Here is a 56,960-nt window from a genome sequence, read left to right on the forward strand (position 1 = left end):
AGCAGCATCGGGATACCGAGAACTGCCATGACACGACCGACACGGTCCGGACCGGCGGCCCGGGTCATGATCGTCATACCGAGCGGCATCAACATGCCGCCGCCGAGACCCTGGAGCACGCGGAAGCCGATGAGCGAGGTGATGTCCCACGCCATCGCACAAGCGACCGAACCGAGCACGAACAGCACCAGGGCCGTCATGTACAGGCGCTTGGTGCCGAAACGGTCGGCAGCCCAACCGGTAACCGGAATGACCGTCGCCAAGGCGAGCGTGTAGGCCGTCATCGTCCACGCGACGGTGGCGTACGAAGTTTCGAAGTCCTCGGCAAAAGTGGTGAGCGCGACGCTCACCACGGTTACGTCGAGAATCGACATGATGGCGCCGAGCACCACCACGGAAGCGATCTTGAGGACCGCCCCGTCAAGTTTGTCGGACGCCGGTGCCGGCGCGTTCGGCGATGTCATCGCGAAGTCTCCTGGTTAAGTGCTCGCAGATAGTCACCCGCGAGAATGGGCTTGAGAGCCTCGAACAAACGAATCCGCTCTGGCTCAGGAACACGCGACGCGAATTCGCGAAGCTGGCCGCGCTTGCACTCGATGTGGTTGGTCGTCACCTTACGACCGGCCTCCGACAAGGAAACCCGCTTGACGCGTCGGTCCCGCTCGTCTTCACGGCGATCGACCAGACCCATGTTCACGAGCTGATCGATGTTCCGCCCCGTAGCTGCCACCGAGAGCCGAAGCTCGTCGGCAACCTCGTTGATCGGGATCGCCGCATCACGTTGTGCAAGTACGAACAGCACACGCACCTGAGAGAACGAGAGATCCAGTTCGATCAACGCATCGATCGACTCCGAATCACCGGCGCTCATCAGGCGAGTGAACAACTCGTCGAGTGCTCCATACAGGTCATCAGAATCGGAAGCGATCACCTGGCAAATGGTAGTGCGGTTGCAACTATTGCCCAAATGAAAACATGTTGCAACTTATTATTTGGTGAGCACCATCACGTTGCGAAGAATCATTCCTGCAGCAAGATGGCCTTTCCGAGAACTTTGCCGCTTTCGAGATCAGCCAGGGCAACTGCTGCGTCGGCAAGCGGATACCGCGCCTTGACCAGCGGACGCAAGCCGTTCCGGACGTGTTCTACCAGCGATGCATGCACCTCGGCTACCGCTTCGGGATTGGTGCGCGTGAACTCGCCCCACGCCGCGCCGACAATGCTGATGTTGCGGAACAGCACCCGGTTCACCTTGACCTGAGGAATGCCGCCGCCGGCAAAACCGATAACCACAAGACGCCCCTCCGGCGCCAGAACCCGGACCGCGTCGTCGAACGCATCCCCGCCTACCGGATCTACCACGATCTGAGCGCCGACGCCGTCGGTCAGTTCCCGAATCCGCTCTCCCCATCCCGGAGCCAGCGCGACAACCTCGTCGGCACCGAGCTCACGCAAGAAGTCCTCGACGCCTTCGCGTCGTACCACGGCGATCACCCGAGCGCCGTGCGCCTTGGCCAGCTGGATGGTTGCCGTTCCGACTCCGCCCGCAGCGCCGAGCACGACGACTGTCTCCCCCGCGACGATCTTCGCGCGACGAGCCAGCGCGAACTCCATCGTCTGATAGTTGATGATCAGAGAGGCCGCCTCGTCGAAGGCGAGTCCGTCCGGAATTCGGAGTACCTGCGCCGGGTTGACGGCAATCCGCTCTGCATAGCCGCCCAGATACGCGGCCGCGAGAACACGATCGCCCGGAGCGAAACCCGACCCTTCCGGCGCGGAGACCACGACGCCCGAGATCTCCGCGCCGGGAATGAACGGCGGTTCCGGGCGGATCTGATACTTGCCGTAGGTGATGAGTAGGTCCGGAAAGCAGACACCACTGGCCTTCACATCGATGAGAACAAGACCTTCGGCTGCGGGCTCGGGAACCTCCTGCGCGACAATTCCTTCGGGACCGGACAGTTCCGTAACCACCATGGCGCGCACAGAAAGCTCCTCTTCGGGACATCTGAAGTCTGGACCGGTAACCCGGTTTTCTCGACTTTAACCCGGTACTCACGTCAGATCATCGTTCGCTCCCGATGTGCAGACGTTCGAGTCCGTCGAGAATCAGATCAAGACCGAAAGCGAATTCGGCGGCGTAGCTGTATCCCGGAGCTAGGACGTGCTCGGTGGTCAGCTCGGCCAGGTGCGGATACTGACCGCTCTCGAACGAGCCCATGATCGCCTTCGCCAGTTCCGTCGTTTCCTGCGCTGTTTCGAACGGCAAGCTCACCTCTTGCAGCACGAAGCCGTAGATGTACGCATCCATGATCGAAAAGGCATGCGCAGCAAGGGCGACCGGAAAGTCGGCAGCGCGTAGTGTTCCGATGACGGCGTCGTGGTGGCGCAGGGTCGCGGGGCCAGGCGTCGTTCGGGACTCCATCAACGGAGTCGCCCACGGGTGCCTCCCCAGCACCTCCCGAGTCGATACCGCTCGCGCGTGAACTTCCGTTCGCCACGGCAGTCCCGGCGTCGGAAGATCGATCTCCGCAAAGACCGCGTCGACCATTCCGTCGAGCAGATCCCCCTTGTCCGAAACATGGTTGTACAGAGACATCGCCTCGACGCCCAGTTCGGTCCCCAGCTTCCGCATGGTCATCGAATCGATTCCGACGGAATCTGCAAGCGCCACGGCAGCGCGTACAACGTCATCTCGGGTCAATCTTGTGCGCTTCTCCACATTGACAGAACTTACACCGTAAGTGCAATACTTACGGCGTAAGCATTCGACGAACGGAGACTCGCATGCCGCAGGAACTGATGACCGCCGTCGTACAGGATCGCTACGGCGAAGCCGACGTTCTCTACCTCGACCACATTCCGCGCCCCACTGTCGCCGACAACGAAGTGCTGATTCGCGTCGAGGCCGCGTCCGTCGACCGCGGGGCATGGCATCTCATGGCCGGACTGCCATATCCGTTGCGCCTCGCGGGATTTGGACTGCGCAGACCTGAGAACCGGGTCCGCGGACTGGACGTTTCCGGCCGAGTGGAGGCCGTCGGCAGTTCGGTGACCCGCGTGGCAGTCGGCCAGGAGGTATACGGGATCGCGGTCGGTTCGTTCGCGGAGTACGCGTGCGCACTCGAGACGAAGATTGCTGCAAAACCTGCCCGGTTGTCGTTCGCACAAGCAGCAGCGGTGCCGGTCTCCGGCCTCACAGCGCTGCAAGCCGTGCGCGACCACGGCCGCGTGCAGGCCGGGCAATCCGTCCTCGTTCTCGGTGCGTCCGGTGGCGTCGGGATCTACGCGGTGCAGGTGGCAAAAGCCATGGGCGCGCTCGTCACCGGCGTATGCAGCACCTCGAAAGCCGATACCGTCCGCTCCCTCGGTGCCGACGAGGTTCTCGACTACCGCTTCGACGACGCCACCGACGGATCGCATCGGTACGACGTCATCATCGACACCGGCGGCAACCGCCGACTGCGAGATCTTCGACGGGCGCTCACACGCACCGGGAGGCTTGTGATCGTGGGCGGCGAGAACGGTGGACGGTGGCTCGGCGGAATCGATCGCCAAATCCGCGCACTGTGCTTGTCTCCGTTCGTATCTCAGAAGCTCGGGTCTTTGATGGCTTCGGAGAACGCCGAGGATCTGGAGGTGCTGACGGCAATGATCGACGCAGGTGTCATCACCCCGGTGATCGACTCCGTTCATCCCCTTGCCGACACCGCCGTCGCCGTGGCACGAATGGTCGACGGTTCCGGCTGCGGAAAGCAGATAATCGCCACTCGCTGAAAAGCCTGACAGAATCGGCTCACTCCAGCGAACAGGAATCTCACGTGAACCCAGATCTCACGCTCGCGCCGCAGCCAGACAGAGGACCGATCTTCGTCAAGTCCCGCCCGGTCCGCACCGGCGACATCGACGTCGCCAAGCAGGTCAGGCTCGACGCCGTCGCCCGTTATCTGCAGGACATCGGCAACGACAACATCGAAGCCGCCGGCGCCATCGACACTCATCCGCTCTGGATAGTGCGTCGTACGGTCGTCGATGTCGTACGCCCGGCGATCTGGCCGGAAGAGTTGACGATGACTCGCTGGTGCTCCGGCTTCTCCACGAGATGGGCGAACATGCGCGTGCGCTTCGACGGCAGCAACGGCGCGCTGATGGAAACCGAAGGCTTCTGGATCAACATCAGCGCCGAGTCAGGCATGCCCACCAGGATGAGCGACGACTTCATGCGGCCGTTGGAAGAATCCACCGACGAGCATCGCCTGAAGTGGAAGCGTGTCCTCGCCGAGAACGCACCGGAGGCGGACGACGCGGGTGTTCTGGACACGCCGTTCGCTCTGCGCGCCACGGATATCGACCCGTTCGACCACGTCAACAACGCCGTCTACTGGCAGGCAGTCGAAGAGGTCCTCAGCGCTCGCACCGAACTGCGTACAGTTCCGCATCGAGCACTGATCGAGTACCTCTCCCCCATCGTCTCCAGCGACGACGTCGTCCTGCGCAGCCGCGTCGACGACAAGACCGTCACGGTCTGGTTCCTGGTCAGCGAAGCGCTCCGCGCAGTTGCGCAGGTGAGCGCCCTCTAACGCAGTTTCTGGGTCGCGACAGCCGCGACACCGAACACCAACGCAAGAAGAATCGCGGCCCAGAAACCGAAGAGCCACCACACCACGCCGAACACGACCACTGCCGGGGCAACGGTGATGAAAGCGATGGTGGGGCTTTCGCGTACCACCTCGAGTGCAGTTCGGGCATTAGTTCGATCGAGCTTCTTACCGGCCATCGAAAACCTCCTTCAAGGTCGTGACCATCCAGAGTAACCGGACTGACGGGCACAAAGCGGATACCGTGAACGCATGGCCGACCACCGCACCCTCGTCCTCATGCGACACGGCAAGTCCAGCTACCCCGAGGGCATCCGTGATCACGAGCGTCCGCTCGCCGAACGGGGCCTGCGCGAGGCCCGCATCGGCGGCGAATGGATCCGCGAAAACGTCCCGCCCGTAGACGCCGTTCTGTGCTCCACCTCCCGGCGCACCGTCGAAACCCTTGCCTCGACGGGAATCGAAGCTCCCGCCGGATTCGAGAAGTCCATCTACGGCGGCTCACCCGCAGACGTCATTGCAGCTGCGCGAACCACGTCCGACCACGTCAAGACGCTCCTGATCGTCGGACACGAACCCGGAATTCCCTGGACTGCACTCGATCTCGCATCGAACGAGAACTCCGAAGCGGCCCAACGTATCCGCGACAAGTTCCCGACTTCGGCGATCGCCGTCCTCTCCGTACCGGTGCCGTGGACCGAACTCGACGACTCCGTCGCCACTCTGCTCGAGTTTCACGTGCCTCGTTAGATCAACCACACCGCTAAAGCACCTCACGTAGCAGTCGGTCCGAAAGTGCAAGCGCGTCACGGTCGTACGTCGATGTCGACGCCAGCACTTCGTCGGCACCGGTCCGCTCGGCGAGATCGTGAAGCTGTTGTTTCACCTCGACAGGTGTGCCGTGCAGCGCCGACGCCATGAACGACTCGATACGCCTGGCATTTCGATCACTGCGCGGGGCGCACCTGATCTCGTCCAGCGACGCGAGCGGCGGAAACTCCCCCGTCCGTGACGATTCTGCGAGCGCGTATGCCTCCGGGATCAGCAACTCACGCGCCGCGTCGGTGGTATCGGCAACCGCCACTTCGAGAGAAACCACCACATAGGGTTCGGGATGAGCGTCGGTGGCCCGGAAAGCTCGGCGGTACTCGTCCAATGCCTCCACCCGGTCGGTGCTCCCGATTCCGAGTATCGGCCCACCCACGACCACCGGAAGCCCGAGCTGCGCTGCCACTTTCAGACCTGTACGCGTCGCGAGCACGAAGATCGGCACCCCGGTCTCCGACGCCGGCCGTGCCGTCACTGCCGCGGATCCGTCCAGGTAGCGCCTCACCTCTTCGAGATCGGACGCAAACGTGTCCGGAGCATCCTTGCTCCGTCGTAGTGCCTGACGAACAGGTTCCGTGAATCCCAGCGATCGGCCGAGGCCGAGATCGATTCGCCCCGGGTACAGAGCCTCCAGCATCAAGAACTGCTCGGCGACGATCAGCGGTTGGTGATTCGGCAGCATGACCCCACCGCTCCCGAGTCTGATATCGCGCGTATGCGCTCCGATCGCGGCAAGCAGTACTGCCGGCGACCCGCTCCCGATCCCGGGCACCGCGTGATGCTCGGCCACCCAGAACCGGTGGTAGCCGAGAGCGTCGGCGTGCGCGGCGCGTTCGACGGAATGCGTCAGAGCTGCGGAGTCGGGGTATCCGCTCCTGGTTCGGGATCGGTCGAGAAGTGAGAGAAGCACTCTCGGAGCAACAAGGAATTCGGAAAGTTTCATCCGGACGCCTAATGAGGACCGTTTCTGACCGCAATACCCGCAACACTGGACCTGTCGCCGGAATCCACCATCACATGAAGGGCACGTCATGGACATCAAGCTCGAACTGGTCGCCATTCCCGTCACCGACATCGACCGCGCCAAGGACTTCTACGTCCGCCTCGGCTTCAACGCCGACCACGATCACACGGTCAGCGAGGAGCTGCGCTTCGTCCAGCTGACCCCACCCGGTTCGGCCTGCTCGATCTGCATCGGCAAGGGAATCACCGACGCCGAGCCCGGTTCCGTCGTCGGCATGCAGGTAGTGGTCAAGGACATCGAAGAGGCTGAGCGCGAGTTCAAGAGCCGCGGCATCGACATCAGCCCGATCGACGACCAGGCTTGGGGCAGATTCATCTACTTCGCCGACCCCGACGGCAACAAGTGGGCTGTCCAGGAGATCGTCATCCCGGACCTCAGCGGCAGCAACTCCTGAAACGAGCGACATGAAAAATCCCCCCACCTCTTTCGAGGTGGGGGGATTTTCTACGAACTAACGCTTAGCGGTAGTCGTCACATGCGACTACCCGACTAGCGGTAGTCGTTGCTGAAGCCGTAGTCGTCCAGCGGAACTGCAGCACCGGTGTTCTGGCCGAAGCCGTCCGGGCTGTAGTACTGGTCGTCGTACGACGGCACTGCGTAAGCAGCGGCGCGTGCCTCTTCGGTGGGCTGAACCTGGATGTTGCGGTAACGGTTGATACCGGTACCGGCAGGGATCAGCTTACCGATGATGACATTTTCCTTCAGACCGATCAGCTTGTCCGAGCGGCAGTTGATAGCCGCGTCGGTCAAGACACGAGTGGTCTCCTGGAACGATGCCGCGGACAGCCACGAATCCGTCGCGAGCGACGCCTTCGTGATACCCATGAGCACCGGACGGCCGGCTGCGGGCTCGCCACCCTCGGCGACAACGCGGCGGTTTGCCGACTCGAACTCGGCGCGCTCGGTGAGCGAACCGGGCAGGAACTCGGTGGCACCGGAATCGATGATCGTCACGCGACGAAGCATCTGGCGCACGATGACCTCGATGTGCTTGTCGTGGATCGACACACCCTGGCTCCGGTACACCTCCTGGACCTCGTTGACCAAGTGGATCTGAACCTGACGCGGGCCCATGACTCGCAGGACCTCGTGGGGATCGGCAGCACCTTCCATGAGCTGCTGTCCGACCTCGACGTGGTCACCGTCAGCCAAGAGGCTTTCGCGACCGTCTGCATGCTTGAAGACGCGCAGACGCTGACGCTTGCTGAGCTTGTCGTAGACAACCTCTTCGCCGCCGTCGTCCGGAACGATGGTGATCTTGTAGAAACGATCGCCGTCTTCGAGCTGTACCCGACCGGTGACGTCCGCGATAGGAGCCTTGCCCTTGGGCACACGTGCCTCGAACAGCTCCTGGACACGCGGCAGACCGCCGGTGATGTCATCTCCTGCGACACCACCCTGGTGGAAGGTACGCATGGTCAGCTGGGTACCGGGCTCACCGATCGACTGTGCGGCGACGATACCGACAGCCTCACCGATGTCGACCAGCTTGCCGGTGGCCATCGAACGGCCGTAGCAAGTGGCGCAAACGCCGGTGCCGGTGGTGCAGGTCAGGACCGAGCGGACCTTGACCGTCGTGATGCCGGCGTCGAGCAGAGCATCGATCGCGGGGTCACCGAGATCGTGGCCACGCTCGACGATGACGGTGCCGTTCGCGTCGACTGCATCGGCCGCCAAGGTACGGGCGTACGTGCTGGTCTCCACGTGAGCATCGCGGATCATCGTGCCGTCGGCCTGCTTCTCGGCGATCGTGGTGACGATGCCGCGCTCTGTTCCACAGTCGACCTCGCGGACGATGACGTCCTGCGAAACGTCCACCAGACGACGGGTCAGGTAACCCGAGTCGGCGGTGCGGAGTGCGGTATCGGCCAGACCCTTACGAGCACCGTGCGTGTTGATGAAGTACTCGAGAACGGTCAGGCCTTCCTTGAAGGAAGACTTGATCGGACGCGGGATGAACTCACCCTTCGGGTTTGTCACCAGACCCTTCATACCGGCGAGCGAGCGAACCTGAGTCATGTTGCCGGCTGCGCCGGACTTCACGATCATCGGGATCGGGTTGCTGTCGGGGAAGTGAGCCTCCATGGCCTTGCCGACCTTGTCGGTCGCTTCCTGCCAAATGGTGACCAGAGCGCTGTTGCGCTCCTTCTTGTCCAGAGCACCACGCTGGTACTGCTTCTCGATCTTGTCGGCCTGAGCCTCGAAGTCCTCGATGATGGCAGGCTTCTCCGGCGGCACGAGCACGTCGGAAATCGAGACCGTGACACCCGAACGGGTGGCCCAGTAGAACCCGACGTCCTTGAGCTTGTCGACGGTCTGAGCAACCACGATCATCGGGTACCGCTCGGCGAGATCGTTGATGATCGTCGCCTGGCGCTTCTTCGGCATCTGCTCGTTGACGAACGGGTAGTCCGCCGGAAGCAGCTCGTTGAAGAGCACACGGCCGAGTGTCGTGGTGGCGGTCCAGCCGTCACCGTATTTCCAGCCCTCGGGGAACAGTTCGTTCTCGAGGTCACGCGGCGGACGCTGCTGCGTCAGACGCACCTTGATCTGAGCCTGAACCGAGAGCGCGCCGCGGTCGACTGCCATCTGAGCCTCGGCGGGCGAGGAGTACACGCCCTGCTCTGCCTCGTCGTTGGTCGGAGCAACGAGCTCACCGGTGACACCCTCGTCGAGACGGGTCAGGTGGAACAGACCCGTGACCATGTCCAGACGCGGCATGGCGAGCGGGCGACCCGAAGCAGGCGAGAGGATGTTGTTCGAGGACAGCATCAGGATGCGTGCCTCGGCCTGAGCCTCTGCCGACAGCGGGAGGTGAACAGCCATCTGGTCACCGTCGAAGTCGGCGTTGAAGGCCTCACACACCAGCGGGTGGAGCTGAATGGCCTTGCCCTCGACGAGCTGCGGCTCGAATGCCTGGATACCCAGACGGTGCAGCGTAGGTGCACGGTTGAGCAGCACGGGGTGCTCGGCGATGACCTCTTCGAGGACGTCCCACACCTGGACGCGCTTGCGCTCGACCATGCGCTTGGCCGACTTGATGTTCTGCGCGTGGTTGAGATCGACCAGACGCTTCATCACGAACGGCTTGAACAGCTCGAGAGCCATCAGCTTGGGCAGACCACACTGGTGCAGCTTGAGCTGAGGACCGACGACGATCACGGAACGACCCGAGTAGTCGACGCGCTTACCGAGCAGGTTCTGACGGAAACGACCCTGCTTGCCCTTGAGCAGATCGCTCAGGGACTTCAGCGGGCGGTTACCCGGTCCGGTGACCGGACGTCCACGACGACCGTTGTCGAACAGGGCGTCGACCGACTCCTGCAGCATCCGCTTCTCGTTGTTGACGATGATCTCGGGAGCACCGAGGTCGATCAGTCGCTTGAGGCGGTTGTTGCGGTTGATGACGCGGCGGTACAGGTCGTTGAGGTCGGACGTCGCGAAACGTCCACCGTCGAGCTGAACCATCGGGCGAAGCTCCGGCGGGATCACCGGAACAGCGTTGAGGACCATGCCCATCGGCGAGTTGCCGTTGGTCTGGAATGCCGCAACCACCTTGAGGCGCTTGAGTGCACGCAGCTTCTTCTGGCCCTTGCCGCTGCGGATGGTCTCGCGGAGAGACTCTGCCTCGGCGTCGAGGTCGAAGTTCTGCATCAGGATCTGGATGGACTCTGCGCCCATCGCACCCGTGAAGTACTCGCCGTAACGGTCGACCAGCTCGCGGTACAGGAGCTCGTCGATGATGAGCTGCTTGACGCTCAGCTTGGTGAAGGTGGTCCAGATCTCGTCGAGACGATCCAGCTCACGCTGCGCGCGGTCACGGAGCTGACGCATTTCGCGCTCGCCGCCGTCCTTGACCTTGCGGCGGACATCGGACTTCGCGCCCTCTGCCTCGAGCTCGGCGATGTCGGCTTCGAGCTTCTGCGCACGTGCCTCGAGATCGGCATCGCGCTGATCTGCGACGGTCTTCTTCTCGACCTGCATCTCGGCTTCGAGGGTGGACAGCTCGTTGTGACGGAGCTCCTCGTCGACGCCGACGATGACGTAGGCAGCGAAGTAGATGATCTTTTCGAGATCCTTCGGAGCCAGGTCGAGCAGGTAACCGAGACGGCTCGGAACACCCTTGAAGTACCAGATGTGCGTGACCGGTGCGGCCAGTTCGATGTGACCCATACGCTCACGACGAACCTTGGCGCGAGTGACCTCGACGCCACAGCGCTCACAGATGATGCCCTTGAAGCGGACACGCTTGTACTTACCGCAGTAGCACTCCCAGTCCCGGGTGGGGCCGAAGATCTTCTCGCAGAAGAGGCCGTCCTTCTCGGGCTTGAGCGTGCGGTAGTTGATGGTCTCCGGCTTCTTGACCTCGCCGTAGGACCAATTGCGGATGTCCTCTGCACTGGCCAAGCCAATGCGGAGTTCATCGAAGAAGTTGACGTCGAGCACGTAACTTCCTTTCCCCGTTGGGGTTACGGTTGCCGGTCACCCGGCAACCTGACTGCCAATTCAAATGTGAACTACGCCCCCGGGCCGCTCTTTCAAGAGCAACCCGGGGACCGAAACCTAGTTCGCGAGGTCGTCGACCGTCGCAGCTTCGTTCCTGGACAGGTTGATGCCCAGGTTCGCTGCGGCCCGCTCCAAGTCCTCGTCGTCGCCGTCCGCCATCGTGATGGCCGCGCCGTCCGAGGACAGCACCTCCACGTTGAGGCAGAGCGACTGGAGCTCCTTGAGGAGCACCTTGAACGACTCGGGGATGCCGGGTTCGGGGATGTTCTCGCCCTTGACGATGGCTTCGTACACCTTGACTCGACCGACCACGTCGTCCGACTTGATGGTCAGCAGTTCCTGCAGCGTGTAAGCCGCGCCGTAGGCCTGCATCGCCCAGCACTCCATCTCACCGAAGCGCTGGCCACCGAACTGGGCCTTACCACCGAGAGGCTGCTGCGTGATCATCGAGTACGGACCGGTCGAACGAGCGTGGATCTTGTCGTCGACCAAGTGGTGCAGCTTGATGATGTACATGTAACCGACCGAGACCGGGTACGGGAACGGCTCGCCGGAGCGGCCGTCGAACAAGGTGGCCTTTCCGTCGGGTCCGACCATCTGCTCGCCGTCACGGTTCGGCAGCGTCGCGCCGAGGAGACCGGTGAGCTCGTCTTCCTTCGCACCGTCGAACACCGGGGTGGCGATGTTCGAGTCGGCCGGAGCGGACAGCATCTCTTCCGGCAGGGTCGCAGCCCAGTCGGGACGAGTGCCGTCGGACGCGATCTGAATGTTCCAGCCGGTCTTGCCGATCCACCCGAGGTGGGTCTCCAAGACCTGACCGATGTTCATACGACGCGGGACACCGTGCGTGTTCAAGATGATGTCGACAGGCGTGCCGTCCGAGAGGAACGGCATGTCTTCCTGCGGCAGGATCTTGCCGATGACGCCCTTGTTACCGTGGCGGCCGGCGAGCTTGTCGCCGTCCTGGATCTTGCGCTTCTGTGCCACGTAGACGCGGACCAACTCGTTGACACCGGGAGGCAGATCGTCGTCTTCGTCACGTGAGAACACGCGGATTCCGATGACCTTGCCGGTCTCACCGTGAGGAACCTTGAGGGACGTGTCACGAACCTCGCGAGCCTTCTCACCGAAGATGGCGCGAAGGAGGCGCTCTTCGGGGGTCAGCTCGGTCTCGCCCTTCGGCGTGACCTTTCCGACCAGCACGTCGCCGTCACGAACCTCGGCACCGATACGGATGATGCCGCGCTCGTCGAGGTCGGCAAGGACCTCGTCGGAGACGTTCGGGATGTCGCGAGTGATTTCCTCGGCACCGAGCTTGGTGTCGCGGGCATCGATCTCGTGCTCCTCGATGTGAATCGAGGTCAGGACGTCCTCTTCCACGAGACGCTGCGACAGAATGATCGCGTCCTCGTAGTTGTGGCCTTCCCACGGCATGATCGCGACGAGCAAGTTCTTGCCCAGCGCCATCTCACCGTTCTCGGTGCAAGGGCCGTCGGCCAGAACCTGGCCGGCCTCGACACGCTGTCCCTCGTCCACGATCGGACGCTGGTTGGCGCACGTGCCCTGGTTGGAACGCGCGAACTTGCGCATCCGGTACGTCTTGCGGCTTCCGTCGTCAGCCATCACCGTGACGTAGTCCGCGGAGATCTCCTCCACGACACCGGTCTTCTCGGTGATGATGACGTCGCCGGCATCCACAGCTGCACGCAGCTCCATGCCGGTTCCGACGAGAGGTGCCTCGCTGCGAACCAGCGGGACAGCCTGACGCTGCATGTTCGCGCCCATGAGGGCACGGTTTGCATCGTCGTGCTCGAGGAACGGAATCATCGCGGTTGCGACGGACACCATCTGACGCGGCGAAACGTCCATGTAGTCGATGTCGGAGGACGCGACGAACTCGACCTCGCCACCCTTACGGCGGACGAGAATCTTCGAGTCGGTGAAGCGACCCTCGCGGTCGATGGCCGAGTTGGCCTGCGCGACTACGTGGCGGTCTTCTTCGTCAGCGGTCAGGTAGTCGACCTCGTCGGTCACCTGTCCGTCGACGACGCGACGGTACGGGGTCTCGATGAAACCGAACGGGTTGACGCGGGCGTAGACCGACAGCGAACCGATCAGGCCGATGTTCGGGCCTTCCGGGGTCTCGATCGGGCACATGCGGCCGTAGTGCGACGGGTGAACGTCGCGAACCTCGAGGCCGGCGCGCTCACGGGACAGACCACCCGGGCCGAGGGCGGACAGACGACGCTTGTGCGTCAGCCCCGACAGCGGGTTGTTCTGGTCCATGAACTGCGACAGCTGGGAGGTTCCGAAGAACTCCCTGATCGCAGCGACGACGGGCCGGATGTTGATCAGCGTCTGAGGCGTGATTGCCTCGACGTCCTGTGTGGTCATGCGCTCACGAACCACACGCTCCATGCGGGACAGGCCCACGCGGATCTGGTTCTGGATGAGCTCGCCGACGGTACGCAGACGACGGTTGCCGAAGTGGTCGATGTCGTCGACCTCGACGGGAACCTCGACGCCGCCCGGAGCCGTCATCGAGGTGTCACCTGCGTGCAGACGCACGAGGTACTCGACGGTGGCGACGATGTCTTCTTCGGTGAGAGTGGATGCAACGATCGGCTGACCAGCGTTCAGGCCGAGCTTCTTGTTGATCTTGTAACGACCCACGCGAGCGAGGTCGTAGCGCTTGTCCTTGAAGAACAGGTTCTCCAGCAGGGTCTGCGCGCTCTCCTTGGTGGGGGGCTCGCCCGGACGCAGCTTGCGGTAGATGTCGAGCAACGCCTCATCGGTGCCGGCGGTGTTGTCCTTCTCCAGCGTGGCCATGAGGATCTCGGAGAAGCCGAAGCGCTCCGTGATCTGCTCGGTGGTCCAGCCGAGTGCCTTGAGCAGGACGGTGACAGGCTGACGACGCTTGCGGTCGATACGGACACCAACGGTGTCGCGCTTGTCGACGTCGAACTCGAGCCATGCGCCGCGACCCGGGATCACCTTGACGCTGTGCAGATCCTTCTCGGTGCTCTTGTCGACGCTCATGTCGAAGTACACACCGGGGGAACGCACGAGCTGCGAGACGACCACACGCTCGGTGCCGTTGATGATGAAGGTGCCCTTGTCGGTCATCATCGGGAAATCTCCCATGAAGACCGTCTGGCTCTTGATCTCACCAGTGTTGTTGTTGATGAACTCCGCGGTGACGAACAACGGCGCCGCGTAGGTCATGTCCTTGTCTTTGCACTCGTCCGTCGAGGCCTTGACCTCGTCGAATCGAGGGTCGGAGAAGGACAGCGACATAGTGCCGTTGAAATCCTCGATCGGAGAAAGCTCCGCGAGGATGTCCTCGAGACCACCGGACACTGCATTGTCGCCGAGTGCCGCTGCTCGTTCACGCCAACTCTGCGCGCCGATCAGCCACTCGAACGAATCTGTCTGTACGTCAAGAAGCCCGGGAACTTCGAGGGGTTCGCGAACTTTCGCGAACGAAACCCTCTTCGGGGCTCCGGGGATTCCGGAAACTGCCTTGGTCTGGCTAGAGACTGCCAAGATGCGTCCTTCCAGCACCTCACGCGGGCCGCTCCGTGCTGTTGCGACCGCCGCTGTATCTGCTTCGAATTTCGCTGGTTACAACCCGAACGAAACCCGTCGCAGAAAGCAAGAAGTACTTGACTTCGCAGCGGTTGAGACGAGGGGTGGACAGGAGGCAGCCAGCGCAACGTCCAAAAGTACACCCTTACTCTGGAAATGTCGAGTCGGGTGTAACTGAGGGTCGAATTCAGATACTGACGTGAGACTGCCGATCACTCGTCCGTGCATGTTCACCGATCAGAGTGGACCTTGCGGACCGCTCCGTCAAGGGCGAGAGCGCGTGTCGCAGCATTCGAACATTCGTGACGCGCATTCGAACACTGCCACCGGAAGTGTAGCCAGCAACGGCGTCACATACGAAAAATCTGGACCGACATCGTGCGTCGGTCCAGATCTTCGCGCTGGTACGCAGGTGCTACTGGTCGCGAATCTCCGAGCTACTGGTCGCGAATCTCCGAGATCAGCCAGTTTCCGTCCTGCTTCTCCAGACTCACGATGACCATTCCGGAGCGAGAGTCTGCCGCCACGCCGTTCTGCGTCGAGCTGACGTTCAGTTGGGCGAGCAACTGCGCCCGGTCCTTCTCGAGTCGTGTGATCCCGATCAGCGGGACATCAGCGGTCGTTGCCGTCTGAGTTTGTTCGACGCCGGCCTTCTGCGTGTCCTTGTACTGGGTCAGCTGATCGCGCATCGACTGGTTCAGGCCCTGGACACCCTTGTCGAAATCGGCGTCGAACGTGTCGGGCGAGAACGTGAAGACTGCAGCCAACGCCGACGGCGTCACACGAAGAACCTCAGCCGTGGCGCCTTCGTCCACCCAGGCGATGTCGTCCGTCTTCGCGCCGACTTTGAAGAAGGCGATGCCGGCGAGGATCGCGACGATGACCGCTGCGGCCCCCAGGATCGCGACCAGGCGCCAACCGGCCTTGGATTGTGTAGGTGTTGTCGCCGACTCCCCCGCGCCCGTCTCCGGGGTAGCAGGGGCCTTGGGCTCGTCTGCGACGGTTTGCGCCGGTTTGGTCAGATCGGGGCCTGGTGTAGATTCCGGAGCGTCGGTTTCCGTCTTCGGCGGCTCGATGTCGCCGGACTCGGCCTTCGTGAGCGTCGGCTTCGCAACCTCTGGCTTCACAGCCTCCGGCTTCACAGCCTCCTGTGTCTCTTCTTCCGGCTGTTCGATCGTGGGCTCGACCGGGTCCGAGTCGGACGTCCCCGCGGGGACGTTGAGCGAACGAGCGCTTCCAGCGATCTTCGGCCGACGGTTCTGAGGGGAGGACGGTCCGCCGGTACGACGTTTGGGTGGCATTACGCGCTTCTCCTTCGAGGGATGTCGGTGTGCAGGTTCGACGAACTACTGGCCACCGGAATCACCACCCTCGGTTGTCGGTGCAGGAGCACCGGATGCCGGTGCTTCGGTCCCCGAACCGGGTGCGGGCGTTGCGTCAGGAGCAGGCGTGGAGCCGTCGGCAGCCGGCAGAGTGCCCGAGCCGAGATCGAGCCGCGATCCGATCGGATCAGCGGACTGCGCCTTCCAGACCCCGTCGACCTCGACCATGCCCAGCCGCATGCCGAGCTGATTCTTGACGAACTGGTTGCCCTGGGTCGTGGTGACTCGAACGACGACCAGTGCCGTGGCGGTCCGGTCATCGGTATTGAGCTCGGTCAGCGCGGACTGCACAACTTCGGTGTCAGCCTTCGAACCCGAGTTACGCAACTCGTCGGTGATGGAATCCTGAACGGTCTGCAGATACGTCGTCATCTCGTCACCGGTCACCGAAGAACGCATGTTCTCGATCGACTGGTCGAGATTCGCCGAATCCGCGTTGTTGAGGTTGATCGCGACTTGCTGCGCACCGATCAGCGCGTCGTCACGCATCTCGGCTGTGGTGCGGTCGGTGGTGAGCGCCCGAACGTACGGGACGCCGAACACACCGAGCGCAACCACTGCCGCCAGAAGCAAGACACCGACCGCAATCAGAGACGCTGTCAGCCCCTTCGGTCTACCGGTTGTCGGCGCTCCCGATTCGACTTGCTCGGGCCCGCCGGACTGCGGGGAACTGTTTCTCTGAATCACACTCACTACCCTACTTACCTGTTTTGCCCAGCCTCTGGCCGCGAATCGTCAACTGCCACAACTCAGTAGCCTGAACTGCACAAACTCGACCACATTCGGATCGGTCTACTTCGGTGTCACTCCGAGCAACGGCGCCAACTGCGTCGCGATCGGGTTGAGGTTCAACTTGTCCGGATCGACCTTCGGCTTGAAGTCCCAAGGCTGGATCGTGTCGGGATCGGCGTACACCACGCGGTTGGCACTGCGGACGCCCGTCTCGCTGCCCAGCGGCGTCTCACACGACGCCGCGGTGTTGAGCGGGAAATCCTGCTGGGTGTCGTCGAAGTTGGGATTCTGACGCTTCATCTCGTCCAGGATCGCCATGGTGCCTTCGTAACCCACCGTGCACGAGAGCGGATTGTTGGTCTCGAGCACCAAGCCCTGATGGACCGTTCCGTCGCCGGGAGCAACCGTCGGTGCGGCAGCGGCCAGGCCGGGAAGGAAGATCAGGAACGGCTGCAGCGCGATCGTTCGGGGTGCAAGCGTCTTGGTGGTCGCGGCAAGATTGGTCAGGTCAGTCGTCAGGCTCGGGCCCGCCTCGTTGATGAGGGCACCGATCTGATCGCTGGCCGGGATGCCGTTGTCGATCAAGCGACGGATGTCCGGATCGCTGGTCCTCAACTGCGCCGTGACAGCATCGAGATCGGTACTGAACTGCTTGATCGCGGAGGACTGATCCGACTGCGTCGTCAGTACCGTCTCACTGTTCCGAATCAGCGCGAGCGTCTGAGGCAGAGTGTCGAGCCCGGACTGCGAGAGACCGGACAGCGAATCGGCCAGGACCTGAATGTCCTCGCCCTTGCCGTTGAATGCGGCACCGAGTTCGACGGCGACGGTGTGGAGCGCGTCGACCGGCACGGACTTGACCAAGCCGTTGGCACTGGTCAGCACATCCTCGATCGGGATCGGAGTTGTGGTGTCCCCCACCGCGATCACCGAGCCGTCCGCGAGGAACGGTCCCTGATCGGTATCGGGCTGAAGGTCGACGTACTGCTCACCGATGGCGGAGCGGTTGGCCACGACTGCACGGGCCGACGCTGGAATCTCCGGAGCACTGTTGTCGATCTTCAGGTCGACCTGAATTCCGTCCTCGGTCAACGACATGTCGCCCACTCGACCGACCGGCACACCGCGATACGTCACTTCGGCGTTGGTGAAAATTCCACCGGACGTGGCCAATTCGGTCTTGACCGTGTACTGACCGAACCCCATGAGGTTGTCCAGACGCACGTACTTGGCGCCGACGTAGATGAGACCCAGAAGCGCGACCACCACGAAGCCGACGAGCTGCCATCTGACCAGAGCTGATCTCACTGTCCATCACCACCGATTCCGAACTGTTCCAGCATTCCCTGGATGGGGTTGAGTGGGTCCGCTGCCGGAGCCGGTGTTGCCGGGTCACCGGCCGTGGTGGCGGGTAGACCGGCGACGACGGGGATCTGCGGCAGGATCGGAGCGATCGGCAGCAGCGACACCGTCGGCCAACCCGGCCGCGGTCCGTTTCCGTTGTAGTACGGGTTGGACGGATCTACCACCGGCTTGGGATTGCCGAACTTCGGCTGACGGTATTCCGGTTCACCCTGTCCGACACCGAGACCCGAGAGAGTGTTGCCGATCTGCAAGTCGACGCTCAGGAAGAGGTTCACGGAACCACCCTGCGCAATCTTCTCGACACCGTCCGGGAACGGGAACGTCGGAAGGAAAGGAAGTGCCCCGACGAAGTCGTCACCGGAGTCTGCGAGCGCCTGCAGCGTTGGACGCAGAGCCTGAAGATCAGCGATCAGATCGTCCTTGGACTGCGTGAGGACGTCGGTTCCCACTGTTCCGAGTCGATCCACCTGAGCAAGCATCTGCGTCAGCTGCGGGCGCTGCTCGTTGAGAACCTGTGTCGCAACGGGGAGTTCCTCGAGAATCTTCCCGATCTTCTCGTTCTGATCGTTGACGCGGGTCGAGAGCACATCCAGGCCGTCGAGCGCACGGGTGATGTCGTCACGCTGTTCGTTGAGTCCACCGATGAGTGTGTTCGCCTGCTCCAGAAGACTTCTCGTCTTGCCCTCGCGACCGTCGAATGCGGCCCCGAGTTCTTCGACGATGGGTTGCAACTGGCCCACACCGCCGCCGTTGAGCAGCAGCGACAATGCGCCGAGAACCTGCTCGATCTCCGTGGCGTGGCGAGTGCGATCGAGCGGAATCAGGTCTCCGTCGGCCAGCTTCGCAGAGTCCGGTCCGGACGGCGGGGCCGACAACTGGATGAACTTCTCGCCGAGCAGGTTGGTCTGCTCGACCGCGGCAATTGCGTTGGCGGGTAGATCAACGGACGAGTCGAGGATGATGCCGACATCCGCGGTCCATCCGTCCGGTCCGACCGACACGTCGTCGACTCGACCGACCGGAACACCGTCGACCTTCACAGCGGACTGCGGAACAAGGTCCAAGACATCGTCGAACTGAATGGTCAAGTGCATCGGATCGGAACCCACATCGGGACCGCCGGGAAGCGGAACCGCGTAGATTCCCTCGGACGAGCAGGCTGTTGCCGAGATCAGGACGGCGCACAAGCAGGCGCCGACTATCAATGAACGCTTCACTCGCCCTCCCCGTTTCCACTGGTCAGTCGCGGTGACACGACGCCGGGCACAGTGCCCGGAACTACCTGCATCTGTCGTTCGGAACCGGCAAGGATGCCGAAGGGAAGATTCAGGCCTGCAGCCTGATTGGCTGCGTCGGTCATCGCCGCGACGTTTGCGCACTGGTCGATAGCCGGTTGCATCTGCCTTCCCAATGCCTCGAACCGAGGATCACCGGGCAACAGCTTGCCGAGGTCCATCAACTTGCAGAGCACGCCGGCCGGGTTCTGAAGATCAGGGAACGCCAGACGTGAAGCCAGCACACCTGATTCGGCGTCGTACGAGTTGACCAGGTTGGAGATCGCCAACGGAAGCATGGTGAGCGTGTTGGCCAGGGCTTCCTTGTTGTTCGCCAATGTCTGTGTCGGTTCGACGAGACCCTCGGTTGTCTGGACCAGTTGATCACGGTTGTCTGCCACGAACTTCGCGACGTCGCCGAGAGCAATCGAGAGCTGGTTCAGAGCGGCACCGAGATCGTCGCGCTCACCTGCCAAGAATCCGGTCAGGTCCGACAACTGAGTGTTGAACTGGCGCACCTGCTGATCGTTGGCCGCGAGAGCGCCCACGAAAGTATCCAGGTTCTTGATGGTGAGCGAGATGTTGTCACGCGAATCATTGAGCGTCCGTGCGGCATCCGAGAGGTTGGTGATGCTGTCTCCCAACGCTTCACCGTTGCCCTCGAGGTTGGCCGCACCCGTCTCGACGAAATCGGACAGTGCTCCGTTCTTGTTGGCACCTTCAGGGCCGAGCGCCGACGCGAGTTCGTCGATGCTGGAGTACAACTGGTCGACCTCGACCGGCGTCGCCGTCTTCTCGATCGGAATGACTGCACCGCTGGCCATCTTGTCGCCGCCGGTGAAGACCGGTGTCAGCTGGATGTAGCGGTCGGCAACCACCGAAGGCGTGATCTGAGCGGCACTGGCGCCGGCGGGGATGTCGATCCCACGATCGACGCGCAACTCGACCTTGACCTGATCTCCCTGAGGTTCGACGGATTCGACGGTGCCGACCTTGACACCGAGAACACGAACGTCGGAACCGTCGTAGATACCCACCGACTTGTCGAAGTAGGCGGTGATCTTGGTGGTACCGGCGCGAGTGAACACCCACCACAGCGCGCCACCGATTACGAGTAACCCGATCAGAACAGCGGCGATGATCGCGACCGAGCGCTTCTTGGAGCCGCTTCCGGCTTCGGCAGTATCAGCCATCAGTTGCCTCCCAACGTACGAACGGGGTCACGGTAGCCCGGAATATCCGGCAGACCCGGCGGAAGGAGGTTCACGACGACCTGGTCGAACCAACGGCCGTTGCCGACCACGTTGGCGTACAAGCGAATGAAGGGTTCGTAGAGCTTCAGTGCCTTGTCCAAGTTCTCGTTGTTGGCCTTCAAGATGTCGATGACGCCGTTGAGCTGCGTCAGCGCCGGCCCGATTGCCGCCTCGTTGTCACGAACGAGACCGGTGAGCTGCTGAGAGACGCGCTGAGTTCCGGTGAGCAGCTGCGAAATCGCTTGCTGGCGATTGTTGAGCTCCTGCACCAGAAGTCCGCCGTCACGGATCAGCTGGGTGAATTCCTTGTTGCGATCCGCAAGAATCTGCGACGTCTTCCCGGTGGCGGCGAAGAGCTTCTGCAGGTCCTGATCGCGGCTCGCGATCGTCTGCGACAGCCGGCTGACACCGTCGAGCGAAGCGCGGACATCGCCAGGTGTCTCGGAGAATGCCTGGGACAACGTCTCCATGCTCTTCGCCAACTGGTCGGTGTCGATGTCGCCGACGGTGTCCGCCGCTGCCGAGAAGGCCTGAACGACGTCGTACGGAGAGGTGGTGCGCTCGAGCGGAATCCGGTCCTTGGGATCGAGGTTGTCGGTTCCGCGCGGATCGAGTGCGAGGTACTTCTGTCCCAGAATCGTCTTGATCTGAATGGACGCAGAGGTTTGATCTCCCACCCACGCGTCACTGACCTTGAAGTCGACGAGAACACGGTCACCGTCGAGATCGACGGAAGTGACCTTGCCGACCTTCACGCCGGCGATACGAACCTCGTTGCCAGGCTTGAGACCCGCAGCTTCGGAGAACTCGGCGGAGTAGGACGAGCCTGCTCCCACGAACGGAAGCGAATCGAGGAAGAACGCGGACAAAGTGGCCAACAGCACCACGAAGATACCGATGGCTCCGGCCATTGCCGGACTGCGACGTTTACTCATCGACCTTGCAACTCCCTCATACCGTCTTGAGTGCATCGCGTGGCCGCGTTGGTGTAAATCGGCTGATTGACCGTCGGCAGGCCGGTGGGCAGATTCAGCGACGCAGACTGTCCGGGACCGGCAACGATGTCGATTCCGCACAGGTAGAACTGGAACCAGGAACCGTAACTCGCTACGCGAGCGAGCTTGTCGAGCTTGACCGGCAAGGTCTCGAGCACCGCGTTCACGTCGTCACTACGACGGTTGAGCGTGGTCGCCAGCGTGTTGAGCGCCGTGATCGAGCCCTGAATCGACGGCCGCGTCGGCTCGAGCAGATCTGCCGTGGCATCGGTCAACCCGGCGAGTGAGGTGACGGCCGAACCGACGACACCGCGCTCGTTGGCCAACCCGGTGACGAGTTGCTGGGTGTTGACGATCAGCGAATCGAGGTTCTTGTCGTTCGCGTTGACTGTGTCGAGAACGTCGTTGAGGTTCTTGATCACCGCCCCGATGACGGCGTCCTTGTCCGCGACGGTGTTGGTCAAACTCGCTGTATTGCGGACGAGTTCGCTGATGGTGCCGGACTCCCCCTGGAAGACCTGGATGATCTGGTAGGACAGCTTGTTGACGTCGTCAGCGCTCAGGGTGGTGAACAGCGGCTTGAAGCCGTTGAACAGGGTCGTGAGATTTACTGCCGGGCGAGTCTGCGCCAACGGCAGGGTGTCGCCGCCGGTGATCTTCTGCCCCTGGCTGCCTTCACCTTGCGAGAGCGAAATGTATCGCTGCCCGACCAGGTTGCGGAACCGGATCGTGGCGATGGAACTGGCAGGCAACCAATCACGGTCGGACACCGAGAACTGCACCTCGGCCTGGTTGTCGTTGACGATCGCGATCTTCTCGACCTGTCCGACACGAACACCGGCGATGCGCACCTCGTCGCCCTCGTTCAGCGAAGTGACGTCGGAGAACACTGCGTTGAACTTGGTGCCTCCGCCGCCGCCGAGGTTGGCGATGCTGGCGGCCAGCAATCCTGTTGCCAGGACGGTGACCACCACGAAGATGATGAGCTTTGTCAGTGGAGCTGCGAGTCCTCTCATTGGACGCTCACCTCCGCACCGGAAAATGCCGGAGCACTGACCATCGTGGTCCACGCCGGAACATCGTCCGGCGCAACACCGTTGGCCTGTCCGTAGATCACCTTCAACGTATCCTCTTCGAGTTTCGAGCCCGCGTAGCCGGCCTGCTGAGCAGGACCGCTGTTGTTGGTCGAGAACAACTGAGGTCCGGAGCCCTCGGGTGCAGGCAGGAATTCCATGGTGGCGGGACCGGGATTGCGGGAAGGAACCTGGTAGGAACCGTCACCGTACGAACCACCGGGGTACTGCGGGAACGGACGACCTGGCTCGGTGACGTTGTCGTAGCAAACCGGGCCGCGGTTGTCGACGAGCCGTGGCTCGTCCTGGTTGGGCAGGTAGCGACCCTTGGGGTTCACGATCTGAATACTCGCACGCACACCAGGATTGGGCGCGTCGGTGGACAGGATCTTGGCAGCTTCCGGGGCGGTGTCCGAGAAGCCCTTGAACGTGCACCCGAACGTCGGTGAGTACTGAGCCAGAAGCTGGAGAGCTTCCTTCGAATCCGCAGCGAGCGTGATGATCGAGGACGAGTTCGCTTCGAGGAAGGCTGCGGTGTCCGACGATGTCACGGTGAGCGACGCCAGCAGAGTCCGCAACTGGTCCTGCTTCTGAACCACCGTGTTACCCGTGGTCCGCAGATTGTCGAGAGCGTTGATCAGATCGGGCGCAGCGTCCGAGTACGTCTGGGAGAAGTCCGCGAACTTGCGCAGATCCTCTTGCACCGCGGGCAGCTCGGTGTTGACGCCGCGGAAGATCTCCTCGAGACGATCGACCGTCAGACCGAGCTCAGCGCCGCGTCCCGTCAGACCCTGCGCGAGAGAACCGAGAGTGTTCGCCAGATCCTGCGGCGGAATCGCCTGCAGAAGTGGGAGCAGTCCGTCCAGAACGTCGCCGACCTCGACAGCGTTTCCGCTCTTGTCCTGCTGGATCACCGTTCCCGCGGAAATCGGAGCAGCGGTGGTTCCCTCCGGAATGATCAGGGAGACGTATCGCTCACCGAAAAGCGTCTTCGGGAGCAGACGTGCCGTCACGTTCGACGGAATCAGATCAGCCTTGTCCGGTTCGATCGCGAGGACCGAGGTGACCTGGCCGTCTTTTGTCGACGCGGATCGCACCTCGCCGACCAGCAGACCACGAACCTTGACGTCCGCGTTGGGTGGCAATGCATTTCCGACGGTATCGGTGACGAGGTCGATCTTCACGACGTCCTTGAACGTCTTGTTGAAGGTTCCGATGGTGAAGGCCAGGAACAGTGCCAGCACCACGAAGAACACGAGTCCGAGCACACGGCGGCGCAGGACTGACGGAGCCTCGATCATCCGGCCACCCTCACTGTCGTCGTGGTGCCCCAGATTGCGAGGCTGAGGAAGAAGTCGAGAACGGCGATCGTGACGATTGCGGCACGAACAGCGCGGCCGACGGCCACGCCGACGCCTGCGGGACCACCCGAGGCATGGAACCCGTAGTAGCAGTGGATCAGAATCAGCACGAAGGCGAAGACCAGGACTTTCGCAAACGAATACAGCACGTCCTGCGGTGGCAGGAACAGATTGAAGTAGTGGTCGTACGAGCCCGTCGACTGCCCGTTGAACACGGTACTGATCACTCGCGACGCGAGGTACGCCGCAAGCAGACCCACGATGTACAGCGGGATGACGGCGACGAAGCCGGCGATCATGCGGGTCGTGACCAGGAACGGCACTGACGGAACTGCCATGACCTCCAGTGCGTCGATCTCTTCGGAGATTCGCATGGCACCGAGTTGAGCGGTGAAACCACAACCCACCGTGGCCGAGAGCGCAAGAGCCGCAACGATCGGAGCGATCTCACGGGTGTTGACGTATGCGGACAGGAAGCCGGTCAGGACCGAGCTACCCAACTGCTCCAGAGCGGCGAAGCCCTGGAGTCCGACGACGACACCGGTGAATCCCGACATCATCGCGATGACACCGATCGTTCCGCCGATGACTGCGAGCGCGCCGCTACCGAAGGTCACTTCGGCGAGCAGCCGAAGCGTCTCCTTCCGGTACCGATGCAGGGTGCGCGGGGTCCATGCGATGGCGCGCGCGTAGAACGACATCTGCTCGCCCGCGCGGTCCAACGCGTTCACTGGAATTCTGGCAACTTTGCGGCTCTTCAGCAGGAACTGATCGCCGCGGCCTCGTGCGATGGTCATTTAGGTCAAGATCCCTTCGCCGGCACGATCTGGAGGTACACCATCGTCAGAATCAGATTGGCGAAGAACAACAGCAGGAACGTGATGACGACGGCCTGGTTCACCGCCTCACCGACGCCCTTCGGGCCACCGGATGGGTGGAGTCCCTTGTACGCGGAGATCACACCGGCGATGACACCGAACACCGCGGCTTTGATCTCACCGCTCCAAATGTCCGGTAGCTGCGCAAAAGCTGAGAACGACGAGATGTAGGCACCGGGGTTACCGCCCTGCAGGATCACGTTGAAGAAGTAACCACCCGCGATACCGACTACGGACACCAGTCCGTTGAGCAGCACAGCGATCAGCACCATCGCGAGTACACGCGGAACCACCAGGCGCTGAATCGGATTGATTCCGAGGACTTCCATCGCGTCGATCTCTTCGCGAATGGTTCGAGAACCGAGGTCGGCCGTCACGGCCGATCCGGCCGCACCGGCGACCAACAATGCTGTCACCAGAGGGCTACCCTGCTGGATCACCGCCAGGACGCTGGCAGCGCCGGTGAACGATTCTGCACCCAACTGCTTGATCAGCGAACCGGTCTGCAGTGAGACGACGGCGCCGAAAGGAATGGCTACCAATGCCGTCGGCAAAATTGTCACGCTGGCGATGAACCAGGCCTGCTCGATGAACTCACGGAACTGAAATGGACGCCGGAACGTATTCCTGACGACGTCGACAAACAGTTCGACGATGTTTCCGGCCTGAGTTAATGCTCCGTTGACCGGACTCAGAACCGAGTTGCGGGTAACCCCCATCCGATATGCCTACCCTTGCCCGTGTGTCGTGTTTCCGTAGGGATCGCCCTCGTATGCAGGAATGACCTGCGTGTCTTGCGAGTTGTCGTTCCACTCCCCCTGATAGCCGCTCGCGTCGGCGTACTGGGGAGCGTACTGCCCAGTTCCGTCAACCTCGTCGAGGCTGTCCTGAATTGCCGCCTGAGCGTTAGCTGGGAGGGTGTGCATGATCTGGCGGACGCGCTCCTGGCGACGACGAACAGCCTGACGCTCCGGGTTTCCGGGGGTGGCCTTCATCTGCGGCACGATGCCCTCGACGTCGTCGACACCACCGGCGTGGTGACCGGCGTCGACGAGCGCCTGCTCGTGCGCCATCTGAGCCTCGTCCTTTTCCTCCGACATACCGATCGGACCGATCATCGTTCCATTGAGGAACTGCTTGACGACGGGCTCGTCAGAGGTGAGCAGCACCTCACGAGGACCGAACATCACCAACTGACGACGGAAGAGCATGCCGATGTTGTCCGGCACCGTGCGTGCGAGGTTGATGTTGTGCGAGACGATCAGAATCGTCGCGTCCGACTGGGCGTTGATGTCGATCAGCGTCTGGCTGATGTACGTCGTACGCACCGGATCCAGACCGGAGTCAGGCTCGTCGACGAGGATGATCTCGGGATCGAGAACGAGTGCACGCGCAAGACCGGCACGCTTGCGCATACCGCCGGAGATCTCACCGGGAAGCTTGTCCTCGGCGCCGACCAGACCCGTGAGATCGAGCTTCTCCATCACGATCTTGCGGATATCGGATTCCGACTTCTTGGTGTGCTCACGAAGCGGGAATGCGATGTTGTCGTACAAGTTCATCGAGCCGAACAGTGCGCCGTCCTGGAACAGAACGCCGAACAGCTTGCGGATCTCGTAGAGCTCCTTGGAGGAGCACTGCAGGATGTCCGTGCCGTCGATGACAATGGAGCCTTGTTCAGGGCGGAGCAGTCCGATCAGGGACTTCAGGAACACCGACTTACCGGTACCCGAAGGCCCGAGCAGTGCGCTGACCTCACCCGCGGGAAGTGTCAACGACACGTCCTGCCAAATCCTCTGCGACCCGAAAGACTTTGTCAGTCCTTGTACCGCTACCTCGACTCCCACCATTACCTCCGCGACGTCCGTTGCATGCATGCACCCGTGTGGGTTGGGTCACTCTATCGCATGGGAGTGGTACCCGTGACTGCGAATACTACTAACGAGTAGGGAAGAAGCACAATTCAGGTCACAGCCTAGTTCGGGCACCCCTCCCACCTGCATGGATTCCGACATATCACCCGCGAAAAAAGTTCAAAAAAAGAGGGCCACTCCCCGTGGGGAGTGGCCCTCTTCGTTACTACTCGCGAAGAGCAGCGGGAAAACCGTCTTACTTGATGACGATCTTTGCGCCGGCAGCTTCGAGCTTTTCCTTGGCAGCCTCTGCGGCGTCCTTGGCAACCTTCTCGAGGATGGCCTTCGGAGCGCTCTCGACGAGGTCCTTGGCTTCCTTCAGGCCGAGGCCGGAAACGACCTCACGGACGACCTTGATGACCTGGATCTTCTTGTCGCCAGCCGACTCGAGGACGACGTCGAACTCGTCCTGCTCTTCAGCAGCTTCTGCGCCGGCAGCCGGTGCGCCTGCAGCCGCGACGGCGACGGGAGCAGCAGCGGTGACCTCGAAGGTCTCCTCGAATGCCTTAACGAACTCCGAGAGCTCGAGGAGGGTGAGCTCCTTGAACTGGTCCAACAACTCTTCGGTGCTGAGCTTCGCCATTGTGGCGGTCCTTCCTGTAAGTCCCATGTCGCTGATCCGCGACCGGGCGGGGTTATAGCAGTGATGCGCGGGTGCGGATCAGCTTTCGGCTTCGGCCTCGGCCGGAGCCTCGGTGGCAGCCTCTGCGGGGGCCTCTGCGGCTCCGCCTTCTGCGGCCTTCTTCTCCTGCAGGGCAGCGGCCAAACGGGCCATCTGCGAAGCGGGAGCATTGAACAGGCCTGCGGCCTTTGCCAAGTTGCCCTTCATCGCGCCGGCAAGCTTTGCCAACAGGATTTCGCGGGATTCGAGATCCGCGATCTTGTTGACCTCTTCCACGGACAGCGCAGCGCCGTCCATGTAGCCGCCCTTGATGATGAGCGCCTTGTTGTCCTTAGCGAAGTTCTTCAGAGCCTTCGCAGCGTCGACCGGTTCGCCCTTGATGAATGCAATGGCGGTCGGACCAACGAACAGGTCATCAAGGCCCTCGATGCCAGCCTCTGCGGCGGCACGCTTGACCAGGGTGTTCTTGGCGACGGAGTAGGTGGCACCTTCTCCGAGAGCGCGTCGCAGTGTCGTGATGTTGCCAACCGAAAGGCCACGGTATTCCGTGACCACAGCGGCGGTCGAACCCTTGAACTGCTCGGTGATTTCCGCAACTGCGGAAACCTTCTCAGGCTTTGCCATACTTCGCCTCCTCTCGTGACAGTCGTTGTCCCACTCAGGAACCGCTGCACCTCATCGGGTGAACCCGAGAAGACACAGTCCGCGACATGCAAAACGCCCCGGCGCAAGCGCACGGGGCGTACAGAGGAAACATGAAGAAGAGGCTTACGAATCAGCGTAACGATGCAACGCAAAGCAGTGCATAACCAGGCAAACTGTAGAACCACTACATCAAGCTATCCCCCTACCTCGTTCACCTACGTGGGCCGCCGGGCACTCCCGGACTTTCAACCACACTCATTACTGAGTGCAATCACCAACGGTCTTGGGTAGAACATGATTTTGGGGTGAAGTTCATATCCAGCACTGAACTCCGCGTCGAAGACTACCTGACTACTCGCTGCATAACCAAATCGGCCTCGTCACGCAGCTGGTTTCTTCAAGCACCCGGTTTCTTCAAGCACCCGGTTTCTTCAAGCACCCGGTTTCTTCAAGCACCGATGGCCCTGGCGATCTTGTGTTCGATCTCTGCCCGAGCTCGGTCCGGCAGCACCAGCAGCCCGTCGAGTTCTTTGTGAGCCTTCCGATACGCACTCTGACGTTCCTGTGGCGTCGCGCCATCGTCCATGGCCAGGCGCAGCAGACGTTGCGCCCGTACCAGGCGCTCTTGTTCGTCGAGGGTGAATCCGCTCCGTCGGCGACGCTTCGCCTCCGCTTCCGCGATCTCGAAGGCGATCGAGTAAGCGTGCACCGCCTCGCGGTACTCGGTTTGTGCCTGCTGGTTACCGATCATCGTCTCCGGATTGCCTGGACGGAGCAGATCGGCACGATATTTGGCTCGATGAAAATCGGCCGTCAAAGGCTCACGCATGTCCGTCATCATCGGAGTGTCGAGCAGTGTGACCGGATCGAGCTCGTACGAGAACCATCGGGCGTCGACCGCATCGTGCTGCTCGATGGCCTTGGCCAGCTCTCGGCGCTGTGTTTCTTCGTCGGCGTGATGTTGTGCGTTGGCCTGCGCGATGGCGACCTTGGTCTCCTGCTTGAGCCGGAAGCGCTCTTGCCGGCGCTCGATCCGCCTTTCGTTGGCAACCGCGACACCTTTCAGCGCCCCACCGATGGTGCCGCCGAAAACGAAGATCAGCCACCAAAAGTTTCCGAGGAACTGGAACGCTTCGTGCATACCCCGATGATGCCACCGTTAGATCGATACCACCGTTGGATCGATACCCCCGTTGGACCGATACCACCGGCAGGGATCACCCTCTCCCGAAACAGACAAGAAGGCCGGCAGGGAGTGATCCCTGCCGGCCTTCTTGTTCGTATGCGGACTGCTTACGCGTCTGCAGCATCCTCGAGGAGGTTGCGAGTACGGTTCGGATCCACCGGGATGCCCGGACCGGTGGTGGTCGAGACCGTGATCTTCTTCACGTAGCGACCCTTGGCCGACGAGGGCTTCGCACGCAGGATCTCGTCCAGGGCTGCGCCGTAGTTCTCCACCAGCTTCTCATCGTCGAACGATGCCTTGCCGATGACGAAGTGCAGGTTGGCCTGCTTGTCGACGCGGAAGTTGATCTTTCCGCCCTTGATGTCGTTGACAGCCTTGGTGACATCCGCCGTGACGGTGCCCGTCTTCGGGTTCGGCATCAGGCCACGCGGTCCGAGGACACGGGCGATGCGGCCGACCTTGGCCATCTGATCAGGAGTCGCGATTGCGGCGTCGAAATCGACCCATCCACCCTGGATGCGCTCGATCAGGTCTTCTGCACCGACTACGTCAGCGCCTGCAGCCTCGGCCTCTGCTGCCTTCTCGCCAACAGCGAACACGATGACGCGAGCGGTCTTACCGGTGCCGTGGGGCAGGTTGACCGTTCCGCGGACCATCTGGTCAGCCTTACGGGGGTCGACGCCCAGACGAACTGCAACCTCAACGGTTGCATCCATCTTGGTGGACGACGTCTCCTTGGCGAGCTTTGCAGCCTGAAGCGGGCTGTAGAGCTTGTCTGCGTCGATCTTCTCAGCGGCGGCGAGGTACGCCTTGCTGCGCTTTGCCATTTGTTCTGTCCTTACTTATCACTGCAGCGAATTACCTGTGCAGTGGTGAATGGTTCAGTTGTGGTCGGGGCCTGGCCGGCCCTCCCACGTAGTGCTGTGGAGCGGACTATTAGCCCTGGACCGTGATGCCCATGGAACGAGCGGTGCCGGCGATGATCTTCGCGGCCTGCTCGATGTCATTGGCATTGAGGTCTTCAGCCTTGGTCTTCGCGATTTCGCGCACCTGATCCATGGTCACCGAGGCAACCTTGGTCTTGTGCGGTTCGCCGGAGCCCTTGGCGACGCCGGCTGCCTTGAGGAGCAGCTTGGCGGCGGGAGGGGTCTTCAGCTTGAAATCGAAGGTCCGGTCTTCGTAGACCGAGATCTCGACCGGCACAACGTTGCCGCGCTGGGACTCAGTCGCCGCGTTGTAGGCCTTGCAGAACTCCATGATGTTCACGCCGTGCTGACCGAGCGCGGGACCCACGGGAGGTGCAGGGTTAGCCTGACCTGCCTGGATCTGCAGCTTGATGAGCCCGGCGAGCTTCTTCTTCTTTGGGGGCATCTCTAGTTCCTAGTTTCTAGCTTGGGTGTGTGTCTTGCGTCGAACAAATTGCAAGTTTTGGGGTGGTCAGATCTTCGCGACCTGGTTGAAGTTGAGCTCAACCGGGGTTTCACGACCGAAGATCGACACGAGAACCTTGAGCTTCTGCTGCTCGCCGTTGACCTCGCTGATGCTGGCCGGAAGGGTTGCGAACGGGCCGTCCATGACGGTGACCGACTCGCCGACCTCGAAGTCGACCTCGATGAGGGGCTTGCCGAAGGACTCGGACGGTGCCTCGCCTGCTGCGACGGCGGCCGCTGCAGCCTGCTGCTTCTTCTGCTCCTGCTGCGGGAGCAGGAACTTGACGACCTCGTTGAGGGTCAGCGGCGAGGGACGCGACGTGGCACCGACAAAACCGGTGACGCCAGGCGTGTTGCGCACTGCGCCCCACGACTCGTCGTTGAGCTCCATGCGAACGAGGATGTATCCGGGCAGAACCTTGCGATTGACCTGCTTGCGCTGGCCGTTCTTGATCTCGGTGACCTCTTCGGTGGGAACTTCCACCTGGAAGATGTAGTCACCGACGTCGAGGTTCTGAACGCGAGTCTCGAGGTTGGTCTTGACCTTGTTCTCGTAACCGGCGTACGAGTGGATGACGTACCAGTCACCCGGGGCGCGACGCAGCGCAGCCTTGAGTTCGGCAACGGGATCCTCGACCTCGAGCTCGGCGGCGGGAGCGGCCTCGTCGGAGTTCTCGGCATCGTCGGAGATGACGTCCTCGGTCGCTGCAGCGTCTGCATCAGTGCCTTCGGCAACGTCTGCATCGGTGCCTTCGGCAACCACGACGTCTACTTCGGCTGCCGCCTCGGCAGAAACACGCTCTTCGGCCAAAGCCTCATTCGTGTCGTTCTCGGGGGTGCTCACTGGGGCACTCGCTTCCTCTCGTTACTCGGACCCGGGTCGGGTCTTGTCGCGCTCGCAGGCAAAGACGCCCGACTGCTACGGCGATCAGCCGAACAGCCAGGTGACACCCTTGATCACAGCGATATCGACGCCGCTGATGAAAGCGACCATGAAGACCACGAACGTCAGCACGACGCTGGTGTAGGTGATCATCTGCTTGCGGTTCGGCCAGATGACCTTACGGAGTTCTGCGATGACCTCGCGGAAGAATTTGCGCAGGCGCTTGAAGATGTTGTCCTTCTTCGCCTTGGGCTTCTTGCCGGGGTTCGTTGCAGTCGGCTTGGCCGAAGATGTCCGGGATGCCGTCCGGGCCGGAGTCTTCACGGTGGACGCGCTGACCGAGGCGCCGCGTGCAGCGCGCTTGCCGGTCGGCTTGTTGGAAACCCCACTGGATGCGGAGGGAGCCTTCTCGGCACCGTCCTTGTCCAACGACAGATCGGAACGCGTAGTCGCGTCAGCTGCAGTGTCGTCGACACCGGTCGAATCGGCAGACGTTGAAGTCTCCGCATCCGAAGTGTCGGCGTCGCGCTTGGCGCGCTCCTCGCTCACGTCGTTCCTCTCAGTCGCTGGCATCCGGGGGCAGGGGCGACAGGACTTGAACCTGCAACCTGCGGTTTTGGAGACCGCTGCTCTGCCAGTTGAGCTACGCCCCTTTGGTTGACATCGACAGGTGAACCCTGCCTGAATCAACCGTTCTGCGATCACACAACATACGCGCTACCCGAGGTGAATGTCTTGCAACATTCAGGGCAGCGCGCAGCGCTGAGGAATCCCAGAAATCTCAGTGTACTTCAAAGCCCCGGAACAAACACAATCCGCCCTGCGATCAGGCTAGACGGACCGTGGCGGTGGCACGACCGAAGATCTTCTTACCTTCGGACTTGGCCACGATTGCCAGTACTGCGGTCTTGCTTTCTTCGTCGATCGACTTCACCTTGGCGGTGAACTCGATCTCGGCAGCCTTGTCGGCTGCCACGATCACCGGGCTCGTGAACCGTACGTTGTACTCGGTCACTGCACCCGGATCTCCCAGCCATTCGGTGACGTAACCGGCACCGATGCCCATGGAGAGCATGCCGTGCGCGACGACGTCCGGCAAGCCGGCAAGTCGTGCGACCTCGTCACTGAAGTGAATCGGATTGGGATCTCCCGAAACACCCGCGTAGTTGGCGAGGTTTCCACGCGTCAGGGTGACGGACTTCTCGGGGAGAAGTTCGCCGACACTCACGTCGGAAAATTTACGAAGCGACATGCATCATCACGTCCTTGACTGCGTGGGCGATGTTCTCGTCCACTTCCCCACCCGTTCGAGCAACAAGCGTTGTCCACGTGGTGACAACTGCTTCGTCGTTCTGATCGGTGATGATGTTCTTGGTCACGATGATGTCGCTACCTGCGGCCTGCCTGAACGAATCCAGGAAAACATCGCAGAAGAGTCGGTCACCGACCTGCATGGGCTTGTGCAGCACCAGTCGCTGATCGGTCTGAAGAATCTGACTCAAGTCGTAGCCTGTGACGATCTCTTCGAACAGACGTCGCTGAGCAATGGCACCCACGATGGCGACGAACGTAATGGGAGCAATCAGGCCGTCGTATCCGAGGCCTTTGGCTGCCGATTCGTCGTAGTGCGCAGGATGCGCGTCCTGGACGGCGCGAGCGAACTCGCGCACCTTCTCGCGTCCGACCTCGTAGAAGTCTTCGACACGATAGTGGTGACCGACCATCTGGACGGCATGAGCGGCCGGGTCCGTAGGGACCTCGGCCGCTGCCTGGTTCTCTTGCAAATCTGTCACGCGGTGAGACTCTCTTCTAGCTAGGACCCGAAGACGCAGGCCCAGAGAGGGTCTTCCGCGAAAATCGTCGTCCTGTTAAGGACTTACTACTTCGACTCGCGATGCGACTGGTGAGTTCCGCAGTTGGGGCAGAACTTCTTGAGCTCCAGGCGATCGGGGTCGTTGCGCCGATTCTTCTTGGTGATGTAGTTGCGGTGCTTGCATACCTCGCAGGCCAAGGTGATCTTGGGCCGAACGTCGGTCGAGGAGGCCACGGGATGCCTTCTTTCGGGTGTATCTGATTACGAGCAATCAGGGTGGATCATGCATATTGTGTAGCGGTGACCGGACTTGAACCGGCGACGCAACGATTATGAGTCGTTTGCTCTACCAACTGAGCTACACCGCCTCGGTGTCGAGTGTCGCGCGGAAAGCACGGCACCACAATCCAGCGAGCCCCCTAACGGAATCGAACCGTTGACCTTTTCCTTACCATGGAAACGCTCTACCGACTGAGCTAAGGGGGCGTGGCTCAGGAGTGCGTTGCCGCTCTCTTGAAGCCTCCGAAAGATTACACACGAACGAGCGCCAGCACCAAATCCGCTGGTCATCGGGGCAAAAATGGTGCCGGAGCCCATTGTTGCACCGATCGGGGCCGCTGGCGAGGGCTTTGCGGGAACCAACTTGTCCCCGCACTCCCCCGAAGGCATCCCCAGAAGCACTCCCGAGGCCCCTGAGCCGCAGCCGACGCCGGCGTCACCAACGCCCACCCGACCTCGAAGCAAGCACAAAAAAGTCAGCCCCGACTCTCGTAAAGAGAATCGGGGCTGACTTGGTGTGGCAGATGTAGGATTCGAACCTACGTAGGCATAAGCCGACGGATTTACAGTCCGCTCCCATTGGCCGCTCGGGCAATCTGCCGTGCTTGCACCAGGCTTCGATCCGGCGCATTCGCAAGTATATCGCGACGTGCGGCGGCCGAAAACGGCTTCCTCGGTGCGGTGAGAAGAATACAACGAACACACCCCCATTTTGCAAACCGGGTGGTAACGGGCGGTGCCGACCCGATAACGTCGAGGTGTCCACCGGTATGGAAGGTGGGCAGAACTCGATGTTCGTGAACTACCGGAAAGCGGGAGTGTGAAGTGGCTGATTCGTCCTTCGACGTGGTGAGCAAGGTTGACCGTCAAGAGGTGGACAACGCCCTGCATCAGGCTGCCAAGGAGTTGACCACGCGTTTCGACTTCCGAAACACGGGAGCGTCGATCGAGTGGTCTGGTGAAGAGACGATCACGTTGAACGCCGACACCGAGGAGCGACTGCTGGCCGCCCTCGACGTGTTCAAGGAGAAGTTGATCCGTCGTGACATCTCGCTGAAGGCATTCGATGCCGGCGAGCCGGCGCAGTCCGGAAAGATCTACAAGCTGTCCGGAACCTTGGTCCAGGGCATCAGCAGCGAGAACGCGAAGAAGATCACCAAGAAGATTCGCGACGAGGGCCCCAAGGGCGTCAAGGCGCAGATCCAGGGTGAGGAACTTCGTGTGAGCAGCAAGAAGCGCGACGACCTCCAGGGCGTCATCTCCCTGCTCAAGGGTGAGGACTTCGGGATCGCCCTGCAGTTCGTGAACTACCGGTAGTAGGGGCTGCGCCCCTGTGCGCGGTTAAGGAGTCCTGGGACTACCTAACCGCGCACAGGGGCCGAAGGCCCTACATCCCGGCCATCTTCTCCAAACGCTCGATACGATCCGCCATGGGCGGATGCGTCGAGAACAGCTTGCTCACCTTGTCCCCCGCTCTGAAGGGGTTGGCAATCATCAGGTGTGACTGCGCCGCGAGCTTGGGCTCAGGCGGCAACGGCGCGGCTGCCACGCCCGACTCGAGCTTGCGCAGCGCCGACGCCAACGCCAATGGGTCACCGGTGAGCTCGGCTCCCGATTGATCAGCCTGATACTCGCGAGAGCGCGAGACGGCCAGCTTGACCACGGTTGCCGCGATCGGTCCCAGTAGGGAGACGAGCAGCAAGGCGATCGGATTACTTCCCTGCCCGTTCCCTCGGCCACCGAAGATGCTCGCGTACATCGCGAAGTTGGCCAGGCCCGAGATGACGCTGGCCATCGCGCCGGCCACGGACGAGATCAAAATGTCCCGGTTGTAGACGTGAGAGAGTTCGTGCCCGAGTACGGCGCGCAGTTCGCGTTCGTTCAGGATCTGCATGATGCCGCTGGTCACGCACACCGCGGCGTGCCGAGGGCTACGACCGGTGGCAAACGCGTTCGGGGCGTTCGTGGGGCTGACGTACAGCCTGGGCATCGGTTGGTGCGCCGTCGTGGCGAGTTCGCGCACGATCCGGTAGATCGCCGGTGCCTCGACCTCGGTGATGGGCTGGGCGCGCATCGATCGAAGCGCCAGCTTGTCGCTGTTGAAGTACACGTAGGCATTCATGCCGACGGCAAACAGAACGGATCCCCACAGAAGGAACGGGCTGTTGAACAGCGAACCGATGAAGACGATCAGCGCTGACATCCCCACCAACAACCCGAATGTCTTCGCACCGTTCGCGTAGCCGTGCAAACTGCTCACCTCTTGCCTCGCTGGAGCCGAAGGCTCACCCGAACTCCCGGCGTATGCACCGGTTCTGTTCAGTCAACGAAGGACAGGGTCATCAGGGTTCCCACCCAGGGTCGTCAGGGTTTCACCCCAGGTGTGTCAGCCGACTCGTTCGATCGTGTAGTCCACGAGGCGCACGAGCGCTTCATTCGCCGGTCCCTGCGGGAGCTCGGCCAACTGGGCCTTTGCCGAGACTGCGTACTCGCCCAGCTTTGCCTTCGCCTTGACCATGCCCGGCGAACGCTCGAGGAGTTCGAGAGCTTCTTCTACCAGTGCGTCTTCGGTGACCGGGCCCGCGAGCAGCTCCCGCAGGCGATCTGCGTCGGCTCCTTCTTCGCGGAACGCGTACAGGACGGGCAGGGTATGGACACCCTCGCGCAGGTCGGTGCCCGGAGTCTTGCCGGACTGCGCCGATACGGAGGAGATGTCGATGATGTCGTCGGAGATCTGGAACGCGGTGCCGACGGCGTCACCCAGGCGCTCGAGGCGCTCGATGTGAGCTGCGTCGGCGCCGGAGAAGGTGCCGCCGAATCGTCCGGATGCAGCGATGAGCGAACCGGTCTTCTCCCACACGACCTTGAGGTAATGCTCGACCGGATCCTGTTCCTTCTTGACGCCGATCGTCTCGCGCATCTGGCCGGTGACCAGCTCGGCGAAGGTTTCGGCGATGATCCGAACGGCTTCAGGTCCGAGCGTCGATACCAGGCGTGATGCGTGCGCGAACAGATAGTCGCCGGCCAGGATCGCCACGCTGTTTCCCCAGCGGGCGTTGGCGCTGGGTGCTCCGCGCCGCATGGACGCCTCGTCCATGACGTCGTCGTGATAGAGCGTCGCCAGGTGAACGAGTTCGGTGACAGTCGCTGCGGTGATGATCGACGGATCGTTCGGCACCGGTCCGAGTTGCGCGGTCAGGATCGTGAACAACGGACGGAAGCGCTTTCCCCCGGCTCGCGCGAGATGCAGCGCGGCCTCGGTGAGGAAGTCTTCGCCGTCGGACAGCTCGCTGACCAACAACTCCTCGACATCGGAGAGTCCACCACGCACTACTGCGGCGAGCTGTTCGTCGCCCAGGTCGATGCCTGCAACGACGGTGCTCGATGCGGTTGCGTCGGCAGCAGTCTTTTCGGTGCTCACGATGTCAGTACCCATTCCTGTCGTCAGTGACGGCTCGGTTCCCACGGTAGTGAACCTAGCGGTTCGCACTCGGGACGGCCTCGCCACGGTGGCGATCGCGAGCCTGGGAAGATGTGAGTGTGTCCGTAGAAGAGCAGTCCCCCGTCGTCGATTCGCTTCCGACCGAAACCGACATTGTGGTCATCGGCGCAGGTCCCGCGGGTTCTTCGGCCGCGGCATGGGCCGCCCGCAGCGGCCGAGACGTCGTGCTGGTGGACGCTGCCGTGTTCCCGCGAGACAAGACTTGTGGTGATGGACTCACTCCGCGCGCCGTGGCCGAACTGGATCTCCTCGGCCTCGGCGAGTGGGTTCGGTCACATACGACGAACAAGGGCCTGCGGTTGTCCGGCTTCGGCCAAGAACTCGAACTCGAGTGGCCAGGGACGTCGTTCCCGCCGATCGGCAGTGCGATCCCCCGGACCGAACTCGACGACGCCATTCGCCGGTGCGCCGTCGAATCCGGCGCGGTCATGGTCGAGGGCACCAAGGCCGTCGACGTCGAACTCGACGGTGATCGAGTAGCCGCCGTCGTACTCGCCGGCCCCTCGGGACGCAGCACTCTTCGTTGCCGGACGCTGATCATCGCCGACGGCGTTCGCTCGACGCTCGGCAAGAAGCTGGGACGGCAGTGGCACCGGGACACCGCGTACGGCGTCGCGGCACGCGCTTACGTCGCGACGCCGCGCAGCGCCGACCCGTGGATCACCTCGCATCTGGAACTGCGGGACGCCGAGGGCACGTTGCAGGCGGGGTACGGCTGGATCTTCCCGCTCGGCACCGGCGAGGTGAACATCGGCGTCGGGACACTGGCGACGTCCAAGCGCCCGGCGCCGGGTGCTCTGCGTCCCTTGCTCGACTTGTACACCGACCAGCGCCGAACCGAGTGGCAGTGGAGCAGCGAAATTCATTCCGTCGCTTCGGCTTTGCTACCCATGGGCGGCGCCGTCTCCAACATCGCCGGACGCAACTGGGCCGTGATCGGCGACGCCGCAGCGTGCGTGAACCCGCTCAACGGTGAGGGCATCGACTACGGCCTCGAAGGCGGACGTCTGGTGGTCGAACAGCTCGGCGCCGACGACCTCACGGAGCTGTGGCCGACCGTGCTTCGGGAGCATTACGGGCAGGCGTTCTCGGTCGCGCGCCGACTCGCAGGCCTGCTGACGGTTCCGCAATTCCTGCCCGCCTCGGGCCCGATTGCGATGCGCTCACGGGCACTGATGACGGTCGCCGTTCGGGTGATGGGGAACCTCGTCACCGACGCCGACGCCGATCTGACGGCGAAGGCATGGCGTGCGTCGGGGGCCGCGTCGAGAAAGATCGACTCCCGACCGCTGTTCGGCTGAGCAAGTGCTGTGCGCCTTTATTAACCGCCCGCGGTTAATAAAGGCGCACAGCAGGGTCAGGCAGTGGCGTAATGCAGCGCCACGATGCCGCCGGTGAGGTTGCGCCACTTGACGTTCTTCCACCCGGCAGCCTCGATCTTCCGTGCCAGCTCTTCCTGGGTCGGCCAGGCACGGATCGATTCGGCGAGGTAGACGTAGGCGTCGGGGTTGCTGCTGACGGTGCGTGCGACCTGCGGGAGCGCCCTCATGAGGTACTCCATGTAGACCGTGCGGAAGGGCCCGAAAACGGGCGTCGAGAACTCGCTGACGACGAGACGTCCGCCCGGCTTGGTGACGCGGGCGATCTCGCGCAGTCCGGCTTCGAAGTCGGAGACGTTGCGCAGGCCGAAGGAAATCGTCGCGGCATCGAACACGTTGTCGGCATAGGGCAGGTACATCGCGTCACCTGCGACCATCGGAACTTTGCGCGAGATTCCGGCCTTGAGCATTCCCTTGGAGAAATCGGTGGCGACGCACCAGGCACCGGAGCGCCCCAGTTCGACGGTCGAGACTCCGGTGCCGGCGGCGAGGTCGAGTACCTTCTCGCCCGGCTTGAGGTCGAGGGCTTCGCGGGTGGCCTTGCGCCAACCCTTGTCCTGGCCGAAGGACAGCACGGTGTTGGTGAGGTCGTATCGCTCCGCGACGTCGTCGAACATCGACGCGACTTCGTGCGGTTGCTTCTCGAGAGTTGCTCGGGTTCCGTGTGTAGTGGCCACACCCGAAACGCTACCAACCCTCGGGCAGCGAGGGCGTTCAGGCTGCTCTGGCACCCGTTCGCCGCCCGAGGCCCTGCACGTCCTCGTAGTGACGGAGCAACTCTTCGCAGATTGCCGGCCAGGTCCGGTGCAGCACCGAGCGCCTCGCCGCGGAGCCGAACTGCACCCGCAGATCACGCTGACGAAGTGCGTCGACGGCGCTTGGCAGGAGTTCGGTGAACCTGTCCGTCGGCAGGAGGTAGCCGTTGCGGCAATGCGAGATCAGGTCACGTGGTCCGCCGGCGTCCGGTCCGACGACAGGTACACCGCTCGCGAGGGCTTCCTGAACCGCCTGGCAGAAAGTTTCGTGCTCGCCGGGGTGAACGAATACGTCCAGGCTCGCATAGGCGTCGGCCAGCGCGGTACCGCCGAGTTGTCCGGTGAAGATCGCATCCGGCATCAGTCGTCGTAGGTTCTCGCGATCCGGGCCGTCTCCGACGATCACGATCTGCACGCTGGGATCGGCCGCCAGCACGGCCAGTCGCTCGACATGCTTTTCGGGCGCGAGGCGACCGACGAAGCCGACCACCAACCTGTCGCTGTCGCCGATCCAGGACTGCCGCAACGCCGAGCTACGACGCGAAGGCGCGAATCGTTGTGCGTCGACGCCGCGGGCCCACCGGTGCACGCGCGGAATGCCGTGCTCTTCGAGGGCGTCGACTGCCGACGTGGAGGGTGCAAGGGTCCTGTTGCAGCTCTTGTGGATTCGACGGGTCCACGCCCACGCGGCGCGACTGGTGACGCCGAGACCGTAGCTTTCGGCAAATCCGGCGACGTCGGTCTGGTAAACCGCGACGGTGGGTATCGCGAGCCGCTTGGCGACGGCCACTCCCCCGGCGCCGAGCAGGAACGGCGACGCCAGATGGACCACGTCGGGCGCGAAGGTCCGCACGGCCGTCGTCAGACGCGGTTGTGGCAGGCCGACGGGGAGTGAACTGACTTTGGGCACCATGACGGCGGGCACCCGAACCACCTGAACACCTTCGTGTTCGGTGGCGGCAGAGGTGTCGGATCCGACAGTGTCCGGCGCAATGACCATGGCGTCGTGGCCAGTGCGATCGAGGTGTTCGAGCACGCGTAGTACCGAGTTGGTGACGCCGTTCATGTTGGGCAGGAATGACTCCGCAACGATGGCTACTCTCACACCGAGAACGGTGACAGGGCCAGGAAAAGTCCACGTCATGTTCGTGTGAAGTTCCGGCGAAGCGCGAACTAACTCGAGGCGACCGGCGCCGATCCCGGAGCTCCCGCTTCCCGCTTGCGCAGGTACCAGATCGACGGTCCAGCCAGGAGCCACGTCACGACGATCACCGATCCTGCCGGGATCAGCGCCACCGTCGCGTTGCGTCCCGCTACCCGGACCAAATCAGGGTCGGCTTTGGAGTACTCCACCTCGATGCGTTGTCCCACAGTCAGATTGGTGGGGTAGAGCACGCCGAGTTCAGGGTTGTGATTCGCGCCGTCTGGTGTCACGAAGCTGATCGCCGAACGTAGCGAGCCTGCCGAGAGCACCTCGGCAGTTGCGGTCCCCATGTTCGATTCGATGGTCCGATCGTTGCGCCAGGCACCGAGAACCAGGATCACCGCGAGCACCGAAATGCCGACCGCAACCACGAGTACGCCGATGCGGAAGCGCCGCAGAACCGTTTGCGTCACAGCTGTGCCCGCACGGAAGCGTGGAGTTCGCGCAGTCCACTGCGATCTGTTGCGACTTCGAGCACACGAATGCCGTTTGCGGGTTGCGCCAGCGTCGTTGCCAGGGCGTCGACGGTGACGGCTGCGTGCGGCACGCGGTAGGCCGCGCACAGCGCAGCGAGGTCCATGCCGTGCGGTGTTCCGAACACTCGCTCGAAGACACCGGCGTACTGCGGGTCGCCTTGTTCGAGGAGTTCGAAGATGCCGCCGCCGTCGTCGTTGGCCACGACGATGGTGAGGTCGCTCGGCCTCGGCTCACCGGTCCCGATCAGCAGCCCGGACGCGTCGTGCAGGAAGGTCAGGTCGCCCATGAGCGCGACGGTCCGGCCGCCCTCGTATGCCAGTGCGGCACCGACCGCCGCCGAGACGGTGCCGTCGATACCTGCGACCCCGCGATTGGACAGCACCCGCACGGCGGGCTTGGGATAGCTCACGAGGGCCGCGTCGCGAACGGGGTTGGACGCGCCGAGCAGAAGCTGGTCGCCGTCCGCGAGTGCATCCATCACGGCAGCTGCCACGTGCAGACCAGTGGCTTTGGGGTGGGCGTCGAGTTGCTTGCGGACGGCAGTTTCGGCGTGTTCGGTCAGCGCGGCGCATCGAGCAATCCAGGCGGGATCGGGCGTCCCGGTGACCACTGCCCTGGTTCCCGTGGCGAGCACGTTGCCGGATACGTCGGGCCAGCGCGGCCCGGTGGTCAGCGCGTAGACGTCGACGCTCGGATCGGCCAAAACCTTCGAGACCTGACGATGCAACGTCGGGCGGCCGGTGATGATCGCCTGCTTGGGCTTGAGTTGCGAGAGCGCGAGTGGATGCAGTGCGATCCCGTGCATCGGAGCCGTCGGCTCGGCCACCGTCGGCAGGCCGGCCAGCTCAGGCCGAAGTGCGCTGCCGTGTCCGGAAATGACCACCGTATCTGCGGTGAGGTCCAGATCGACCGGAACATCGAGCGTCGCGTTCTGCGTGGTGGTCCAGGCTGCACCGCCGGGACGGCCCTCCGGAACCGGGCCATGGACGTGCACGTCCGGCACCAGCGGCTCACGGAGCGGGATGTCGAAATGCACCGGACCCGCGTTTCCGGATCTGGTTCCGCGGGCAGCGGCGAGGACCCGGCAGACCGCCGAGCGCCACTGGCTGTTCTGCGTCGAATCGTCCTCGGCCAATCCCAGGCTGATGGTTGCGCGAACTTGACTGCCGAAGAGCCCGAGCTGCTCGACGGTCTGGTTGGCGCCGGTGCCGAGCATCTCGTACGGCCGGTTGGCGCTCAGGACCACCAGCGGCACTCGCGCGTAGTTCGCCTCGAGGACAGCCGGTCCGAGGTTTGCGACGGCGGTCCCGGAGGTCATCACGATGGGGACCGGTCGTTTCCCGGCGATTGCCAGTCCGAGTGCCAGAAAGCCTGCTGTCCGCTCGTCGATCCGCATGTGCAGACGCAACCGGCCGTCGAGATCGGCGGCCTGGAGGGCAAATGCGAGGGGCGCGTTGCGAGAGCCTGGACACAGCACGACTTCACGCACGCCACCACGAACCAGTTCGTCGACGACGGCTGTGGCTTGTGCAGTGGACGGATTCACGCCTTCAAGAGTGTCAGATGTTCGGGTGCAAGCATGCCCAGGGGCGGGGACAGCGGCATTATGTGTGGGTGCGCACACTCTTCGATCCAGCCGAGCTCGAACCCCGCCGGTTCTATCAGTTACTCACCGCTTCGGTGGTCCCCCGGCCGATTGCCTGGGTGTCCACCCTGTCGGCGGACGGCGTCGGCAATCTGGCTCCGTACAGCTTTTTCACCGTGGCAAGTTCGGCGCCGCCGATCGTGCAGTTCACGTCGGTCGGACGCAAGGACAGTCTGCGCAACATCGAAGCGACCGGCGAATTCGTGATCAACCTGGCGACCGCCACGCTCGCAGACGTGGTGAACAAGAGTTCGGCCTTCTACGACGCCGAGGCCGACGAATTTCTCGAGTTGAACATCCGTAGCGAGCCGAGCGAGCGGGTTCGCCCTGTCCGGGTCGCCGACTCCCCGATCGCCATCGAATGCACGCTTCACCAGGTCATCGAGGTCGGTAATTCATTTGTCGTGATGGGAAATGTGGTCGCGGTCGCAGTACGTCCCGAGGCTGTCGCCGACGACGGGTTACCGGACTTCGCGGCAATCGCACCGATGAGCCGACTTGGCCGAGCGCAGTGGGGTCTTCCTCCCGAAGTCGTAGAAAAGGACAGACCCACCACTCCACACCGGCCGTAAATCAGGTTAGGGTTACCTGATTAGGTACGAGTAACAGCTAATCAGGGAGCAACCAGTCATGGCCAAGCGCGCCAAGTTCGTGAAACCGGCCTCACGCAGCATCGTGTCGGCGCAGGTCGTGGCGAACAAACGAATCAGCCCGAGCTTCATCCGGGTGACCATTGCCGGCGAAGAGCTGTCCACCATCGCACCGATGGGTGCCGATCAGTGGTTCCGCATGTTCATCCCGCAGGTCGGCCAGAGCGAACTCCGGTTGCCGAGCGCGGCAAGCAATCTCTGGTACGCGCAGTACCTGATGATGTCCAAGGACACGCGACCGGTCGTGCGCAACTACACGATTCGCGCCTACCGTGCTGCCGGATCCGGTCTCTTCGGTGAGACCACGGAGATCGACATCGACTTCGCCTATCACGGCGACATCGGCCCGGCATCCGCGTGGGCGGACACCGCGTCGACCGGCGACAATGTCGCACTCCTCGACGAAGGCTGCATCTACAACCCCACACCCGAGGCCAAGTGGCAACTGCTCGTCGGCGACGAGAGCGCACTTCCGGCGATCATCGGCATTCTGGAAACCGCGCCGGCAGACCTGCGTGCCGAGGTCTTCGTCGAGATTCCGAATATCGAAGACAAGCAAGACATTCCGGAGTTGGCGAACGTCAACGTGCATTGGCTCGTTCGCGAGGACGAACACGCAACGCCGGGTGTTCTGACCCTCGAGACCGTCCGCGCCGCCGAACTGCCCGAGGGGCCGTCCTACACGTTTGTCGCCGGCGAACAGGCACTCACCACCGGGCTGCGTCGGCATCTCGTGAACGACCGAAAGTTCGCCAAGACGGACATCACCTTCACCGGCTTCTGGCGCCACGGACATTCGGCTCACTGACAAACGAATGCAAAAAAAACGAGCGGCCCGGGAGAAACTCCCGGGCCGCTCGTTGTCTTACGTTCGCTTATGCAGCGTGCTTCTGGATCACATCGCCCAGACGCGGCAGAGCTGCAGTCACATGCTTCTTGGCCGAACCGCGCAGCTTCGAGTACATCGACTTGACGACGGCCTTGTCGCTACCTTCGATACGCTCGTCCGTCACCTCGAGGAGGGAATCGGCAACCGCGTCACCGCGGGCGCTGATGAAATCGGCGAAGCTGCCTTCACCGGAAGCCGAGAATTCCTGCCAGTACGGCTCGAGCTTTGCCACGAAAGCCGGCAGAAGCGCGGTGACGGCGTCCGGCACGATGGACGGGCTCACCTTCTTGACCGCGCCGTAGCCACCCTTGAGAGCCAGCCCTGAGGCCCCCGACTTATCCGAAACCTCTGCGTCGATCAAGGTCTGCACGTCCGCGACGACCGCGGGAACCCGTGATTCCTCGAGCAGGGTTTCGTTCAGAGCTGCAACCACTTTCGATCCCTTCATTCTTCACTGATGTTCATCAGGTCGCGCCCGAGACTATACGAAATTCGGCAGGTCTCTACTGCCGAGTATCCGATGGCAGCGCCTGGCCCTCTCCAACCACCAGTCGCGCCGGTCCGCGGGCGCGGCCAGCGTCTCGAGCAGAACCGGATCAGGCTCGACGGCACCAACGGACAAAGCGCCGTCGACGGCTGCTCCGGTGACCGCGACATCCCGGACGAACAGGCCGCCCGTGCCGAGGCCGCAGGCAAACGGAAGCGTGGGCAAGGCTGCCGCAGCCGCCAGTCCCGCGGACATCCCCACAGCCGTGTCCAGCGCACTCGAGACCACCACCGGCACCCCGTAGTCCGCCAGCTGCGCCGACAGCGCCACCACAGCACGCATTCCGCCCAGCGGCGGCACCTTCACGACGGCTACGTCCGCTCCCCCGGCTCGTACGACGCGCAACGGGTCCTCGGCACGGCGAATGCTCTCGTCTGCAGCGATCCGCACACCGGTCCCCGCGGCGCGGACGCTGACCAGTTCCTCGACGCTTGCACACGGCTGCTCCGCATATTCGAGTTCACCGTCTTCGGTGATCGCTCGCAAAGCCGTGATCGCCTCGTCCACACTCCACCCGCCGTTGGCGTCGACGCGCACGTTCGGGATGTGCCGACGCACCTCGTTCACCCGGGCGACGTCCTGCGCCAACGACTGCCCCTTCTCGGCGACCTTGACCTTGGCGGTCCGGGCCCCGGGGAAGCGCTCCAACAATTGCGGAACGGTAGAGGCGTCGATCGCCGGCACGGTGGCGTTGACGGGAACGGCGTGACGAAGCGCAGGCGGCGGACCCAGCCACGCCGCCTCGATCCCGGCGAGCAGCCACTGCGACGCCTCGTCGTCGTCGTACTCGACGAAGGGTGCGAATTCTCCCCACCCGGCCGGGCCACGAACGAGCAGAGCCTCACGAGTCGTGATGCCGCGAAAGCGAACTCGCATCGGCAGCGCGAGCACCACGGCGTCCGAGATCAGATCGTCGAACGAGGGGAACATGTCAGGGCTGTCCTGGAAGCAGTTCGATCATGAGCGCCTCACCGTCGGCGAGGAGCTTGCCGTCGAGGTCGGTCAGGCGTGCGCTGACAAAGGTCTTGCGACCCTCGACCCGATCCACCTTCCCTTCGATCACCAGTTGCGTGTTGAGCGGAGTGATCGCACGGTAGTTGATGTGGAGGTAGCCGGTCCGGGAAATCGGACGGCCACCCGCGTGGACCGTCATCCCGAAGACGTCGTCGAACAGCAAGGGCAGGACACCGCCGTGAGCGGCACCGTTGCCGCCCAGGTGGTAGCGGCGGAAGACGCCGGTACTGCGGACTCCTTCGGTGTCGAACTTCTCGACCATCCACGGGAGCATGAGGAGGCTGCCGCGTCCGGGCAGTTGGATGTTCGAGCCCGCGGGCGACTTGCCCTCCGGCACCTCGTACGGAGTCAACCGATCGGCAAGCTCCTCGGCCTGCGTAGCGATGTCTGCGAGTACGTCGTCGGGAACATTGGTCGAGACGGCAAGGTCCTGCAACCTGCGCATCGCTTCGACGAAGCGGCCGAAGTCCGGACCTGCGGGAGTGTGCCGGAACCGTGGAAATCCGCCCCGCTTCTCACCGTCTGTGACGATCTCCGTGCCGTCTGCGGTTTGTTCGCTCATGACCTGCACGTTAGCGCGCCCGGGAACGTGTTCTACCTCAGGCATCCGTTAGACACGCGAGGCGTGCCTCTATCGTGACTGAGGTGACCTTCAACCCGCAGCTCTGGCGCCCTGTTCCCGGATTCGAGAACCTCACCGACATCACGTACCACCGGCACGTCAGTCAAGGCACCGTTCGCGTCGCCTTCGACCGACCGGAAGTACGTAATGCGTTCCGCCCGCACACCGTCGACGAGTTGTACCGCGCGCTCGATCACGCCCGTATGACCTCCGACGTGGGAGCGGTCCTGCTCACCGGCAACGGACCGAGCGAGAAGGACGGCGGCTGGGCGTTCTGCTCGGGCGGAGACCAGCGCATCCGTGGCCGCAGCGGCTACCAGTACGCCGAAGGTGAAACGGCGGACACCGTCGACAAAGCACGCGCCGGACGCCTTCACATCCTCGAGGTCCAGCGCCTGATCCGCTTCATGCCTAAGGTCGTGATCTGCCTGGTCAACGGTTGGGCTGCGGGCGGCGGTCACAGCCTGCACGTGGTGTGCGACCTGACGCTCGCCAGCCGCGAGCACGCACGGTTCAAGCAGACCGACGCCGACGTCGGAAGCTTCGACGGCGGCTACGGCAGCGCCTATCTGGCAAAGATGGTGGGCCAGAAGTTCGCTCGCGAGATCTTCTTCCTGGGTGAGACGTACACCGCCGAGGAAATGCATCAGATGGGCGCGGTCAACAAGGTTGTCGACCACGCGGAACTCGAAAACGTCGCGATCGACTGGGCAGGCAAGATCAACGGCAAGTCGCCGCAGGCACAGCGGATGCTCAAGTACGCGTTCAACCTGCAGGACGACGGGTTGGTCGGCCAGCAGCTGTTCGCCGGTGAGGCAACACGTTTGGCGTACATGACCGACGAGGCCGTCGAGGGTCGTGACTCGTTCCTCGAAAAGCGTGATCCCGACTGGTCACCATATCCCTGGTATTTCTGACACAGTAGGTGCGAGAGGGAGGTCGGACGTGGAGATTCTGAGTAGCCGTACGATATTGCGCCCGAGCGAGTACGAACGAACGCTGAGCTTCTACCGAGACACCCTCGGTCTGGCGATCGCTCGTGAATATCCCGGCGGCACAGTCTTCTTCGCCGGCCAAGGGCTGATCGAAGTCGCTGCGCACGGCGGCACCGGCGAGGGTGGCTTTCGCGGCGCGATCTGGCTGCAGGTCCGTGACCTCACTGCCGTTCAGACCGAACTGGTTCTCGCCGGGGTGAAGATCGCGCGCGAGGCAAGACAGGAACCGTGGGGTCTACACGAGATGTGGATCGCCGACCCGGACGGGACACCGATCGTGATGGTGCAGATCCCGGAGGACCATCCCATCCGACGCGATTCCCGGCCACCGTCCGCGTAGTCGAGACACCACTGTAGCCGAGCAATGACAGATGCCCGCCACAACTTTCGTGGCGGGCATCTGTCGGTTCTTCGCAGAGATCAGTTGCGCGTGCTCAGCGCCTGAGAGATCTGATCTGTCTGGGCCTGACCCTCGAGCAGTTGGCGAACCAACCACAGCCGCAGTACCTTTGCCACCGATGCGGCCAGGAAGAGTGCGGCACCGACCACTGTCAGGGCGAGGAAAACCACGGTGAGGATCTGGTACGACACCAGATCCCGCAGGTCCGAGAGCGTCAGCGAAGAGATGTAGACGACGAAGGCGCCGACCACACCGACGACCATGAGCACCAGGCCGGCGATGCGCGTCGCAGCGTCGCCGCCTGCCTGCTTCTTGTCCAGCTTCAACTCTGCGATGTTCTTCTTGAATTCCTCACGGCGATCTTCGGCGAGAGTAGTCATCGTCATCCTCCTAGATAACTGGTAGAAAGTTCGTTTTCGATGTCGAGGGGATCGCCGGTCTCCACGACGCGTCCCTGCAACATGAGTGCGGCCGAGGTCGCGATGGGCAGCACCGCTCGTGCGAACTGCTCGGCGACGAGAATGGAAATGCCTTCGGCTGCAAGCGAGCCGACGACGTCGTACATCTGCGAGACGATTCGCGGTGCGAGACCCATCGACAGCTCGTCGAGCAGGAGCACCGTCGGGTGAGTGCCGAGCGCCCGTGACAGCGCCAGCATCTGCTGCTCGCCGCCGGACATCGATCCGGCCAACTGCCCGCGCCGCTCCCCCAGGATCGGGAACCTGCTGTACGCAACCTCTTCGAGTTCGGCCAACCCGACGCCCGTTCCCGTGGCGATCCACAGATTTTCGCGCACGGTCAGGTTTGCGAAGATCCCGCGTCCCTCGGGGATGGAGCAGACGCCCAGCCTCGCCAACTCCGAAGGCTCGACGCCGTTCACGACCTGGCCCGCGAGCCGGAACTCGCCGCGGGTGACCGGCAGGACGCCTGAGCAGATCTTGAGCGTCGACGTCTTGCCACCACCGTTGGGTCCGAGCAGCGCCACCACTGCGCCCGGTTCGAGTACCAGATCCACCCCGTGCAGAACCTCGATGGATCCGTAACCGGCACGGACACCGGACAGTTCGAGCAACGGTTCGGCGCGGTCGGGGCTGCGTATGCCCTCGTCGATTTTCGCCTCGCCAATTTTCGCTGAAGTCATACCGCCTCCTCCTCGGTCCCGATGTAGGCCGCGATCACTTCCGGATCCGTCCGGATCTTCTCCGGATCACCCGATGCGAGGACTGCGCCGTAGTCGAGCACGTGAATGGTCGAGCACACCTTCATCACCAGCGGAATGTCGTGCTCCACCAGACAGATTCCGAGTCCACCCGCCGCCAGCTCGGTGAGCATCTCGGCAAAGACCTCGGTTTCCTGCTCGGTCTGGCCCGAGGCCGGTTCGTCGAGCAGCAGCACTCGCGGGTCGGTCATGAGCGCCCGTGCAACTTCGACGACGCGGGCGCGTCCGGTGGGGATGTCCGCGACGTCCTTGTCCGCGACATCCGTCAGCCCGGTCAGCTCCAGCAGACGATCCGTCTCGCTGTCCACGTCGATCTTGTTGCGGCCGTTCGCCTTGTGGATGTCTCCCGCGACACGCAGGTTGTCACGCACCGACAGCGAGACGAACAGTTCGAGCCGCTGGAAGGTACGCGCAAGCCCGCGACCTGCCCGCTTGTGCGGCGGCAGCTTCGTCACGTCGACGCCGCCGAGGAACACCTGACCGGACGTGGGTTTCTGCAGCCCGGTGATGGTGTTGAAGAGCGTCGTCTTGCCCGCACCATTCGGTCCGATCAGTCCCGTCACGGTTCCGGGTTGCACGGTGAGCGAAACGTCCTTGACCGCGACGTGCCCACCGAAACGAACGCTCACACCGCGTGTTTCGAGAAGAGGTGCATCAGACATGGGCGGTCAACTCCTTCGGCGAGCCGCCCTGGTACTGAGGAATCCCCAGTTCGCGGTCGATCTCGTCACGGATCTCGGGGCTGTACGGGACGTCGATCCCGACGTCTTCGGGAACGACTGTCGCCTTGGCTGCCAATTCTTCCGGAGTGAGAACCGCACGGGGCATGACCATCTCGCCGATCACGGGCAGCATGAACACCACCGCGATCGTGATGGATGCGAACCACCAGTTGCCGAGTACGCCGGTCAGAGCAAGGACGTAGGTCAGCAGAACGACTGCGGCGCCGCCGATCAGAACCGGCCTGGCATCGGTGAGCCGACGGTAGCCCTCGATCACGCTGTGCACGGTGCCACTGGGGTTCGCGCCGACACCGATGCCGATCAGGGCCGGGCTGACGGCCGCGATGTTGCCCAGCAGCAGCCACATTCCCTCCAGCTCCGGTTGCGCCGAAGCCAGATTGGTGAACGAGACCATGATGACGGCAAAGCCGATTCCGGCCATGAGTCCACCGAACAGCGCGCCGGTGACGTATCCGATGCCCGCGACGACGGTCAGCATGAGCAGCGAGAGGCTGACCATGATGGCAAAGCTCTCGCCCGAGACGGAACCCATCGCGCTCGACATCAGAATGCCGCCGAGACCGGCGATCCCTGAAGAGATCATGAAGACGCTCAGCTTGAGCCGAACCAGGCTCTGGCCGAGCATGGCCGAACCGGCCGGGCTGTCCTTCATCGCAGCGAGACGGCGCCCGTAGCCGCTGTTACGCAACGCGATGACGCCGACGCCGAGTACCGAGAACAGCGCGGTCACGGTCATCAGGAACACCGTTTCGTTGCTCAGATCGAGCGGGCCGATCTTCAGCGGCGGGAGGGCGATGTTGCCGTCTTTGAACAGCGAATACTTCATGCCGAACATCTCGTGTTCGGTGGTGTCGCGAAGGACCATGTTGGAGAGGAACACTCCGAATGCCATGGTCGCAAGCGCGAGATACAGCCCTCTGAGCCGCAGCGCCGGCAGGGCGACGAGGCCACCGATCACTGCGGTGACGAGGACTCCGACGACGATGCCCCACAGGTTGAGGTGCGCAGCCAACCCGGAACCTGAGATCCCGAAGTGGAAGGCCACGATGGTCGCGATAGCGCCGAAAGATACCGGCGCCAAGTTCAATTCACCCGCGTAGCCGGTGAGGAGTGTGAGCGAGAGTGCGATGATCGCGAAAGTCATTCCGATGGTCAGTGTCGTGACCGCCGACGTCACCATCAGCAGACGGATCAGGTACACGATGACGATCAGTGCCACGCCCCAGACGACGGCCTTGCGCACGCTCGGAACGTGGTACCGCTCACGAGTACGAGTGACCGCGCCGCGCAGGCGGTCCTGAGGTAGGACGATGAGTACGACGAACAGCGCGATCATCGGTAGGGAGACACGGAAATTCGACGTCCAACTCCAACTGGTCGGAAAGTACGCCAATACGTACGTACCGGCAAGCCCGAGAACCACGGCGCCGACGAACGTGCGTGGGATGCTGCGCAACCGACCGAACATGGCCGCGGCAAACGCGTCGATCACCAAGAGCGTCAACATGTTCGCCTCGAGTGTGCCGCCACTGATCGGGGTGATCAGGATGCCGGCCAGGACTGCGAGCGTCGAACCCATCGCCCAGGACAGTGCCGCGAGACGCTCCGGATTGTGGCCGTTGAGGCGCAGTAGTTCCGGATCGTCGACGACACCGCGCATCGCAACACCGGCACGGGTGCGCGTGAAAAGAATACGCAGGCCGACGGCGATCGCGATCGCGACGAGGATGCAGATCAGCTCGTGGTAGCGGATGCTCGCGCCGAACACCGTGATCTTGGACTGGTCACCGAAGAACATCTGCATCGTTCGGGCGGTCTCGGGATGCCAGAACCAGTGCGAGATCGAGAGCATTCCGAGCAGGATCGATACCGTCACAACGATTTTGGTGACCTCGGCGGTATCGCGTAGCCCCTTCATGATCAGGACGTAGAGGCCGAGACCCATCAGCGGACCGACCAGGACCAACGAGATCAGCAAGGCGACAACCGTGGGAAGTTCCCAGCCGTAGCGCAACTGCCAGTAGATGAACGCACCGAGCATTGCCTGTGCACCGTGCGCGAAGTTGAAGATGCCTGACGTGTTGTACGTGAGCACCAGCCCGGAGGCAGCGATCGCGTACACCGACCCCAGGACCAGGCCCAGGATCGTGAAAGTGACAAAAGTGTTCATGGCTGAACCCTCGTTAGGGACTCGGGCGGCGGTTGGCGCTCGCCGCCCGAGTCGGAAGAATCAGGACTGCGGCTTGATGACGTTGGCGTTCTGGTACTTCGTCGAAACGCGGTCAGCGCCGAGCTCGGTTCCCCAGGTGCTCTTGTCGGTCGCGACGAGGTACTTGGGGTCGCACTTGAATTCGCCCGCGGTGGACGGGAAGGCCTGCGAGTAGGTACTGCCCTTCAGCGAGGTCATGAGTCCGCAGGTGGCCGGCATGTTCTTGCCGGGATCGGTGACGGCATGCAATCCGCCGCCGTCCCACTCGTGAATGTTCGAGAGTTCGTCGACCATGCACTGACGCGTCAGATCGCTGCCGCACTCGTCCGCGGCGGCCGCCCACAGCAGGAACGACGACGCCGCCTGCATACCGAGAAGCGCAGTCTTGCCACCCTGCTCGGAAACCAGATCCACGTACTTCTTCACTGCGGGCACCTTGTCCGCGTTCTCGAGCATCTGGAAGGTCATGCCCGCGTTGAGGTTGTCGAGCAGTCCGGTGTCCTTGTTCCAATCGGAGACGGTCGCGCCGTACCAGGTGGCTTCACCGAAGAAGATGGGATCGATCCCGACCTGATCGAGCGCCTTCACGAAGTTCAGCTCCGACGGGCTTGCCGATCGTGACGTCCAGATACCCTTCGCACCGCACTCCTTGTACTTCTCGGCAAACGGCACGTAGCTCGATTCGCCCTCGTAGTTGAGTGTGACGCCGCAATCCTTGAGCTTGAAGCCCGCAGCCTCGGCGATCGAACGAATCTTCGTGGTGGAGCTGATGATCGTGGGCATCGTGCTGTTGACGACGTCGAAGTCGTTCACCAGATCGGGATGCATCTCGGCCATCTGGAACCACTGCGAACCGTTCGCGTAGTCGACGGGGAACGGAACTCCCTGGAACGTCATGGGTCCGTTCGCGGCGTCCGGCGAGACGGTGAAGCCTGGCACGGACACCAGGTTGCACGCGACACGCGTCTGCTCCGCGGTCTGATCCATCGCGAAGCCGTAGCCGACCATCATGAACTGACTCGCGCACGCTTCCTGCATGACCGAGTTGGCCTGCGTCATCGCGGCGTCGTAGTCGGTACCGACAACCTTGCGGCCGTTGATACCGCCTTGATCGTTGCACCACGAGATGAGCGCGTTCACCGCATCGCTCATTTCCTTGTTCAACCCGGGAGACTTCACGTACCCGCGGTCGTCACCGAACCCGATCTTGATCTCGGTGTCGCTGACGCCTTGATCGGTTGCGCCGGTGGCATCGCCTTCTCCACACGGCGAATCGAGGGTGCCGAACTTCGCGTCGGATGTGCTCGACGCAAGATCGGCGCTGACGCCTGATCCGCCGACAGCGACGGCGTAGGGATCGTCACCACGATTCGATGCGCACGCTGATGCCAGAACGGCGGTCGCTGCGAGTGCCACGATCAGCTTCGTGGACTTGTTGGGCTTCACGGTCGGAGCTCTCCTTCTCACTGACAGACACCGAGATACAGAGGTGAAACCCCTGTTCCGGTGCGCTCGGTGCCCGTAGGTAATCAGCGTTTAAAACGGTCCGAATGTGCCTTCCCGGTGAGTGAGACCAAAAAGTGAGGTCCCACACAGGGTTCGGATTTCGTGGCGCTGAACACATCGCGAACGGCAGCGCCGCAGCCCACGCGCGGGGACGTACTCCACGGAGGCCCTGTTCGCATCCCGTTCGCTGTACTTTTACGCGTTCGATACGCACAATTCACGTTGTGACCGCAGAGCTCGTAATCCTCCTGGTGGTAGTTGTCACCGCCCTCGCGTTCGATTTCACGAATGGTTTTCACGACACGGGTAACGCAATGGCCACCTCCATCGCGACCGGTGCACTCAAGCCCAAAGTTGCGGTCACACTTTCCGCGATCCTGAACCTGGTCGGTGCGTTCCTGTCCGTCGAGGTCGCCGCGACGGTAGCCAAAGGTGTCGTCAACCTCGGCGCGGTCAGTGGGCAGGATCTGCTGCTGATCGTGTTCGCCGGTCTTGTCGGCGGAATCATCTGGAACCTGGCGACCTGGCTTCTCGGATTGCCGTCGAGCTCCTCGCACGCTCTGTTCGGCGGATTGATCGGCGCCGCGATCGCCTCCATCGGTATGGGCGGAGTCGAGTGGGGCGGAGTGCTGACCAAGGTCGTCGTCCCCGCAATCCTCGCGCCGGTCGTCGCTGCTCTGGTCGCGGGCGTCGGCACCAAGCTCGTGTACCGCATCACCGCATCCGTCAAGGAAGACGAGCGCGAGCGCGGTTTCCGTTTCGGCCAGATCGGCACCGCCTCCCTGATCTCACTTGCACACGGCACCAATGACGCCCAGAAGACGATGGGCGTCATCTTTTTGGCCCTGGTCGCTCACGGCACCATCACCGCCGAGACCGAGATGCCGTTCTGGGTGAAGTTCACCTGTGCCGTCGCGATCGCCCTCGGCACCTACCTCGGCGGTTGGCGCATCATCCGCACACTGGGCAAGGGCCTCGTCGAGATTGCCGCGCCGCAGGGTCTGGCAGCCGAAGCGTCGTCCGCCGCCATCATCCTCACGTCGAGCCACCTCGGACTCCCCCTCTCGACCACCCACGTCGCCACCGGATCGATCCTCGGTACCGGTATCGGCCGCAAGGGCGCCGAGGTCCGTTGGGGTGTCGCCGGCCGAATGGCCGCAGCCTGGCTGATCACATTGCCGTCGGCTGCCGTCGTCGGAGCTATCTGCTGGGCTCTTGCGCATCTGGTCGGCGGACTCGCCGGCGTGCTCGTCGTCTTCGCCGCGCTCATCGCTTTCGCGATCTTCATGTACATACGCTCGCGTAAGGAACCCGTGGACGCGGCGAACGTCACCGCCGAATGGGACGAGAATTCAGATGCGGCAATTGCCGAGATCCCGGCAGCCGAATCTACTCCGTCCACCGAAGCCACCCGCAACTCCTGAAAGGGGCGCAAGAGAATGCATCTACTCACCGATACCCTCGATTCGCTCTGGCAGGTAGTGGCAGTAGGACTGCTCTTCGGAGCGGGACTGCCGGCGATCTTCGCATTCGGCCTCAAGTCGCTGAGCCTGCCGAATCCCGACGGCACCGAAGGACCGACCACCCTGGGTAAAATGGGTGCGTACCTCTGTTTTGCGATCGTGCTCGTCACGATCTTCGCCGGAATTCTGTTGTTGATGAAGAACTTCTTGGCCAGCACGTTCGGAATCCACGTCTTCTGAGTGGTCGTCGCGGCACACCACTGAAACCACCGAAACGAAAATGAGGCCGAGGATTTGAGCAAGTATTCATTGCGCAGCGTGCTCGACTGGCTACGCGCCGGGTACCCCGAGGGCATCCCGGACAAGGATCATTTCGCCCTGCTCGCGGTTCTCCGTCGACGTCTGACCGACGAGGAGATCGAGCAGGTCGTTTCGATGTCCATCGAGTCCGCGCACGAGGTACCGGACCGCCACGTCGACTACGACACGATTCGCGCCATCATCGAGGGGATCCTCAACGAGGAGCCGTCCGAGGACGACGTCGATCGTGTCACCGAAAGACTGCGCGCAGGTGGGTGGCCGGTCATCGAAGACGTGGACGCCGACAACGAAGTTCGAGATGTGAGCTGACGTCATGGCTCTTCCGCCCTTCCTCACGTCGATAGTCGGCTGGTTGCGGGCCGGCTATCCCAATGGCGTCCCCGAACAGGACTACATCCCGCTCTTCGCACTCCTCACCCGCAGACTCTCCGAGGCCGAGGTCGACGCCGTCGCCGACGCGTTGATCGAGGACGGCGATCTGCCCATCGAGAAGACCGACATCCAGGTCCTCATCACGAAGATCACCAACGAGATGCCTCTCGAAACCGATGTCGACCGCGTGCGAAGCCATCTGGCTGACGGTGGTTGGCCCCTTGCCGGGCCGGACATCCGGTGAACGTTCTTCGCACACTCGCGGTTCCGCAGGGCGAGGCGGCTTTCGAGGTATTGCCTGCCGTCGCGCAGATCCTGGGCGGCGAGCACGACGCCGTACTCCCCGTCCCGGCTGCCGACGCACGCGAGACGGCCCGACTGAGCGACGCTCTGCACCCCGATCAGCCCATCGACGACGGCGTCTCGCTGGTAGTCGCCACGTCGGGAACCACGGGAACGCCGAAGGGCGCGATGCTCGGTGCTGATGCCCTGCGTGCCAGCGGCGACGCGACCCACGAACGCCTCGGCGGCACAGGATCCTGGTTGCTCGTTCTCCCTCCGCACCACATCGCCGGTATGCAGGTTCTGCTGCGCAGTGTTCTCGCCGGAACGCAACCGGTGATCGTCGACGTCAGTGCGGGTTTCGACCCGGCAGCGCTTCCGGGCGCCGTCGCCGCGATGAGCGGACCGCGCCGCTACACCTCCTTGGTGCCGACGCAGTTGGTCAAGGCGCTCGGTGATCGCGCCGCGGTCGAGGCGCTGGCGTCACTCGACGCGGTTCTGCTCGGCGGCGCTGCGACTCCCGCGCCGGTACTCGCGCAGGCCACCGAAGCGGGCATCACCGTCGTCCGCACCTACGGGATGAGTGAAACCTCCGGCGGTTGCGTCTACGACGGAATCCCGTTGTCCGGAGCGCAGATTCGTATCGACGACGGGCGAGTACTGCTGGGCGGACCGATGCTCGCGTCCGGGTACCGCGGGCTTCCCGACCACCCCGCTTTCGCCGAACCCGGTTGGTTCCGGACCGACGACGCCGGAGCGGTGGTCGACGGAGTCCTGCGCATCAGCGGCCGGTTGGACGAGGCAATCTCCACCGGCGGGCTGACCGTCGTACCGCAGGTGGTCGAGGCCGCGTTGGCCGATCACCCCGCCGTTCGCGAGTGCGCGGTGATCGGCGTCGAGGACCAGAGGCTGGGGCAGCGGGTGGTGGCCGTGGTCGTACCCGAGGGCGAAGCTCCCACGCTCGACGAACTACGCACACATGCTCAGCGGACACTCGACGTCACCGCGGCGCCGCGCGAGCTGTTCGTCGTGGACGCACTGCCGCTCCGGGGGCCGGGCAAGCTCGACCGCGCCGCCCTGGTGGCTCGGTTCAGCTAGCAGCCGCAGCCCGATTGTTCAGCCGCAGGCCTGATCAGCG

At 62.8% G+C, this 56,960-nt stretch carries 58 protein-coding genes and 4 tRNA genes (1 of these 62 running past the window's edge); 15 read left to right on the plus strand and 47 right to left on the minus strand.

Annotated elements, in window-relative coordinates; all coding sequences use genetic code 11:
- The 4 genes from QMA15_RS10175 to QMA15_RS10190 all read right to left on the minus strand — a co-directional run.
- Nucleotides 1-464, minus strand: partial view of a DHA2 family efflux MFS transporter permease subunit gene (locus QMA15_RS10175; RefSeq protein ID WP_003942006.1) — the start only. The gene continues 1,069 nt to the left of window position 1, outside the view; 464 of the gene's 1,533 nt are visible here — the first part of the coding sequence; its start codon is at nucleotides 462-464; the stop codon falls past the left edge of the window.
- Complete coding sequence (locus QMA15_RS10180) at nucleotides 461-931, minus strand: MarR family winged helix-turn-helix transcriptional regulator (protein WP_003941890.1); 471 nt, start codon at nucleotides 929-931, stop codon at nucleotides 461-463. Before QMA15_RS10180 ends, QMA15_RS10175 begins: the two co-directional genes overlap by 4 nt.
- Before the next feature lie 89 nt (nucleotides 932-1,020).
- Entirely contained in the window at nucleotides 1,021-1,986 is a 966-nt protein-coding gene (locus tag QMA15_RS10185) for an NADPH:quinone oxidoreductase family protein (RefSeq protein ID WP_019744299.1), read from the minus strand.
- Nucleotides 1,987-2,065: 79 nt separating this feature from the next.
- Nucleotides 2,066-2,722, minus strand: coding sequence for a TetR/AcrR family transcriptional regulator (locus tag QMA15_RS10190; protein WP_021334063.1), 657 nt, complete (start codon nucleotides 2,720-2,722; stop codon nucleotides 2,066-2,068).
- Nucleotides 2,723-2,787: 65 nt separating this feature from the next.
- Between QMA15_RS10190 and QMA15_RS10195 the strand changes: the two genes are divergently transcribed.
- Both QMA15_RS10195 and QMA15_RS10200 read left to right on the plus strand, forming a co-directional pair.
- Entirely contained in the window at nucleotides 2,788-3,777 is a 990-nt protein-coding gene (locus QMA15_RS10195) for an NAD(P)-dependent alcohol dehydrogenase (RefSeq protein ID WP_084326720.1), read from the plus strand.
- 44 nt (nucleotides 3,778-3,821) lie between these two features.
- Nucleotides 3,822-4,580, plus strand: coding sequence for an acyl-ACP thioesterase domain-containing protein (locus QMA15_RS10200; protein ID WP_290284281.1), 759 nt, complete (start codon nucleotides 3,822-3,824; stop codon nucleotides 4,578-4,580).
- On the opposite strand, the gene QMA15_RS10205 is transcribed toward QMA15_RS10200, so the two are convergent.
- Nucleotides 4,577-4,777 (minus strand): hypothetical protein, encoded by a 201-nt coding sequence (locus QMA15_RS10205; protein ID WP_003941897.1) that lies wholly within the window; start codon nucleotides 4,775-4,777, stop codon nucleotides 4,577-4,579. The two genes, QMA15_RS10200 and QMA15_RS10205, sit on opposite strands and share 4 nt — an antisense overlap.
- A 73-nt stretch (nucleotides 4,778-4,850) precedes the next feature.
- Here QMA15_RS10205 and QMA15_RS10210 point away from each other — a divergent pair, with 73 nt between their 5' ends.
- Complete coding sequence (locus QMA15_RS10210; protein WP_007728426.1) at nucleotides 4,851-5,348, plus strand: histidine phosphatase family protein; 498 nt, start codon at nucleotides 4,851-4,853, stop codon at nucleotides 5,346-5,348.
- 13 nt (nucleotides 5,349-5,361) lie between these two features.
- Here the strand turns inward: QMA15_RS10210 and QMA15_RS10215 are convergent, their stop codons facing one another.
- Entirely contained in the window at nucleotides 5,362-6,369 is a 1,008-nt protein-coding gene (locus QMA15_RS10215) for an LLM class flavin-dependent oxidoreductase (RefSeq protein ID WP_290284283.1), read from the minus strand.
- A gap of 88 nt (nucleotides 6,370-6,457) precedes the next feature.
- Between QMA15_RS10215 and QMA15_RS10220 the strand changes: the two genes are divergently transcribed.
- Nucleotides 6,458-6,844 carry a glyoxalase superfamily protein gene (locus QMA15_RS10220; RefSeq protein WP_290284286.1) on the plus strand — a complete coding sequence of 129 codons (387 nt, stop codon included), beginning with the start codon at nucleotides 6,458-6,460 and terminating at the stop codon, nucleotides 6,842-6,844.
- Nucleotides 6,845-6,939: 95 nt separating this feature from the next.
- Here QMA15_RS10220 and QMA15_RS10225 read toward each other — a convergent pair whose 3' ends face one another.
- The 27 genes from QMA15_RS10225 to QMA15_RS10355 all read right to left on the minus strand — a co-directional run bounded on the left by QMA15_RS10225 (nucleotide 6,940) and on the right by QMA15_RS10355 (nucleotide 34,229).
- Nucleotides 6,940-10,896: a DNA-directed RNA polymerase subunit beta' gene (locus QMA15_RS10225; RefSeq protein ID WP_021343470.1), complete on the minus strand. Its 3,957-nt coding sequence runs from the start codon at nucleotides 10,894-10,896 to the stop codon at nucleotides 6,940-6,942.
- A gap of 117 nt (nucleotides 10,897-11,013) precedes the next feature.
- The gene (rpoB, locus tag QMA15_RS10230) at nucleotides 11,014-14,520 is read right to left on the minus strand and encodes a DNA-directed RNA polymerase subunit beta (protein ID WP_019744305.1); all 3,507 of its coding nucleotides are present in this window, start codon (nucleotides 14,518-14,520) and stop codon (nucleotides 11,014-11,016) included.
- A 461-nt stretch (nucleotides 14,521-14,981) separates the two neighbouring features.
- Nucleotides 14,982-15,845, minus strand: a complete 864-nt coding sequence (locus QMA15_RS10235) for a hypothetical protein (protein ID WP_134999281.1) — start codon at nucleotides 15,843-15,845, stop codon at nucleotides 14,982-14,984.
- A gap of 45 nt (nucleotides 15,846-15,890) precedes the next feature.
- Entirely contained in the window at nucleotides 15,891-16,619 is a 729-nt protein-coding gene (locus QMA15_RS10240) for a hypothetical protein (protein WP_019744307.1), read from the minus strand.
- A gap of 99 nt (nucleotides 16,620-16,718) precedes the next feature.
- Complete coding sequence (locus QMA15_RS10245; protein ID WP_019744308.1) at nucleotides 16,719-17,966, minus strand: MCE family protein; 1,248 nt, start codon at nucleotides 17,964-17,966, stop codon at nucleotides 16,719-16,721.
- On the minus strand, nucleotides 17,963-19,240 hold the full coding sequence (locus QMA15_RS10250) for an MCE family protein (protein ID WP_290284295.1): 1,278 nt from the start codon (nucleotides 19,238-19,240) through the stop codon (nucleotides 17,963-17,965). Before QMA15_RS10250 ends, QMA15_RS10245 begins: the two co-directional genes overlap by 4 nt.
- A complete protein-coding gene (locus tag QMA15_RS10255; RefSeq protein WP_003941941.1) occupies nucleotides 19,237-20,490 on the minus strand; it encodes an MCE family protein in 1,254 nt (417 codons plus the stop codon). The genes QMA15_RS10250 and QMA15_RS10255 overlap by 4 nt, the downstream gene beginning before the upstream one ends.
- Complete coding sequence (locus QMA15_RS10260; protein ID WP_003942053.1) at nucleotides 20,490-21,485, minus strand: MCE family protein; 996 nt, start codon at nucleotides 21,483-21,485, stop codon at nucleotides 20,490-20,492. Before QMA15_RS10260 ends, QMA15_RS10255 begins: the two co-directional genes overlap by 1 nt.
- On the minus strand, nucleotides 21,482-22,561 hold the full coding sequence (locus QMA15_RS10265) for an MlaD family protein (protein ID WP_019744310.1): 1,080 nt from the start codon (nucleotides 22,559-22,561) through the stop codon (nucleotides 21,482-21,484). The genes QMA15_RS10260 and QMA15_RS10265 overlap by 4 nt, the downstream gene beginning before the upstream one ends.
- Nucleotides 22,558-23,919 carry an MCE family protein gene (locus QMA15_RS10270; RefSeq protein WP_019744311.1) on the minus strand — a complete coding sequence of 454 codons (1,362 nt, stop codon included), beginning with the start codon at nucleotides 23,917-23,919 and terminating at the stop codon, nucleotides 22,558-22,560. Before QMA15_RS10270 ends, QMA15_RS10265 begins: the two co-directional genes overlap by 4 nt.
- Entirely contained in the window at nucleotides 23,916-24,776 is an 861-nt protein-coding gene (locus QMA15_RS10275; protein WP_003941894.1) for an ABC transporter permease, read from the minus strand. Before QMA15_RS10275 ends, QMA15_RS10270 begins: the two co-directional genes overlap by 4 nt.
- A gap of 5 nt (nucleotides 24,777-24,781) precedes the next feature.
- A complete protein-coding gene (locus tag QMA15_RS10280; protein ID WP_003942038.1) occupies nucleotides 24,782-25,576 on the minus strand; it encodes an ABC transporter permease in 795 nt (264 codons plus the stop codon).
- Between the two features lie 9 nt (nucleotides 25,577-25,585).
- Entirely contained in the window at nucleotides 25,586-26,707 is a 1,122-nt protein-coding gene (locus QMA15_RS10285; protein ID WP_024487305.1) for an ABC transporter ATP-binding protein, read from the minus strand.
- A 259-nt stretch (nucleotides 26,708-26,966) separates the two neighbouring features.
- Nucleotides 26,967-27,353 carry a 50S ribosomal protein L7/L12 gene (gene rplL, locus QMA15_RS10290; RefSeq protein ID WP_003941857.1) on the minus strand — a complete coding sequence of 129 codons (387 nt, stop codon included), beginning with the start codon at nucleotides 27,351-27,353 and terminating at the stop codon, nucleotides 26,967-26,969.
- Between the two features lie 78 nt (nucleotides 27,354-27,431).
- On the minus strand, nucleotides 27,432-28,016 hold the full coding sequence (gene rplJ, locus QMA15_RS10295) for a 50S ribosomal protein L10 (RefSeq protein WP_003942074.1): 585 nt from the start codon (nucleotides 28,014-28,016) through the stop codon (nucleotides 27,432-27,434).
- A gap of 469 nt (nucleotides 28,017-28,485) precedes the next feature.
- Nucleotides 28,486-29,178 (minus strand): hypothetical protein, encoded by a 693-nt coding sequence (locus QMA15_RS10300; protein WP_019744313.1) that lies wholly within the window; start codon nucleotides 29,176-29,178, stop codon nucleotides 28,486-28,488.
- A gap of 152 nt (nucleotides 29,179-29,330) precedes the next feature.
- Nucleotides 29,331-30,050 carry a 50S ribosomal protein L1 gene (gene rplA, locus QMA15_RS10305; RefSeq protein ID WP_003941982.1) on the minus strand — a complete coding sequence of 240 codons (720 nt, stop codon included), beginning with the start codon at nucleotides 30,048-30,050 and terminating at the stop codon, nucleotides 29,331-29,333.
- Nucleotides 30,051-30,159: 109 nt separating this feature from the next.
- A complete protein-coding gene (rplK, locus tag QMA15_RS10310) occupies nucleotides 30,160-30,594 on the minus strand; it encodes a 50S ribosomal protein L11 (protein WP_003941896.1) in 435 nt (144 codons plus the stop codon).
- Nucleotides 30,595-30,660: 66 nt separating this feature from the next.
- Nucleotides 30,661-31,497 (minus strand): transcription termination/antitermination protein NusG, encoded by an 837-nt coding sequence (nusG, locus tag QMA15_RS10315; protein ID WP_003942049.1) that lies wholly within the window; start codon nucleotides 31,495-31,497, stop codon nucleotides 30,661-30,663.
- Nucleotides 31,498-31,581: 84 nt separating this feature from the next.
- On the minus strand, nucleotides 31,582-32,085 hold the full coding sequence (secE, locus tag QMA15_RS10320) for a preprotein translocase subunit SecE (protein WP_020968963.1): 504 nt from the start codon (nucleotides 32,083-32,085) through the stop codon (nucleotides 31,582-31,584).
- Between the two features lie 31 nt (nucleotides 32,086-32,116).
- A tRNA-Trp gene (locus QMA15_RS10325) sits at nucleotides 32,117-32,189 on the minus strand.
- A 173-nt stretch (nucleotides 32,190-32,362) separates the two neighbouring features.
- The gene (gene hadB / locus QMA15_RS10330; protein WP_003941909.1) at nucleotides 32,363-32,788 is read right to left on the minus strand and encodes a (3R)-hydroxyacyl-ACP dehydratase subunit HadB; all 426 of its coding nucleotides are present in this window, start codon (nucleotides 32,786-32,788) and stop codon (nucleotides 32,363-32,365) included.
- On the minus strand, nucleotides 32,775-33,329 hold the full coding sequence (hadA, locus tag QMA15_RS10335) for a (3R)-hydroxyacyl-ACP dehydratase subunit HadA (RefSeq protein ID WP_019744315.1): 555 nt from the start codon (nucleotides 33,327-33,329) through the stop codon (nucleotides 32,775-32,777). Before hadA ends, hadB begins: the two co-directional genes overlap by 14 nt.
- 86 nt (nucleotides 33,330-33,415) lie before the next feature.
- Nucleotides 33,416-33,583, minus strand: a complete 168-nt coding sequence (gene rpmG, locus QMA15_RS10340; RefSeq protein WP_003941903.1) for a 50S ribosomal protein L33 — start codon at nucleotides 33,581-33,583, stop codon at nucleotides 33,416-33,418.
- A 61-nt stretch (nucleotides 33,584-33,644) separates the two neighbouring features.
- Nucleotides 33,645-33,717: transfer RNA gene (locus tag QMA15_RS10345), tRNA-Met, on the minus strand.
- A 45-nt stretch (nucleotides 33,718-33,762) separates the two neighbouring features.
- Nucleotides 33,763-33,835 (minus strand) — tRNA-Thr (locus tag QMA15_RS10350).
- A gap of 311 nt (nucleotides 33,836-34,146) precedes the next feature.
- Nucleotides 34,147-34,229: transfer RNA gene (locus QMA15_RS10355), tRNA-Tyr, on the minus strand.
- A 224-nt stretch (nucleotides 34,230-34,453) separates the two neighbouring features.
- On the opposite strand from QMA15_RS10355, the gene QMA15_RS10360 reads away from it, so the two are divergent.
- The gene (locus tag QMA15_RS10360; protein ID WP_003941854.1) at nucleotides 34,454-34,945 is read left to right on the plus strand and encodes a YajQ family cyclic di-GMP-binding protein; all 492 of its coding nucleotides are present in this window, start codon (nucleotides 34,454-34,456) and stop codon (nucleotides 34,943-34,945) included.
- Between the two features lie 70 nt (nucleotides 34,946-35,015).
- Here QMA15_RS10360 and htpX read toward each other — a convergent pair whose 3' ends face one another.
- Nucleotides 35,016-35,879 (minus strand): zinc metalloprotease HtpX, encoded by an 864-nt coding sequence (gene htpX / locus QMA15_RS10365; RefSeq protein ID WP_007728460.1) that lies wholly within the window; start codon nucleotides 35,877-35,879, stop codon nucleotides 35,016-35,018.
- 135 nt (nucleotides 35,880-36,014) lie between these two features.
- Complete coding sequence (locus QMA15_RS10370) at nucleotides 36,015-37,064, minus strand: polyprenyl synthetase family protein (RefSeq protein WP_020906817.1); 1,050 nt, start codon at nucleotides 37,062-37,064, stop codon at nucleotides 36,015-36,017.
- 98 nt (nucleotides 37,065-37,162) lie between these two features.
- Between QMA15_RS10370 and QMA15_RS10375 the strand changes: the two genes are divergently transcribed.
- Nucleotides 37,163-38,431 (plus strand): geranylgeranyl reductase family protein, encoded by a 1,269-nt coding sequence (locus QMA15_RS10375; RefSeq protein ID WP_046378225.1) that lies wholly within the window; start codon nucleotides 37,163-37,165, stop codon nucleotides 38,429-38,431.
- Between the two features lie 56 nt (nucleotides 38,432-38,487).
- Here the strand turns inward: QMA15_RS10375 and QMA15_RS10380 are convergent, their stop codons facing one another.
- The 4 genes from QMA15_RS10380 to menD form a co-directional block, all read right to left on the minus strand.
- Entirely contained in the window at nucleotides 38,488-39,186 is a 699-nt protein-coding gene (locus QMA15_RS10380) for a demethylmenaquinone methyltransferase (RefSeq protein WP_279164385.1), read from the minus strand.
- Nucleotides 39,187-39,223: 37 nt separating this feature from the next.
- Nucleotides 39,224-40,369: a glycosyltransferase family 1 protein gene (locus tag QMA15_RS10385; RefSeq protein ID WP_029536746.1), complete on the minus strand. Its 1,146-nt coding sequence runs from the start codon at nucleotides 40,367-40,369 to the stop codon at nucleotides 39,224-39,226.
- A 68-nt stretch (nucleotides 40,370-40,437) separates the two neighbouring features.
- Nucleotides 40,438-40,881, minus strand: coding sequence for a DUF3592 domain-containing protein (locus QMA15_RS10390; RefSeq protein ID WP_020968960.1), 444 nt, complete (start codon nucleotides 40,879-40,881; stop codon nucleotides 40,438-40,440).
- Nucleotides 40,878-42,491, minus strand: a complete 1,614-nt coding sequence (menD, locus tag QMA15_RS10395) for a 2-succinyl-5-enolpyruvyl-6-hydroxy-3-cyclohexene-1-carboxylic-acid synthase (RefSeq protein ID WP_020906813.1) — start codon at nucleotides 42,489-42,491, stop codon at nucleotides 40,878-40,880. Before menD ends, QMA15_RS10390 begins: the two co-directional genes overlap by 4 nt.
- A gap of 68 nt (nucleotides 42,492-42,559) precedes the next feature.
- Here menD and QMA15_RS10400 point away from each other — a divergent pair, with 68 nt between their 5' ends.
- Nucleotides 42,560-43,162 carry a flavin reductase family protein gene (locus QMA15_RS10400; protein ID WP_021343457.1) on the plus strand — a complete coding sequence of 201 codons (603 nt, stop codon included), beginning with the start codon at nucleotides 42,560-42,562 and terminating at the stop codon, nucleotides 43,160-43,162.
- A 58-nt stretch (nucleotides 43,163-43,220) separates the two neighbouring features.
- Complete coding sequence (locus QMA15_RS10405; protein WP_069146236.1) at nucleotides 43,221-44,048, plus strand: siderophore-interacting protein; 828 nt, start codon at nucleotides 43,221-43,223, stop codon at nucleotides 44,046-44,048.
- 67 nt (nucleotides 44,049-44,115) lie between these two features.
- On the opposite strand, the gene QMA15_RS10410 is transcribed toward QMA15_RS10405, so the two are convergent.
- From QMA15_RS10410 to QMA15_RS10420, 3 genes are read right to left on the minus strand one after another with little or no spacing between them, the layout of a single operon-like run.
- Nucleotides 44,116-44,562, minus strand: a complete 447-nt coding sequence (locus QMA15_RS10410) for a hypothetical protein (protein ID WP_003941973.1) — start codon at nucleotides 44,560-44,562, stop codon at nucleotides 44,116-44,118.
- Nucleotides 44,563-44,610: 48 nt separating this feature from the next.
- Nucleotides 44,611-45,606 (minus strand): o-succinylbenzoate synthase, encoded by a 996-nt coding sequence (locus QMA15_RS10415; RefSeq protein WP_279164386.1) that lies wholly within the window; start codon nucleotides 45,604-45,606, stop codon nucleotides 44,611-44,613.
- Nucleotide 45,607: 1 nt separating this feature from the next.
- On the minus strand, nucleotides 45,608-46,252 hold the full coding sequence (locus tag QMA15_RS10420) for a PaaI family thioesterase (protein ID WP_024487302.1): 645 nt from the start codon (nucleotides 46,250-46,252) through the stop codon (nucleotides 45,608-45,610).
- An 83-nt stretch (nucleotides 46,253-46,335) separates the two neighbouring features.
- On the opposite strand from QMA15_RS10420, the gene QMA15_RS10425 reads away from it, so the two are divergent.
- Together QMA15_RS10425 and QMA15_RS10430 are read left to right on the plus strand one after the other, a co-directional pair.
- Nucleotides 46,336-47,229, plus strand: a complete 894-nt coding sequence (locus QMA15_RS10425; protein ID WP_024487301.1) for a 1,4-dihydroxy-2-naphthoyl-CoA synthase — start codon at nucleotides 46,336-46,338, stop codon at nucleotides 47,227-47,229.
- 28 nt (nucleotides 47,230-47,257) lie between these two features.
- Nucleotides 47,258-47,647 (plus strand): VOC family protein, encoded by a 390-nt coding sequence (locus tag QMA15_RS10430; RefSeq protein ID WP_003941917.1) that lies wholly within the window; start codon nucleotides 47,258-47,260, stop codon nucleotides 47,645-47,647.
- Between the two features lie 80 nt (nucleotides 47,648-47,727).
- Here QMA15_RS10430 and QMA15_RS10435 read toward each other — a convergent pair whose 3' ends face one another.
- From QMA15_RS10435 to QMA15_RS10455, 5 genes are read right to left on the minus strand one after another with little or no spacing between them, the layout of a single operon-like run.
- Nucleotides 47,728-48,087 carry a hypothetical protein gene (locus tag QMA15_RS10435; RefSeq protein ID WP_003942018.1) on the minus strand — a complete coding sequence of 120 codons (360 nt, stop codon included), beginning with the start codon at nucleotides 48,085-48,087 and terminating at the stop codon, nucleotides 47,728-47,730.
- A gap of 2 nt (nucleotides 48,088-48,089) precedes the next feature.
- Nucleotides 48,090-48,848: an ABC transporter ATP-binding protein gene (locus tag QMA15_RS10440; protein WP_264614102.1), complete on the minus strand. Its 759-nt coding sequence runs from the start codon at nucleotides 48,846-48,848 to the stop codon at nucleotides 48,090-48,092.
- Entirely contained in the window at nucleotides 48,845-49,588 is a 744-nt protein-coding gene (locus tag QMA15_RS10445; RefSeq protein WP_020968954.1) for an ABC transporter ATP-binding protein, read from the minus strand. The genes QMA15_RS10440 and QMA15_RS10445 overlap by 4 nt, the downstream gene beginning before the upstream one ends.
- A complete protein-coding gene (locus QMA15_RS10450; protein WP_019744331.1) occupies nucleotides 49,581-51,839 on the minus strand; it encodes an ABC transporter permease in 2,259 nt (752 codons plus the stop codon). The genes QMA15_RS10445 and QMA15_RS10450 overlap by 8 nt, the downstream gene beginning before the upstream one ends.
- Before the next feature lie 60 nt (nucleotides 51,840-51,899).
- Nucleotides 51,900-53,324, minus strand: coding sequence for an ABC transporter substrate-binding protein (locus tag QMA15_RS10455; RefSeq protein ID WP_020968953.1), 1,425 nt, complete (start codon nucleotides 53,322-53,324; stop codon nucleotides 51,900-51,902).
- A gap of 284 nt (nucleotides 53,325-53,608) precedes the next feature.
- Between QMA15_RS10455 and QMA15_RS10460 the strand changes: the two genes are divergently transcribed.
- The 5 genes from QMA15_RS10460 to menE are packed head-to-tail and all read left to right on the plus strand — an operon-like array spanning nucleotide 53,609 to nucleotide 56,920.
- Nucleotides 53,609-54,808, plus strand: a complete 1,200-nt coding sequence (locus tag QMA15_RS10460; RefSeq protein WP_099697448.1) for an inorganic phosphate transporter — start codon at nucleotides 53,609-53,611, stop codon at nucleotides 54,806-54,808.
- A gap of 15 nt (nucleotides 54,809-54,823) precedes the next feature.
- The gene (locus QMA15_RS10465; RefSeq protein ID WP_019744334.1) at nucleotides 54,824-55,087 is read left to right on the plus strand and encodes a membrane protein; all 264 of its coding nucleotides are present in this window, start codon (nucleotides 54,824-54,826) and stop codon (nucleotides 55,085-55,087) included.
- Between the two features lie 54 nt (nucleotides 55,088-55,141).
- Nucleotides 55,142-55,477, plus strand: coding sequence for a DUF3349 domain-containing protein (locus QMA15_RS10470; protein WP_019744335.1), 336 nt, complete (start codon nucleotides 55,142-55,144; stop codon nucleotides 55,475-55,477).
- Nucleotides 55,478-55,481: 4 nt separating this feature from the next.
- The gene (locus QMA15_RS10475; protein ID WP_019744336.1) at nucleotides 55,482-55,784 is read left to right on the plus strand and encodes a DUF3349 domain-containing protein; all 303 of its coding nucleotides are present in this window, start codon (nucleotides 55,482-55,484) and stop codon (nucleotides 55,782-55,784) included.
- Entirely contained in the window at nucleotides 55,781-56,920 is a 1,140-nt protein-coding gene (menE, locus tag QMA15_RS10480; RefSeq protein ID WP_041814793.1) for an o-succinylbenzoate--CoA ligase, read from the plus strand. Before QMA15_RS10475 ends, menE begins: the two co-directional genes overlap by 4 nt.
- Nucleotides 56,921-56,960: the final 40 nt, after the last annotated feature.

Origin of the sequence: Rhodococcus sp. APC 3903 (assembly GCF_030407755.1) — a bacterium.
GTDB classification, from domain to species: domain Bacteria; phylum Actinomycetota; class Actinomycetes; order Mycobacteriales; family Mycobacteriaceae; genus Rhodococcus_F; species Rhodococcus_F erythropolis.

Bases quoted from the DNA above. Each gene is read 5' to 3' on its own strand.
- QMA15_RS10215 (WP_290284283.1), bottom strand. From the start codon at position 6,369: ATGAAACTTTCCGAATTCCTTGTTGCTCCGAGAGTGCTTCTCTCACTT.
- QMA15_RS10280 (WP_003942038.1), bottom strand. From the start codon at position 25,576: ATGGGGGTTACCCGCAACTCGGTTCTGAGTCCGGTCAACGGAGCATTA.
- QMA15_RS10235 (WP_134999281.1), bottom strand. From the start codon at position 15,845: ATGCCACCCAAACGTCGTACCGGCGGACCGTCCTCCCCTCAGAACCGT.
- QMA15_RS10285 (WP_024487305.1), bottom strand. From the start codon at position 26,707: ATGGTGGGAGTCGAGGTAGCGGTACAAGGACTGACAAAGTCTTTCGGG.
- QMA15_RS10465 (WP_019744334.1), top strand. From the start codon at position 54,824: ATGCATCTACTCACCGATACCCTCGATTCGCTCTGGCAGGTAGTGGCA.
- QMA15_RS10370 (WP_020906817.1), bottom strand. From the start codon at position 37,064: ATGGGTACTGACATCGTGAGCACCGAAAAGACTGCTGCCGACGCAACC.
- QMA15_RS10205 (WP_003941897.1), bottom strand. From the start codon at position 4,777: ATGGCCGGTAAGAAGCTCGATCGAACTAATGCCCGAACTGCACTCGAG.
- QMA15_RS10445 (WP_020968954.1), bottom strand. From the start codon at position 49,588: ATGTCTGATGCACCTCTTCTCGAAACACGCGGTGTGAGCGTTCGTTTC.
- QMA15_RS10275 (WP_003941894.1), bottom strand. From the start codon at position 24,776: ATGACCATCGCACGAGGCCGCGGCGATCAGTTCCTGCTGAAGAGCCGC.
- hadB (WP_003941909.1), bottom strand. From the start codon at position 32,788: ATGTCGCTTCGTAAATTTTCCGACGTGAGTGTCGGCGAACTTCTCCCC.
- QMA15_RS10420 (WP_024487302.1), bottom strand. From the start codon at position 46,252: ATGAGCGAACAAACCGCAGACGGCACGGAGATCGTCACAGACGGTGAG.
- rplA (WP_003941982.1), bottom strand. From the start codon at position 30,050: ATGGCAAAGCGCAGCAAGGCGTACCTCGCCGCCGCTGAGAAGATCGAC.
- QMA15_RS10265 (WP_019744310.1), bottom strand. From the start codon at position 22,561: ATGAGAGGACTCGCAGCTCCACTGACAAAGCTCATCATCTTCGTGGTG.
- QMA15_RS10450 (WP_019744331.1), bottom strand. From the start codon at position 51,839: ATGAACACTTTTGTCACTTTCACGATCCTGGGCCTGGTCCTGGGGTCG.
- QMA15_RS10220 (WP_290284286.1), top strand. From the start codon at position 6,458: ATGGACATCAAGCTCGAACTGGTCGCCATTCCCGTCACCGACATCGAC.
- QMA15_RS10195 (WP_084326720.1), top strand. From the start codon at position 2,788: ATGCCGCAGGAACTGATGACCGCCGTCGTACAGGATCGCTACGGCGAA.
- QMA15_RS10405 (WP_069146236.1), top strand. From the start codon at position 43,221: ATGGCCAAGCGCGCCAAGTTCGTGAAACCGGCCTCACGCAGCATCGTG.
- QMA15_RS10440 (WP_264614102.1), bottom strand. From the start codon at position 48,848: ATGACTTCAGCGAAAATTGGCGAGGCGAAAATCGACGAGGGCATACGC.
- QMA15_RS10300 (WP_019744313.1), bottom strand. From the start codon at position 29,178: ATGCACGAAGCGTTCCAGTTCCTCGGAAACTTTTGGTGGCTGATCTTC.
- rplJ (WP_003942074.1), bottom strand. From the start codon at position 28,016: ATGGCAAAGCCTGAGAAGGTTTCCGCAGTTGCGGAAATCACCGAGCAG.
- rplK (WP_003941896.1), bottom strand. From the start codon at position 30,594: ATGCCCCCAAAGAAGAAGAAGCTCGCCGGGCTCATCAAGCTGCAGATC.
- QMA15_RS10475 (WP_019744336.1), top strand. From the start codon at position 55,482: ATGGCTCTTCCGCCCTTCCTCACGTCGATAGTCGGCTGGTTGCGGGCC.
- QMA15_RS10260 (WP_003942053.1), bottom strand. From the start codon at position 21,485: ATGAGTAAACGTCGCAGTCCGGCAATGGCCGGAGCCATCGGTATCTTC.
- QMA15_RS10255 (WP_003941941.1), bottom strand. From the start codon at position 20,490: ATGGCTGATACTGCCGAAGCCGGAAGCGGCTCCAAGAAGCGCTCGGTC.
- QMA15_RS10415 (WP_279164386.1), bottom strand. From the start codon at position 45,606: ATGTTCCCCTCGTTCGACGATCTGATCTCGGACGCCGTGGTGCTCGCG.
- QMA15_RS10270 (WP_019744311.1), bottom strand. From the start codon at position 23,919: ATGATCGAGGCTCCGTCAGTCCTGCGCCGCCGTGTGCTCGGACTCGTG.
- QMA15_RS10435 (WP_003942018.1), bottom strand. From the start codon at position 48,087: ATGACTACTCTCGCCGAAGATCGCCGTGAGGAATTCAAGAAGAACATC.
- rplL (WP_003941857.1), bottom strand. From the start codon at position 27,353: ATGGCGAAGCTCAGCACCGAAGAGTTGTTGGACCAGTTCAAGGAGCTC.
- QMA15_RS10210 (WP_007728426.1), top strand. From the start codon at position 4,851: ATGGCCGACCACCGCACCCTCGTCCTCATGCGACACGGCAAGTCCAGC.